The sequence below is a fragment of the Micromonospora sp. NPDC005087 genome (assembly GCF_042872965.1).
Classification (GTDB): Bacteria; Actinomycetota; Actinomycetes; order Mycobacteriales; family Micromonosporaceae; genus Micromonospora.
Map to the genome: position 1 here is coordinate 1 of NZ_JBIALB010000027.1, position 42,564 is coordinate 42,564.

At 69.4% G+C, this 42,564-nt stretch carries 45 protein-coding genes and 6 pseudogenes; 20 read left to right on the plus strand and 31 right to left on the minus strand.

What is annotated here, in order from left to right; all coding sequences use genetic code 11:
* Together ACFYPS_RS33190 and ACFYPS_RS33195 are read left to right on the plus strand one after the other, a co-directional pair.
* Nucleotides 1–477, plus strand: a 477-nt coding sequence (locus ACFYPS_RS33190) for a transposase (protein WP_387329964.1), incomplete at its 5' end; no start/stop codon positions are given.
* Nucleotides 478–543: 66 nt separating this feature from the next.
* Nucleotides 544–1,002 (plus strand): SRPBCC family protein, encoded by a 459-nt coding sequence (locus ACFYPS_RS33195; protein ID WP_354968215.1) that lies wholly within the window; start codon nucleotides 544–546, stop codon nucleotides 1,000–1,002.
* A gap of 167 nt (nucleotides 1,003–1,169) precedes the next feature.
* Here ACFYPS_RS33195 and ACFYPS_RS33200 read toward each other — a convergent pair whose 3' ends face one another.
* The 4 genes from ACFYPS_RS33200 to ACFYPS_RS33215 form a co-directional block, all read right to left on the minus strand.
* Nucleotides 1,170–1,454, minus strand: a complete 285-nt coding sequence (locus ACFYPS_RS33200; RefSeq protein ID WP_354968214.1) for a DUF2267 domain-containing protein — start codon at nucleotides 1,452–1,454, stop codon at nucleotides 1,170–1,172.
* A 153-nt stretch (nucleotides 1,455–1,607) separates the two neighbouring features.
* Nucleotides 1,608–3,479 (minus strand): transketolase, encoded by a 1,872-nt coding sequence (locus ACFYPS_RS33205; RefSeq protein WP_387330015.1) that lies wholly within the window; start codon nucleotides 3,477–3,479, stop codon nucleotides 1,608–1,610.
* 419 nt (nucleotides 3,480–3,898) lie between these two features.
* Nucleotides 3,899–4,603, minus strand: coding sequence for a hypothetical protein (locus ACFYPS_RS33210; protein ID WP_354968213.1), 705 nt, complete (start codon nucleotides 4,601–4,603; stop codon nucleotides 3,899–3,901).
* Nucleotides 4,596–5,114 (minus strand): sigma-70 family RNA polymerase sigma factor, encoded by a 519-nt coding sequence (locus tag ACFYPS_RS33215; RefSeq protein WP_354968212.1) that lies wholly within the window; start codon nucleotides 5,112–5,114, stop codon nucleotides 4,596–4,598. Before ACFYPS_RS33215 ends, ACFYPS_RS33210 begins: the two co-directional genes overlap by 8 nt.
* 116 nt (nucleotides 5,115–5,230) lie before the next feature.
* On the opposite strand from ACFYPS_RS33215, the gene ACFYPS_RS33220 reads away from it, so the two are divergent.
* The 6 genes and pseudogenes from ACFYPS_RS33220 to ACFYPS_RS33245 form a co-directional block, all read left to right on the plus strand.
* On the plus strand, nucleotides 5,231–5,680 hold the full coding sequence (locus ACFYPS_RS33220; RefSeq protein WP_354968211.1) for a hypothetical protein: 450 nt from the start codon (nucleotides 5,231–5,233) through the stop codon (nucleotides 5,678–5,680).
* 4 nt (nucleotides 5,681–5,684) lie between these two features.
* Entirely contained in the window at nucleotides 5,685–6,347 is a 663-nt protein-coding gene (locus ACFYPS_RS33225) for a cytochrome b/b6 domain-containing protein (protein ID WP_387329969.1), read from the plus strand.
* Nucleotides 6,337–6,540, plus strand: a complete 204-nt coding sequence (locus ACFYPS_RS33230; RefSeq protein WP_354968209.1) for a hypothetical protein — start codon at nucleotides 6,337–6,339, stop codon at nucleotides 6,538–6,540. Before ACFYPS_RS33225 ends, ACFYPS_RS33230 begins: the two co-directional genes overlap by 11 nt.
* A 495-nt stretch (nucleotides 6,541–7,035) precedes the next feature.
* On the plus strand, nucleotides 7,036–7,731 hold the full coding sequence (locus ACFYPS_RS33235) for a hypothetical protein (protein ID WP_354968208.1): 696 nt from the start codon (nucleotides 7,036–7,038) through the stop codon (nucleotides 7,729–7,731).
* Nucleotides 7,728–8,093 carry a transcriptional regulator gene (locus ACFYPS_RS33240; RefSeq protein ID WP_354968207.1) on the plus strand — a complete coding sequence of 122 codons (366 nt, stop codon included), beginning with the start codon at nucleotides 7,728–7,730 and terminating at the stop codon, nucleotides 8,091–8,093. Before ACFYPS_RS33235 ends, ACFYPS_RS33240 begins: the two co-directional genes overlap by 4 nt.
* 71 nt (nucleotides 8,094–8,164) lie before the next feature.
* Nucleotides 8,165–8,293: pseudogene (locus ACFYPS_RS33245) on the plus strand (IS5/IS1182 family transposase); the annotation flags it as partial.
* A 185-nt stretch (nucleotides 8,294–8,478) separates the two neighbouring features.
* Here ACFYPS_RS33245 and ACFYPS_RS33250 read toward each other — a convergent pair.
* Both ACFYPS_RS33250 and ACFYPS_RS33255 read right to left on the minus strand, forming a co-directional pair.
* Nucleotides 8,479–9,309 (minus strand): SDR family oxidoreductase, encoded by an 831-nt coding sequence (locus tag ACFYPS_RS33250; protein ID WP_354968206.1) that lies wholly within the window; start codon nucleotides 9,307–9,309, stop codon nucleotides 8,479–8,481.
* A 335-nt stretch (nucleotides 9,310–9,644) separates the two neighbouring features.
* Entirely contained in the window at nucleotides 9,645–10,181 is a 537-nt protein-coding gene (locus ACFYPS_RS33255) for an alpha/beta fold hydrolase (RefSeq protein WP_387329973.1), read from the minus strand.
* Nucleotides 10,182–10,393: 212 nt separating this feature from the next.
* Between ACFYPS_RS33255 and ACFYPS_RS33260 the strand changes: the two are divergent.
* From ACFYPS_RS33260 to ACFYPS_RS33270, 3 genes and pseudogenes are all read left to right on the plus strand, one after another.
* Nucleotides 10,394–10,573 (plus strand): annotated as a pseudogene (locus ACFYPS_RS33260) (IS1380 family transposase); the annotation flags it as partial.
* A 60-nt stretch (nucleotides 10,574–10,633) separates the two neighbouring features.
* The gene (locus ACFYPS_RS33265) at nucleotides 10,634–11,224 is read left to right on the plus strand and encodes a carboxymuconolactone decarboxylase family protein (protein WP_354968204.1); all 591 of its coding nucleotides are present in this window, start codon (nucleotides 10,634–10,636) and stop codon (nucleotides 11,222–11,224) included.
* Entirely contained in the window at nucleotides 11,221–11,778 is a 558-nt protein-coding gene (locus ACFYPS_RS33270; RefSeq protein ID WP_387329975.1) for a sigma-70 family RNA polymerase sigma factor, read from the plus strand. Before ACFYPS_RS33265 ends, ACFYPS_RS33270 begins: the two co-directional genes overlap by 4 nt.
* 32 nt (nucleotides 11,779–11,810) lie before the next feature.
* On the opposite strand, the pseudogene ACFYPS_RS33275 reads toward ACFYPS_RS33270, so the two are convergent.
* The 7 genes and pseudogenes from ACFYPS_RS33275 to ACFYPS_RS33305 all read right to left on the minus strand — a co-directional run.
* Nucleotides 11,811–12,152: pseudogene (locus tag ACFYPS_RS33275) on the minus strand (integrase); the annotation flags it as partial.
* A 164-nt stretch (nucleotides 12,153–12,316) separates the two neighbouring features.
* Nucleotides 12,317–12,736 (minus strand): hypothetical protein, encoded by a 420-nt coding sequence (locus ACFYPS_RS33280; RefSeq protein WP_354968202.1) that lies wholly within the window; start codon nucleotides 12,734–12,736, stop codon nucleotides 12,317–12,319.
* A gap of 651 nt (nucleotides 12,737–13,387) precedes the next feature.
* Nucleotides 13,388–14,399: pseudogene (locus ACFYPS_RS33285) on the minus strand (sensor histidine kinase).
* Nucleotides 14,392–15,090, minus strand: coding sequence for a response regulator transcription factor (locus ACFYPS_RS33290; protein WP_354968200.1), 699 nt, complete (start codon nucleotides 15,088–15,090; stop codon nucleotides 14,392–14,394). The pseudogene ACFYPS_RS33285 and the gene ACFYPS_RS33290 overlap by 8 nt, the downstream one beginning before the upstream one ends.
* 157 nt (nucleotides 15,091–15,247) lie before the next feature.
* A complete protein-coding gene (locus ACFYPS_RS33295; protein WP_354968199.1) occupies nucleotides 15,248–15,940 on the minus strand; it encodes a class I SAM-dependent methyltransferase in 693 nt (230 codons plus the stop codon).
* Entirely contained in the window at nucleotides 15,937–16,671 is a 735-nt protein-coding gene (locus tag ACFYPS_RS33300; protein WP_354968223.1) for a DUF2064 domain-containing protein, read from the minus strand. Before ACFYPS_RS33300 ends, ACFYPS_RS33295 begins: the two co-directional genes overlap by 4 nt.
* Nucleotides 16,671–17,375: a glycosyltransferase family 2 protein gene (locus tag ACFYPS_RS33305; protein ID WP_387329977.1), complete on the minus strand. Its 705-nt coding sequence runs from the start codon at nucleotides 17,373–17,375 to the stop codon at nucleotides 16,671–16,673. The genes ACFYPS_RS33300 and ACFYPS_RS33305 overlap by 1 nt, the downstream gene beginning before the upstream one ends.
* Nucleotides 17,376–17,520: 145 nt before the next feature.
* Between ACFYPS_RS33305 and ACFYPS_RS33310 the strand changes: the two genes are divergently transcribed.
* Complete coding sequence (locus tag ACFYPS_RS33310; RefSeq protein WP_387329980.1) at nucleotides 17,521–18,924, plus strand: hypothetical protein; 1,404 nt, start codon at nucleotides 17,521–17,523, stop codon at nucleotides 18,922–18,924.
* Nucleotides 18,925–18,939: 15 nt separating this feature from the next.
* On the opposite strand, the gene ACFYPS_RS33315 is transcribed toward ACFYPS_RS33310, so the two are convergent.
* Nucleotides 18,940–20,001, minus strand: a complete 1,062-nt coding sequence (locus ACFYPS_RS33315) for an NAD-dependent epimerase/dehydratase family protein (protein WP_354968196.1) — start codon at nucleotides 19,999–20,001, stop codon at nucleotides 18,940–18,942.
* Between the two features lie 262 nt (nucleotides 20,002–20,263).
* Here ACFYPS_RS33315 and ACFYPS_RS33320 point away from each other — a divergent pair, with 262 nt between their 5' ends.
* The 3 genes and pseudogenes from ACFYPS_RS33320 to ACFYPS_RS33330 all read left to right on the plus strand — a co-directional run.
* Nucleotides 20,264–21,661 carry a molybdopterin-dependent oxidoreductase gene (locus ACFYPS_RS33320; protein ID WP_387329983.1) on the plus strand — a complete coding sequence of 466 codons (1,398 nt, stop codon included), beginning with the start codon at nucleotides 20,264–20,266 and terminating at the stop codon, nucleotides 21,659–21,661.
* The gene (locus ACFYPS_RS33325) at nucleotides 21,654–22,163 is read left to right on the plus strand and encodes a hypothetical protein (RefSeq protein WP_354968195.1); all 510 of its coding nucleotides are present in this window, start codon (nucleotides 21,654–21,656) and stop codon (nucleotides 22,161–22,163) included. The genes ACFYPS_RS33320 and ACFYPS_RS33325 overlap by 8 nt, the downstream gene beginning before the upstream one ends.
* Nucleotides 22,164–22,251: 88 nt before the next feature.
* Nucleotides 22,252–23,052, plus strand: a pseudogene (locus ACFYPS_RS33330) (S-methyl-5'-thioadenosine phosphorylase); the annotation flags it as partial.
* 664 nt (nucleotides 23,053–23,716) lie between these two features.
* Here the strand turns inward: ACFYPS_RS33330 and ACFYPS_RS33335 are convergent.
* From ACFYPS_RS33335 to ACFYPS_RS33350, 4 genes are all read right to left on the minus strand, one after another.
* The gene (locus ACFYPS_RS33335) at nucleotides 23,717–24,436 is read right to left on the minus strand and encodes a sulfite exporter TauE/SafE family protein (RefSeq protein ID WP_354968194.1); all 720 of its coding nucleotides are present in this window, start codon (nucleotides 24,434–24,436) and stop codon (nucleotides 23,717–23,719) included.
* Nucleotides 24,437–25,127: 691 nt separating this feature from the next.
* Entirely contained in the window at nucleotides 25,128–26,192 is a 1,065-nt protein-coding gene (locus ACFYPS_RS33340) for a glycosyltransferase family 2 protein (RefSeq protein WP_354968193.1), read from the minus strand.
* Nucleotides 26,193–26,227: 35 nt separating this feature from the next.
* Nucleotides 26,228–28,015, minus strand: a complete 1,788-nt coding sequence (locus tag ACFYPS_RS33345) for a hypothetical protein (protein ID WP_387329987.1) — start codon at nucleotides 28,013–28,015, stop codon at nucleotides 26,228–26,230.
* A 153-nt stretch (nucleotides 28,016–28,168) separates the two neighbouring features.
* Nucleotides 28,169–28,648: a MarR family transcriptional regulator gene (locus ACFYPS_RS33350; RefSeq protein ID WP_354968191.1), complete on the minus strand. Its 480-nt coding sequence runs from the start codon at nucleotides 28,646–28,648 to the stop codon at nucleotides 28,169–28,171.
* Between the two features lie 113 nt (nucleotides 28,649–28,761).
* Here ACFYPS_RS33350 and ACFYPS_RS33355 point away from each other — a divergent pair.
* A pseudogene (locus ACFYPS_RS33355) lies at nucleotides 28,762–29,848 on the plus strand (epoxide hydrolase family protein).
* Nucleotides 29,849–29,886: 38 nt separating this feature from the next.
* Entirely contained in the window at nucleotides 29,887–30,321 is a 435-nt protein-coding gene (locus tag ACFYPS_RS33360) for a nuclear transport factor 2 family protein (RefSeq protein ID WP_354968189.1), read from the plus strand.
* Between the two features lie 240 nt (nucleotides 30,322–30,561).
* Here the strand turns inward: ACFYPS_RS33360 and ACFYPS_RS33365 are convergent, their stop codons facing one another.
* Nucleotides 30,562–31,500 (minus strand): cyclase family protein, encoded by a 939-nt coding sequence (locus ACFYPS_RS33365; RefSeq protein WP_387329992.1) that lies wholly within the window; start codon nucleotides 31,498–31,500, stop codon nucleotides 30,562–30,564.
* A 475-nt stretch (nucleotides 31,501–31,975) separates the two neighbouring features.
* On the opposite strand from ACFYPS_RS33365, the gene ACFYPS_RS33370 reads away from it, so the two are divergent.
* Entirely contained in the window at nucleotides 31,976–32,578 is a 603-nt protein-coding gene (locus ACFYPS_RS33370; protein ID WP_387329995.1) for a TetR/AcrR family transcriptional regulator, read from the plus strand.
* 41 nt (nucleotides 32,579–32,619) lie between these two features.
* Here the strand turns inward: ACFYPS_RS33370 and ACFYPS_RS33375 are convergent, their stop codons facing one another.
* The 5 genes from ACFYPS_RS33375 to msrB all read right to left on the minus strand — a co-directional run bounded on the left by ACFYPS_RS33375 (nucleotide 32,620) and on the right by msrB (nucleotide 36,039).
* Nucleotides 32,620–33,525 (minus strand): ferritin-like domain-containing protein, encoded by a 906-nt coding sequence (locus tag ACFYPS_RS33375; RefSeq protein WP_354968186.1) that lies wholly within the window; start codon nucleotides 33,523–33,525, stop codon nucleotides 32,620–32,622.
* A 286-nt stretch (nucleotides 33,526–33,811) separates the two neighbouring features.
* A complete protein-coding gene (locus ACFYPS_RS33380; protein WP_387330018.1) occupies nucleotides 33,812–34,129 on the minus strand; it encodes a methylated-DNA--[protein]-cysteine S-methyltransferase in 318 nt (105 codons plus the stop codon).
* Nucleotides 34,130–34,143: 14 nt separating this feature from the next.
* Nucleotides 34,144–34,572, minus strand: coding sequence for a carboxymuconolactone decarboxylase family protein (locus ACFYPS_RS33385; RefSeq protein WP_387329998.1), 429 nt, complete (start codon nucleotides 34,570–34,572; stop codon nucleotides 34,144–34,146).
* A gap of 471 nt (nucleotides 34,573–35,043) precedes the next feature.
* Nucleotides 35,044–35,550 (minus strand): peptide-methionine (S)-S-oxide reductase MsrA, encoded by a 507-nt coding sequence (gene msrA / locus ACFYPS_RS33390; RefSeq protein WP_354968184.1) that lies wholly within the window; start codon nucleotides 35,548–35,550, stop codon nucleotides 35,044–35,046.
* Between the two features lie 9 nt (nucleotides 35,551–35,559).
* Nucleotides 35,560–36,039 carry a peptide-methionine (R)-S-oxide reductase MsrB gene (gene msrB / locus ACFYPS_RS33395; protein WP_387330021.1) on the minus strand — a complete coding sequence of 160 codons (480 nt, stop codon included), beginning with the start codon at nucleotides 36,037–36,039 and terminating at the stop codon, nucleotides 35,560–35,562.
* Between the two features lie 426 nt (nucleotides 36,040–36,465).
* Between msrB and ACFYPS_RS33400 the strand changes: the two genes are divergently transcribed.
* Nucleotides 36,466–36,687 carry an SDR family oxidoreductase gene (locus ACFYPS_RS33400; protein WP_354968183.1) on the plus strand — a complete coding sequence of 74 codons (222 nt, stop codon included), beginning with the start codon at nucleotides 36,466–36,468 and terminating at the stop codon, nucleotides 36,685–36,687.
* Nucleotides 36,688–36,905: 218 nt separating this feature from the next.
* Nucleotides 36,906–37,823 (plus strand): NADP-dependent oxidoreductase, encoded by a 918-nt coding sequence (locus ACFYPS_RS33405; RefSeq protein ID WP_354968182.1) that lies wholly within the window; start codon nucleotides 36,906–36,908, stop codon nucleotides 37,821–37,823.
* Nucleotides 37,824–38,038: 215 nt separating this feature from the next.
* Here the strand turns inward: ACFYPS_RS33405 and ACFYPS_RS33410 are convergent, their stop codons facing one another.
* From ACFYPS_RS33410 to ACFYPS_RS33440, 7 genes are all read right to left on the minus strand, one after another.
* Nucleotides 38,039–38,206, minus strand: a complete 168-nt coding sequence (locus ACFYPS_RS33410; RefSeq protein WP_354968181.1) for a hypothetical protein — start codon at nucleotides 38,204–38,206, stop codon at nucleotides 38,039–38,041.
* Between the two features lie 85 nt (nucleotides 38,207–38,291).
* Nucleotides 38,292–38,702 carry a GNAT family N-acetyltransferase gene (locus tag ACFYPS_RS33415; RefSeq protein WP_354968180.1) on the minus strand — a complete coding sequence of 137 codons (411 nt, stop codon included), beginning with the start codon at nucleotides 38,700–38,702 and terminating at the stop codon, nucleotides 38,292–38,294.
* Between the two features lie 154 nt (nucleotides 38,703–38,856).
* Complete coding sequence (locus tag ACFYPS_RS33420) at nucleotides 38,857–39,150, minus strand: DUF6510 family protein (protein ID WP_387330003.1); 294 nt, start codon at nucleotides 39,148–39,150, stop codon at nucleotides 38,857–38,859.
* Nucleotides 39,151–39,152: 2 nt separating this feature from the next.
* Complete coding sequence (locus tag ACFYPS_RS33425) at nucleotides 39,153–39,893, minus strand: FAD-binding oxidoreductase (protein ID WP_387330006.1); 741 nt, start codon at nucleotides 39,891–39,893, stop codon at nucleotides 39,153–39,155.
* Nucleotides 39,863–40,459 carry a sulfite oxidase-like oxidoreductase gene (locus tag ACFYPS_RS33430; protein ID WP_354968219.1) on the minus strand — a complete coding sequence of 199 codons (597 nt, stop codon included), beginning with the start codon at nucleotides 40,457–40,459 and terminating at the stop codon, nucleotides 39,863–39,865. Before ACFYPS_RS33430 ends, ACFYPS_RS33425 begins: the two co-directional genes overlap by 31 nt.
* Nucleotides 40,460–41,453: 994 nt before the next feature.
* Complete coding sequence (locus tag ACFYPS_RS33435) at nucleotides 41,454–42,110, minus strand: TetR/AcrR family transcriptional regulator (protein WP_387330009.1); 657 nt, start codon at nucleotides 42,108–42,110, stop codon at nucleotides 41,454–41,456.
* Between the two features lie 206 nt (nucleotides 42,111–42,316).
* The coding region (locus tag ACFYPS_RS33440) for a hypothetical protein (protein ID WP_387330012.1) at nucleotides 42,317–42,564 on the minus strand (248 nt) is incomplete at its 5' end.

Sequence of the window (42,564 nt, forward strand, 5' to 3'; positions counted from 1 at the left end):
CCGTCAGGTGCAGCCCGGCTGCTGGCAGACGTCGGCGACATCCGCCGCTTCGCCGACCGCAACCGGTTCGCGTCCTGCAACGGCACCGCCCCGCTCGACGCCTCCTCCGGCGACCAGCAGCGTCACCGGCTCTCCCGCGCCGGCAACCGACGCATCAACCGGACACTGCATATCATGGCCGTGGTCCAGCTACGCAACCGCACCGAAGGCCGCGCCTACTTCGACACGAAGAAAGCCGCCGGGAAGACCTCCATGGAAGCCATGCGGGCGCTCAAGCGGCGACTGTCCAACGTCGTCTACACCCGCATGCTCGCAGACCAACAGCAACGACGGCAGGCGGCGGATCCGGGAGGGCACTCGGGGACGACTCTGCAACCCAGCGTGACCGACCTGACCCCGGACATCGGCCCTTCGGACAAGCCACTTCCCGGACCCGCCACCACCCAACCTAAACCCGCCCTCCGAGCGGTGTCTTGACACAAAGGGTGCCATGACAGGACGCCCGAGGGTGACCAATCGGTTGTCGCGTGCTTCGATGGGAAGGTGACCCGCCTCCATGAATCCGAGCATGTCGTCACCGCCAGCCGTGATATTGCCGCGACGGCTGCGGAGATCTTCGAGCTCATCGCCGATCCGTCACAGCAGCCCCGCTGGGACGGCAACGACAACTTGTCCGAGGCGCTTTCCGGGCAGCGAGTCCATGCCGTCGGTGACGTCTTCATCATGACGATCACGACAGGCAGCGTCCGCGAGAACCATGTGGTCGAGTTCGTCGAGCAGCGCCGCATCGCGTGGCGACCAAGCGAGCCAGGCCAGCCGACACCCGGGCATCTGTGGCGGTGGGTACTCGAGCCGATCGACGCATCACACACGCGCGTGACGCACACCTACGACTGGACACAACTCACGGATGAGAAGCGCATCCCGCACGCAAGAGCGACCACGGCGGACAAGCTGCGGGCCTCGCTCGACCGGCTCGCCGAGCTGGCCGAACGCCGCTGATCCACACCCTCGGAACGCCATCAGCCGAGCAACGTCGTTCAGCGGAGCACGTCCCGAATCCGGCGCCGCCGGCCATCGGCCGTTTGATCACTTCGACGTCGGGCCTCCGCCATGATCACGTGCGCGCTCATCGGCAGATCCGGATGGTGGGGGCGCATGCCTGCAACTCATGGCGTGGGTCCTATCGCCGGCAGCCCCAGGAAGGCGGGCCCGGCAGGCTGCCTGCGGAGGGCTTCTTGGCGTTTCTGAGCGAGGAAGGTCAGCGTTAGGTCGATTCCTTCAATCTCGACGAGCCAGCGCTCCTGTTCAGCGCGGTGCCGCACCCGCTCGAAGAACTCGGGAAGCTCGAACGGTTCGGCCTCCTCGTCGAGCTTGCGTAGGTCTCCCCGCAGCCCCTCGGGGAGCTGCACGGCGAGATCCCGTGCCTGGCCGCCGCTGAGCCGCTCCGCCAACGTCGCGAGCGTCGGGATGTCGTCTTCGTCGACGGCGTCCGTACCCCGTTCGGCAAGGCGGGTGGCACGGGTGATCGGCTCGGACCTCGAACCCCCTCCTGCCGCGAATGCTGCGTCTACCCGCGCGTCAAGGGTGAAACGGCGCCCGCCGCGTCAGTGGCCGGGGGCCTCCGCGGCGCGTGCCGCCGCGACGATGGCGCTCACCCCGATCCCGGCCTGGTCCATCAGCTGGGTCGGGGTACCGGAGGTGGGGAGGCCCCGTACCGCCAGGTGCTTCACCCGCACCGGCTCGGCGAGGTCGGCCAGGGACTCGAGGACCGCCGACCCCACGCCACCCTCCGGGTAGTGATCCTCGACCACCAGCAGCCGGCCGCCGGTGGCCCGGACGGCGTCGAGCAACCGGTCCCGGTCCAGCGGCTTGACCGAATACAGGTCGATGACCCGGGCCTTGATCCCCTCGCGCGCCAGCTCGTCGGCGGCGGCGAGGCAGTTGTGCACCGTCACCCCGGCGCCGATCAGCGCGACGTCGTCGTCGCCGCCGCCGCGGAGCAGTTTGCTGCCGCCGACCGGGAAGGCGTCCTCGTTGTCGTAGAGCACCGGGTACTTGCCTCGGGTGGTGCGCAGGTAGTTGACGCCCTTGCGGTCGACCATCTGCGCGACGAGGGCCGCGCAGGACACGGCGTCGCTGGGATACAGCACCGTCGACCCCTGCACGGCGCGCATGGCTGCCAGGTCCTCCAGCCCCATCTGCGAGGGACCGTCCGTCCCGATCTCCACCCCGGAGTGCGACCCGGACAGGGCGATGTCGGCCCGGGAGATGCCGGCCATCCGCACGAAGTCGTAGGCGCGGGAGAAGAACGCCGCGAAGGTCGAGGCGAAGGGCCGATAGCCGCGTACCTGAAGCCCGACCGCGGCGGCGACCAGTTGCTGTTCGGAGATGAACATCTCGAAGAACCGGTCGGGATACGTTTCGCCGAACTTGTCGGCGCGGGTGGAGTCGCTGACCTCACCGTCTAGGGCGACCACGTCCGGCCGCGAGCCCAGCGCGCGCAGCGCGTCACCGTACGCGTTCCGGGTGGCCACCTTTGCCCCCTTGTCGTACCGCGGCAGCGTGGGCGGCTCGCCGACGGGGGCGCCGGCGGGCGGGGCGGACTCGGGTTGCGGCCCGGTGACGCGGATCTGGCGTATCCCGCCGAGAGCCTCCACGGCCCGCTCGGCCATGTCGGGTTTCAGCGGCTTGCCGTGCCACCCGGGCTGGTTCTCGACCTCCGGCACCCCCTTGCCCTTGACCGTCCGGGCGAGCACCACGGTCGGGCCCGTCGCCTGCCGCGCCCGGCCGAACGCCTCGTCGATCGCGGCCAGGTCGTGGCCGTCGATGACGAGCGCCTGGCAGCCGAACGCCTCGACCCGGCGGCGGTAGGTGTCCAGGTCCCATTCCAACTCGGTCGGACCCCGCTGCCCGAACCGGTTGATGTCGACGATCGCGGTGAGGTTGCGCAGTCCGTAGTGGCCGGCCTTGTCCAGCGCCTCCCAGATGGAGCCCTCGGCCATCTCGCTGTCGCCGCACAGCGCCCACACGTGGAACGGCAGGTGGTCGAGGTACCGGCCGGCGAGCGCGATCCCGACCCCGACGGGCAGTCCCTGACCGAGCGACCCGGTGGCCACGTCGACCCAGGGCAGGGCCGGCGTGGGGTGTCCCTGCAGGCGCGACCCGAACTGGCGGTAGGTCTCGACCAACTCCTGATCGGTGATCGCGCCCACCGCCTTGAAGACCGCATACAACAGCGGCGAGGCGTGGCCCTTGGAGAAGATCAGGTGGTCGTTGGTCCGACCGCGCGGGTCCGTCCACTGGTAACGCAGGTGTCGGGAGATCAGCACCGCGAGCAGGTCCGCGGCGGACAGACTCGAGGTCGGATGCCCCGATCCCGCCCTGGTGCTGCACCGGATCGCGTCCACTCGGAGTTGGGCGGCGAGCTCACCCAGTCGGGTGAGCTCCTCCGCGCGCAGGGTGCGCTCTGCTTCCATCGTCACCGGCATCGCCTCCGCAGATACCGTAGTCAGGAAAGACCCGCATTACCCGGTAATCGCCGATTTGCCAGGGGCAGAGCGGGCCGGCCACGACCGGGAGCCGACCAGCCAGCCCGCCACCGCCAGGTACGGGCCGAAGACCGTCGGCGGGTGCCGGGCCGTGGGTGGTTGCGGAGGGAGCCATCCCGCCTGCCATCGACCCGGCGAGCCGAGAAGGCGCTCTTGCATTAAGCCATCGCGCCGTCTCGGCGCCGCAGATCTTCCCGTCACGAGGTTCCAGACGGGCGGCAGGGCGGCCATCGGTTGCTCGATAGGGCTGCCAGTAGGACACCTTTTGTCCCGATCCTGTAGACCGAGTTGTGGGCCCCAAGCTCGATCTTGCAGGAAGCCTTGCGACAAGTGATCTTGACGATCCCTTAACGCAACAGCGCCCCAGTCAGCACGGCGTCGGCCGACTGGAGGCGGATCTGGCTGACCTCGGCGACCGCCAGCCTGAGCTGGTATCCGTAAGTTCCTGTGCGGTTGGTGACCTGGCAGGTGCCGATCGGGTGCATGGCGCCGGCACGGTCGACGGCGAAGGCTGCGTAGGGGCCGTCGGCGGGCGCGGCGGTGATGGTGACCAGCACCCAGGACGGGTTCCCCTGGTAGAGGAAGACGGTGCCCGCTGGTCGTGCGTCGGCAGTGGTCAGGGTGGTTGCCTTGAGGTAGCGACCGTTGGCGACAGCGAGGGTCTGCCGGTACTGGTCGGCTAGGCGCCGGTCCTCTGCGGTACGTGACTGGACGAACAGCGCCCCGCCGCCGGCGCCGACCAGCACGGAGACCGCGATCGCCAGGGCCGCCACGACCCGCCGCCGGGCCAAGAAACGCCGGCGGGGTGGCGGCGCGGGAGCCGCGTCCAGCCGGGCGAGGACGCTGCTCTCGAACTGCGGCGGGGGATCGACGGAGGGCGCGAGCAGCAGGACGGCATCGGCGGTCGTGGTCAGGTGGTGAAGTTCTCGGCGACAGTCCTGGCAGCGCGCCACGTGGGCCAGGGCCCAGGCCCGATCATCCCCAGCGGCCGCACCGGTGGCGAGCTCCGGGAGCACGCCGCGCACGTCGGGGCACTGTGGCAGCTCACTCATCACGTACCTCGAAATGATCGCGTAGCCGGGACAGGCCCAGCCTGATCCTGGTCTTGACGGTGCCCAGCGGTAGGCCCTGTCGCTCGGCGATCTCCTTGGCGGTGAGTCCGTGGAAGATCGCCAGGACGACGGCCGTGGCCTGTTCGGGCGGCAGCTCGCGCAGGGCGACGCGGATGCGGTCGGCGTCGGCGACCTCGTCGGTCGGTGCGGTGGTGGCGGCGGTTTCGGCGGCGGCGAGCAGCGCCACCATCACCTCCGGCTCGTAGGGGCGATCGCGGCGCAGCCGTATCGCGTCGATTGCCGCGTTGCGGGTGATGGACAGCAGCCACGGCAGCACGGCGCCACGGCGGGGATCGTAGCCGCCGGCGTACCGCCACGCCCGCACGAACGCCTCCTGGGCGACGTCCTCGGCCGTGGCCGTGACCCCGACGATACTCACCGCCAGGCCGTATACCCGGGCCTGGAAGCGGCGCACGAAGCTCGCCGTGGACTGCGGATCCCCGGCCGCCATCCCAGCGACCAGAGCCTCGTCACTGACACCCACATTCAGTACTACGCACGACACGTCGTTGCGGGATCTCTCCTGGGCGAGAAATCCCTCCCCAGGTCGACGCAGGTAGTACTGGTATGAGACTCAAGATTGCGATAGGCGTGGCGATGCTGGCCACACTGGCCGCCTGCACCGGACCGAACGGCGCGACCGGGGGCGACAGCGGCGAGTTGTCGGTCCTCGTCGTCGAGCCCGTCAGCGGCGCTACCGTGTCCACCCCGTTCACCGTCAAGGTTGACAGCAGCGAGCCGCTCGGCCCGAGCGAGTCTGGCCAGCACCACGTGCACATCTGGTTCGACGACAACGAATCCGACTACCTCATCGTCGAGTCCAACACCACCCAGATCACCGACGCGCCCTCCGGGCAGCACACGATGCACGTGTCGCTGCGCAACGCCAACCACTCCCCGGCCGGGGCCGAAGCCACCACGCCGATCACCATCGGAAGTGGCGGAGGGCCTGTACCCTCGCCCAGCGCCGCAAGCGAGGGGACGCCACCCACGATCTCCAACCCGTACATCTACTGACGCCATGGCCAGCGACCCAGGCACCGTCCGGCGCTACTCCCGCGCCACGCGGTGGTTTCACGCACTCACCTATCTCACCGTGCTGATCCTGCTGGGTACCGGCTGGTGGTTGGTCGCCGGGCGGGAGGGGCAGCCCAGTGTTGCCGCTCGGCTGACCGGGATCGCCGACACCAGCCTGCACCGGTACGCCGGCTGGGTGCTGACGGCACTGGCCGCCAGCGCGGTGACGCTCGGGGTACGGGCAACCCGCGCCTTCCTCCGGGAGTCGCTGCGCTACGACCACGGCGATCTGAGGTGGTTCGCCCGCTGGCCGGGCGCATTCGTGACCGGCCGGTTCGCCCGGCACGAGGGCCACTTCGACCCGGGACAACGGGTCGCGAACCTGCTGATGGTCGGGCTGTTCGTGGCCCTGATCGGCAGCGGCATCGGGTTGGTCCTGGTCACCGGTGGCCCCTGGTTCGTCTGGCTGCAGCGGGTGCACCGCTGGGCCACGTACCTCATCACACCGGTCCTCATCGGACACATCGTCATCGCTGCCGGCCTCCCGCCCGGCTACCGCGGCGTGGCCCGAGCCATGCACCTCGGTGGCCGCCTGCCGCTACAGGTCGCCCAGCGGCTCTGGCCGGGCTGGCTCGATCGGCAACGCGGAGCCCACCATGACAGCTGAGCCGCCGTGCCCGTTCACGACCTCGGTCGCCTCGCTGCTCATCGGCGCCCTCGGCCCGCTCGAACGGCAGGAACTCGAAACCCACCTGCGGCAGTGCCCGATGTGCCTGGAGGAACTCATCCTCCTCGCGCCGCTGCCCGGCCTGCTGCACCGAGCAACGCCGCCTGAGTTGTGCCCCCGATGGGAGCCCTGATCGACGGGATGGCAACGAGCGTCGGGGTCGGGCTCGCGGTGGGTGTCCGCGTCGGCAGCTCGGCCGGCTGCTGCGCCAGTTTCGCACCGGAGCGGGCGTGACCGTGGGCGCCGCCGCCGAGGCGGCGGGCGGTTGAATGGCTGGTCGACAACTCGCTCGTCGACGACGAAACGGGCGAGCGTTTCGTGGCCGAGCACCGAGATCCCGACCATCCCTGAGCTGGCGCCCGCGCCGCGCGATTTCCTGTACGACGAACGCACGCATCTGCCGCAGGCCGCGCGTCGTGGAGCGCAGCCGTCTGACGGGTGGCGACGCGCGCATGTGCCGATGAGCGGATATCTGATCTTGATCCCGGTGTCGGTGTGCGATGACTAAAGTCTCGTGCCCTTGCGCGGAGCCGAGACCCACGCGGGCTGGTACTGCTGCGGGCTGATTGTGCGGCAGCCGCCGAAACAAGTACTAGCGGAAACGGGTTTGCTATGGAAACCTGTTGGCATGACCACTGACTCGGTACCCGCCGGCGGTGACCCCCGCCGGCTGCTGTCTGATGCGCGCGACCTCGCGCGCCGGGTTCGTCTTGACCAGCGGGTGACGTGGCTGCCGCTGCTGGTGCTGGCCCTGGTGATCTTCGGGGCGATCCCGGCGTACCGGTACGGTCGCGTCGTCAGCGACTGCCAGGCGGTGCAGGACGGCCAGGTGTGCAAGGTCTGGTTCCAGACCGTGACGTTCTACTGGTTGGCGGCGCTGGTCCTGGCGTACGTGGTGATCGCCGGCGGGTACCTGCGGGTGGCCCGGGCCCGGGGCGTGGACGCCCGGGTGCTGCCGTACGCGGTCACCGGCGTCGCGCTCGTCGGGCTGGGCTTCGCCTTCGCGGCGGTGTGGATCCGCCTCAACCCGCTGACCTACCCGGAGGAGCCGTCCGCCTTCGCCCAGTTCCTGTCCCGGCTGCTCGACCCGCCCGGCGCGATCGGGTTGGCCCTGCTGGTGCTGGCCTGGCTGGAGCGGCACGTCGCGCTGCTGCTGTTCACCATCGGGTACCTGACGGTGGTGCTGGTGCCGATCAACTTCGGATGGGGCGCGCACTGGGGTCCGCACACCTGGTTCATACCCGAGCTGGTCATCAACGGCGGCGTGCTGCTGCTGGGCAGCGCCGGCTTCGCGCTGGCGCAACGGCTGCGGCGGCCCCGGTGACCGACCCCGCCGACACCCCGGAGCCGGACGAGACCGAATCCCCGCATCCGGTCACCGGCCTGGACGACGTGGTGCACCAGCGGGTCCGGCTCGGCATCCTCACCATCGCGCACGAGGCCCGCCGGGTCGAGTTCGGCTACCTACGCACCCAACTAGAACTGACCGCCGGCAACCTCTCCCAGCACATAGGCGTGCTGGAGACCGCCGGGCTGGTCCAGGTCGAGAAGGGCTACGCCGGACGGCGCGGCCGTACCTGGATCACCCTCACCGCCGCCGGCAACACCGCGCTCGCCGAAGAGATCGGGCGCCTGAAGCTGCTCATCGCGCGAGTCGAGACCACCGACACCCAGGAGGACCGATGACCACCGCACTGACCCGCCGACACCTGCTCGCAGCCGCGCTCGCAACCGGGGTCGCCGTGCCGCTCGGCGACGCCGGCCGCGGCCGCGACCACGACAGCCACCGCCGCTTCGTCCGCGCCCGCGGCATCACCCCCGTCATCGCCCGCCGCGGCACCGCCCACGGCTCCAACCTCGGCACACTGCGCTGGGTCAACGCGCGTCCAACCCAGAGCCTCCGTCGACGAGACGAGTCGACTAGGCAAACGACACCATTTGATCGGGTACACGGATCTGCCGCTGAGGCGGTGCTGCGGCTCACGTCGATCGTCACGGTCCGTACGCCGCTCAGCAGGCCATTGATCACAAGTCTGGCGAGCGCGCCACATGGCGACGATCTTGGCTCGGCTTACGCCACCAGCTCCTCGCTGAGGGTCCATAGACGCGCGGCCGCCTCGGGGTCGCGGGCCAGGGAGCTCGGCTCGATCTGCTTGCCGCGGAAGAAGTAGCCTCCGGTGACCTCGGCCGCCTCTGGGGCGCTGGCCAGGTGGACCGGGGTGGCCGCGCCGGTCTGGACGGTACCCATGAAGGGCTTGGCGGCCGCGACGAGGAGCTTCGCGACGCCGCGGACCTCGCGGCCCAACTGGGTGCGGATGAGGCCCGGGTGCAGGCAGTTGGCGACCACGCCGGTGCCGGTCAGGCGCTTGGCCAGCTCGGCTGTGAACAGGATGTTCGCCAGTTTCGACAGCGGGTAGCTCGGCTCGCCGTGGGCCAGTTCGTCCCAGGGAATCTGCTTGGCCGAGCGATGCACATTGGACGAAACCGTGATCACGCGGGCCGGCGCGCTGCCTACCAGCCGTTCCCGCAGCAGGCTGGTCAGCAGGAACGGCGCCAGATGGTTGACGGCGAACATGGTCTCGTAGCCGTCGACCGTGAACTGCTGCTTGAGCATGATCACACCGGCGTTGTTGTCGAGCACGTCGAGCCGGTGGTACTTCTCCAGCACCTCGGCGGCCAGCCGGCGCACTTCGGCCAGGCTCGACATGTCGGCCGTCAGGAGGTCCACCTCGGCGCTGGGCGCCCGATGCCGGATCTCCTTGACGGCCGCTCGCCCTCGCTCGACGTCGCGCCCGACGACGACCACGGTGGCCCCCAGCTCGGCCAGCCGGGCCGCCGTCTCCCGGCCAATCCCGCTGGTCCCGCCGGTCACCAGACACACCTTGCCGGACATTGTGGTCATCGACCCTCCCGGATGTACTTGCCGCAGCGCCATTCTCTCCACGGCGACGCCTCGGGTACCAGGTGTGGCTCGACGCCGTCAGCAGACGTGCCCAAGACACACGAGCGCGACGAGCAATCCCTCCGTCGAGCGAACGCGTCTGCCCTCGTACACGTGGCAAACGCCTGAAGACGTGCCAGCCTTCAGGTATCTCTGATTTCCGTGCCCGGCGCACTCATTTGCCGCGATTCGCGCGCTACGCAGCGTCACGCCGAGTTGGCCCGGTTGCCGTCCGGACATGCCGAGATGCGTGCAGCCGATCAAGGTCCGGCGGGTCGGTGCCGTCCGCGGCGGCGTCAGGGGATGAGCCGGTCGAGCAGTTCGAACCGTTCGTACGGCTGGTTGTAGTCGCCGAAGTGCCCGTCGTCGCGCACGATCTGGGTGCCGCCGAGTCGCTCGAACATGGCGCGTCCCTGTCGGTCGTCGCAGCCGTACGGATCCTTGCGGGAGTTGATGAAGTAGATGTCCCGCACGTGCGACCGGATTGCGGCCCAGTCGTAGCCCTGCTGGAGGACCGGTTCCTCCTCCGTGTTGGGCCGGGTGCAGTAGCCGGCAACCAGGATTGCCTGGGCGACGGTTACGTCCATATGCTCCAGGAGCGCGAGCAGGAGGGCCGCGCCGCCGGAATGGCCCACGAGGACCGTGTCCTCGTCGAAGCTGTGCCCGTTCAGCACCTTCGGTAGGAACGTAGCGATCGGCTCGACGTTGATGCCCGGGTGATGCGGCACCTCGACGGCGTATCCCCGGGCCGCGAGCCGCCCTGCCAGCCAGGGATACCAGCATATGTCCGGGTTGCCGCCGGTCCCGTGGAAGATGATCGCTCTGCGCCCCATCATGCCCCCTTCGGATCGACGTCTTGATCAAACCACGTGATCCGCACGAGCGGCTCTCGGCGTGCTGACGCAAGTCAGGCGGAGTCGAGTCGCCCTCATGTGCCACCGATCGCGCGCGTTGGCTGCGGTGCCGACTTGGTCCCCGCCGATTGGGCGCGCACATCTAGCCGCGTTCCGCTCGGCCGTACGGAAGGTCATTCCGCTGCGCCCCGGCCGCGGCACTCAAGTCGGGCGCGGATGTCTCGGTCACCGTGCGCTTGGACGCCAAGGTCAAGACCGCGATCTCCTCGATCCCCGAGGACGCCTGGACCACGATCGAGTACACCGACGCCGACTACGACGAACAGACCAGTCGTTTCTCCCGCTCGATGTCACATCCGCGGCCCGGCCGGTGTCTCCATGGCATGACGACCTACCAACCGGTCGACACAGCCACCGACACAGGAGGAGACATGGAGCACACGACCCGCATCCCCCCGGCCGAGATTACCGGCGTCAAGGGAGCGCTGATCAAGCGGATGATCGAGAAGAAACTGGGCAAGGTGCCGACGGCGGTGGGCGTCTACTGGCACAACCCCAAGGTGCTGTTCGCCAGCTTCGGCCTCGGCGGCAAGCTGCAGAAGTGGGACGCCTGCGACGAGGGCCTGAAGTCGTTCGCCCACATGGCGGTCGCGTCGCTAGTCGGCTGCACGTGGTGCCTGGACTTCAACTACTTCGAGACCCGCAACAAGGGGCTCGACGTGGAGAAGGCGCGCGAGATCCCGCGGTGGCGGGAGGCGGACGTCTTCACCCCGCTGGAGCGGGACGTCCTGGAGTACGCCGAGGCGATGAGCCAGACACCGCCGACCGTGACCGACGAGCTGGTGGACCGGCTGCACGCCGAGCTGGGACCTCCCGCCGTGGTCGAGCTCACCTCGGTGATCGCATTCGCGAACATGAGCACGCGTGGCAACGTGGCGCTCGGCATCGAGTCCGACGGGTTCGCCGCCACGTGCGGCTTAAAGCCGCTGGCCGAGCGACCGGGAGTAGCGTCCGCGTCATGAGCGAGGACCCCTTTGTCGCCCACCGCAGCCTGCTGTTCACCGTCGCCTACGAGATGCTCGGCTCGGTCGCCGACGCCGAGGACGTGGTGCAGGAGACCTGGCTGCGGTGGGCAGCCTTGGTCGACGCCGAGCGCTGCGAGGTCCGGGACCCCCGGGCGTACCTCGTGCGGATCGTGACCCGGCTCTGCCTCAACCGGCTGCGCACGCTCGCGCGGCAGCGCGAGGAGTACGTGGGCGAGTGGCTGCCCGAGCCCGTGCTGACCAGCCCGGACGTCGCCGAGGACGTCGAGCTTGCGGAGAGCGTGTCGATCGCCATGCTGGCGGTACTCGAGACGCTGCTACCGACGGAGCGCGCGGTCTTCGTGCTCCGCGAGGTCTTCGACGTTGCCCTTGCCGAAAACCTCATCCGCACAGGTCAGGCGGCATGCTGGTACTCGTGGAGGATGCCGCCGAGCCGATCACGTCGGCGTATGTCGAGACGGGTGATCTTGTCTGGGTCGGCGATCGGCGCGGGTAGCGAGCGGAGCGGACGGGCGTTCGCGATGCCCTGGTGAGGCCGGTGCCCGTTGTAGAACTGTTCGAACGCGCGCAGGGCGTGCAGCAGGTGGCGCTGATTCCAGATCAAGGTCCTGTCGAGGAGCTCTTGCCTGCAGCTCTGCACCCACCGCTCCATGATCGAATTCATCCTTGGCATCCGGACGCCGCTGAGCACGACCTCCATCCCCGAGTCGTTGAGGACGGCGTCGAACAGCTCCGGGAACTTGCCGTCCCGGTCCCGGATCAGGAACCGCGCCACACAGTCGGCGTCCTCAAGGTCCATGACGAGGTTCTTCGCGGCCTGCACCACCCAGGCCGCTGTCGGGTGTGCGGTAGCGCCCAGGACCCGGATCCGGCGACTGCCGTGCTCAATCACCGCGAAAACGTACATCCGCGCCCCGGACAGGGTGACCGTCTCGAGAAAGTCGCACGCCAGCAGGGCGTCGGCCTGGGAACGCAGGAAGTCGGCCCAGGTACTGCAGGTGCGCTCGGGTGCCGGGTCGATGCCTGCCTCCTTCAGGATCTCCCACACCGTGGAGGCGGCCACCTTCACCCCTAGGACCAGAAGCTCGCCGTGGATCCTGCGATACCCCAGCTGGGGTTCTCCCGCGCCAGGCGCAAGGCCAGGGCGCGGACGGAGCGCACGGTCCGCGGCCGGCCCGGGCGTTTCGGCCGGGAGCCGGCGGCTTGCCGACGGGCGACCAGGTCGCGCTGCCAGCGCAGCACCGTATCCGGACGGACCAGCAGCCGCAGCCGACGCAGCACGCCCTTCGGCAGGCGGTGCAGCAGCGCCGCGAGAAAGATCCGGTCGCTCGGGGTGAACCGCGCTCTCTCCATGCCCAGTTGACGCTGCAGGACAGCGAGTTGGTGACGCAGGGCAAGGATCTCCGCATCCTTCTCCCGATCACTCATCGGCAGCAAGCGCAGCACCGCGAACGCGTTCGACACGGTCAGGAAGGCGAGTCGCAGCAGCACGGTCGATCATCATGCCGCGGCGATCACCAAGCGCGCGAGGCCACAGCAGCTATAGCCAACCTCCCTGACCCCGCACACCAGCTTTCACCAGGGCGGATGAGGTTCTCGGCAAGGGCAAGGTCAACAGGGATTGCACCTCGGCTGATGTCCTCATCTGGCCGCAAGCTGCAGTTCGTCCTGAATGACGATCATGGACTCCCGGTCGACGTCGCCCCTCGGACACCAATCATTACCCGACGGTGTGCGCTGAGATCTACTTCAGCGCGCACCGTTTGCGTTTTGGTCTGGTAGGTGAGCCGGCGGCCCAGCTGTCGGTAGACCTCGGCTTTGTCGTCGGGGTCGGCGTCGCGCAACACGGTGGCGATGTCGCCGAGCGCTCGGACCAAGTCGGCGATCTGGGAGGGCGGCCCGGAGCTGCGCGGGCTTGTGTCACAGGCCGCGACAGTGGCCCGGGCTGCGGCCGCAACTGGCGTGAGTTGATCCACGGGCTGGGCGTCGGCCAGGGCGTGGTCGTTTGTTCGAGATGGTCCAGGGCGAACGCGGATGCCAGCCACGCGTCGAGCGGGTCGGTGAGGGCGTCCTCGCGGAGGTAGCAGCCGCTGCCGCTTGTCGTCACGTAGCCCGGAGCGGGCAGACGTCCAGCAGCGCCGGTCATGCTGTCCGCAACCGGACGACGAACCGGCACCCCTCGATCGTGTTGTGCACGTCGACCTTGCCACCGTGCGCCTCGACCAGCCCGTGCACGATCGCCAGGCCGAGTCCGCCGGCGCCGCCTGGGCTCTGCCCGGGGGAGCGAGCCGGCTCGCCGCGGAATGCCACGTCGAATAGTCGGGGCAGGTCGCTGGGGGAAATCCCGCCGCAGGTGTCGGCCACGGACAGCCACGCGGCATTCCGGTCATGCCCCGCCTCGATCCGCACGGTGCCGTCGTCCGGTGTGTAGCGCACGGCGTTGAGCAGCAGGTTGGCCACCACCCGCGCCAGTTCCGGCTCACTGGCTGCCACGGTGGGCCAGCCGGCTTCGGGGGCGACCAGACGGATGCGACGGGCGTCCGCCAGCGGCGCGGCGGCAGCCAGCGCGTCCGACACCACGTCCCTGAGGGGCACCGCTGCCAGCGACAGCCGCAACGCCCCCGCGTTGATCCGGGAGAGCTCGAACAGGTCATCGACGAGTCTCGTCATCCGGTCGGTCTCCACGCCGATCCGCCGGTGATACTCGGCAACCGTCGCCGGGTCCCGTACCACCTGGTCCTCCAGCGCCTCCGCCATTGCCCGCAGGCCGGCAAGTGGCGTACGCAGGTCGTGGGACACCCAGGCGACGAGGTCACGGCGGCCCTTTTCCAGTTGCCGTTCCCGGGCGCGAGCCTGGCCCGCCCAGACCGCCGCGCGCCAGCCGATGCCCGAAGTGCCCGCCGATGCCGAGGCTGACGACGGCGGCTGCGGCGACCGTGATCAGCACGACCTCGAGGTCGTGCCGGGACAGGAACATCGCCTTGGCGACGGCGGCGACGCCGCCCACGACAGCGAGCACGGTGACAGTGAGTAGTACGCAGAGGTGCACGGTGATCGAGCTGCGGCGCAGTAGCCGTAGCAGCAGCCCTCCGGCGAGGCCGACGACGAGTGCCGCGCCGAGGGCGAGCGCGAAGATCAGCGCAAGATCACGCATCGGTCGGCTCGTACCGGTAGCCAACGCCCCAGACCGTCACGATCCGCCGCGGGTTGGACGGGTCGCTCTCGATTTTTTCCCGCAGCCGTCGGACGTGCACGGTGACGGTCGACTGGTCGCCGAAGTTCCAGCCCCACACCTGCTCCAGCAGGTCGACGCGGGCGAACGCCTGCCTCGGGTGCCGCATCAGATGCGCGAGCAGGTCGAACTCGCGCAGCGTCAGGGACAGCTCCGTCGCACCCAACTGCGCCACCCGGGGACCGATCCGCACCACCAACCCGCCGTCGGTCAACACCTCCGACGGGCGCTCGGAGCGCGGCACGCCGCCGGTACGGCGCAGCACCGAGCGCACCCGAAGCACGAGTTCGCGCGGCGAGAACGGCTTGGTGAGGTAGTCGTCGGCGCCGAGTTCCAGGCCGAGGACCCGGTCGGTCTCGTCGTTACGCGCAGTCAGCATGATGATCGGTACGCCTTCCGGAGCGGACCGCAGCTCGCGGCAGACCTCCAGACCATTCACCGTTGGCAGCATCAGGTCGAGTACGACCAGATGCGGCGCCCGACGAGCGATGGCGGTGAGTGCGGCGGCGCCGTCACCCACGTGGCTGACCTCGTAGCCCGCGTGTTCGAGATAGCGGCAGACCACGTCGCTGACGGTCCGGTCGTCATCGACCACGAGCACCCGTTGCGTCATCGGCCGCTCCCAGATGCTCCCGGCCGCCTGCTGGTGTCCATCGCGGCCCAGCCTAATCAGCGGTTGGGGCGATGCCGACCGGCGAAGTCCTTGCGAGATGGTTACGGCTGGCCCCGTGGGCAGAGTGCTCTCCGGGCCCGTCGAACGCGCGGGCGGCTCAGCGGTGCGTCGTCGGCGGGGACGGCGACACGGTGAGCTCGGCAAACCAACGCCCACGGTGCTCGACGATCTCCCGCACGGACAGGCCGGCCCGGGAGGCGACGTGCTGGGCGGCCCGGGTGTCGAGCCGGGCCCAGCGGAACGCCGGGCCGAGGACCGAACGGCCCGGACGACGTGGTGCGGCGATCCGGGCGAGCCCCTGCCACAGCCCGGAGCCCGGCGGATCGAGTTCGACCAGCACCGTGCCGGCCGGGTCGAGCAGGGCGCGGCAGCGGCGGAGCAGCGCGACCGGGTCACCGCCGATGCCGACGTTCCCGTCGAGCAGGACGGCATGGGCCCATCGGCCCTCACCGGGCAGCGGGTCGAACAGGTCGCGGTGGATCGCCACGGCTCCTCGGGTCCGTGCGTTGGCGACCGCGTAGGCGCAGACGTCGACCCCGACCGCGGTGATCCCGGCGCGGGCGAGCGCCAGCGTGAACCGGCCCGGGCCGCACCCGAGATCGAGCGTCGGGCCGGTGCAGCGGGCCAACACCTCGGCTGTCGCCGGTTCGGCCGGCCCGTGCCAGCGACGAACCGGCAGCCGGCTGCGTGTGCCGTCCCCGTACACGAGCCAGTGGTCGTCCGTGTCCCGGGCGCGCAGCGTGGAGGCGAAACCGCCGCCGTTCGCGGAGACGGTGGAGATGGAACTCATCGGAGCCCGCCGGAATCCAAGGTGCGGTGGACAGCCGTGACCTGCCGCGCGAAGCGGCCACCGGCGATCGCTGCGGCCACCGCCAGCGCATCGGGCCACTCGTCCACGTCACGCAGCACCGGCAGCGGCACGGGCCGCAGTCCGCGTCGCACCAGCGCGGCCCGGGTACGCCGGCCGGTTTCAGGCGTGGACATCGGCACGGTCCGGAGCACGGACGCGTGTCGGGGGTCGCGTAGCCCCAACGCCCACCAACCGCCATCGGCCGCCTCGGCCAGGACCGCCTCCACGCTGGCGAGCTGGCGCACGGCGGCGGCCAGCCGATGTGCCGTGACCTGTGGGGTGTCCATGCCGATCTGGAGCACCGGTCGATCCGGAAAGGCCGCTGCCACGTCCGCGTGGGCGTTGGCCAGCCGCTCTCCCAACCCGGTCCCGCGCTGCGGGAGCACGGTCCAACCGGCGGTCGTCGCGGTCAGCCCGACGGCGTCCTCGCCGTCGGCCAGTCGGCCCGCGCACGCGAGCACCGGGGTCACCCCGGGGGTGGCGCGGACCGCGTCCAGGGTGTCCCGCAGCGCCCCGGCGGCGATCCGGGCCGCCTGCAGCGGAGTGGCGGGCGGGCAGAGTCGGGTCTTGACCGCACCCGGCACCGGCGCCTTGGCCACCACCAGCAGAACCGCGTTCGTGCCGTCCGAACTGCCGTCGGGGGGCGCGGAGCCGGGATCGCCGGCGGAGATCAACGGTTCACGTCCACGGTGCGCAGCACGGCCGCGAAGTCGCGGGTGGCGCGCAACGTGCCGCGTACCGAGCCGGAGACCTTCGACCGGGTGCTGGCGGCGCGGGCCGCGTACGTCACGTCGATCTCGCGGATGCGCCAGCCGGCCGCGGCCGCTCGGATCAGTAGTTCCAGCGGATAGCCGAACGCCCGATCGGCGACGCCCAGGGCGAGTAGCCCCTCGCGGCGGCCCACCCGGATCGGGCTCAGGTCGCGCAGGGGTATGCCCTGGTGCCGTAGGAGCGCCGCGACCAGGGCCGTACCGGCCCGTGCGTGCCACGGCCACACTCCGGCAGAGACGGGCCGGCGGCGACCGACCGCCAGGTCCGCCGTTCCGGTCGCGACCGGCGCGACCAGGGCGGGCAGTTCGGCCGGGTCGAAGGAGCCGTCGGCGTCGAGCACACAGACCAGCTCCGTCCCGGCGGCCTCCAGCCCGGTGTGAACGGCCGCGCCATAGCCCCGGCGAGGTTCGTGTACCACCTGTGCGCCGTGCTGGGTGGCGACCTCCGGCGAACCGTCCCGAGACCCGTTGTCCACCACGATCGCCCGGTAGCCGGGCGGTAGCGCGGCGAGCACCCGGGGGAGTGCGGCGGCCTCGTCCAGGCACGGCAACACGACGTCGATCGGGGTCGGCGCGGCAGCGTCGCGGTCGAACTGAGTTGGCATATCGGCGACGCTAGAACCTCTGCAGGCCGGCCGGGACCGGAAATTGATTACCGAACCCTTACTGCCGGAGCGGTTCTTACCGAACGGTGACGACCTCGTGGTTCGGCTGCCGCCGGGCCGGTTGTGGCCGTACCGTCCGATCGTCATGGACCGCGGTTCCGCTCTCGCCCCCGCCCCCGAACGGGCTCCCCTCCGCCGCCGACCCGCCGACCTTGTGCTGCTGGGCGTCGAGGCGGCGCTGCTCGTCGCCGCGGTGCTCCTCGGCCTGCTGCTCAACCGGCGTGGGGTGGGCCTGCGCGCCAGCGCGGCTCCGCTGTACGCGACCTGGCAGCCGCACATTGGCTGGGGCACCCCGATCGCGGTGCTGGTCGCCGCCGGTGTGATCGCTGCGGGACCGCGCTGGGCCAGGACGGCCCGGTGGGGCGTCCTGCTGGCCGTGGCCTGGCTCGGTGCGGTCGCCTGGACACTGTCGCTCGCCCTGGTGGACGGCTGGTCGGACGGCCTGACCCGCAGGCTGACCGCGCAGGCGGAATACCTGCACGAGGTGCCTCGGGTCACCGACATTCCATCGACGTTGGTCAGCTTCAGTGGCCGGATCCTCGACTTCCAGCCGGAGTCCTGGTCCACCCACACCGCCGGCCACCCGCCCGGCGCGCTGCTGCTCTTCGTCTGGCTCGAACGGGTGGGTCTGGGTGGCGGTACGGCCGCCGGACTGGCCTGCGTCCTGGTCGGAGCGACGGTGGCCGTGTCGGTACCCGTGACGTTGCGAGCGCTCGGCGCCGCCGACGCCGCGCGGGCCGTCGTGCCGTTCCTGGTGCTGCTGCCGGGTGCGGTCTGGATGGGCGCCTCCGCGGACGGGATCTTCGCCGGGGTGGTCGCGGTAGGCTTGGCTCTGCTGGTGGTACGGGGACCGCTCGCGGCGGCGGCCGGCGGCCTGCTGCTCGGTTTCGCGCTCTATTTGTCGTACGGTTTCGTGCTGGTCGGGCTGCTCGCGCTGGCCGTGATCGCGCTGCGACCGGCGCGCCGAATGGGCGCACTGTTCGCCGCGCTCGCCGGGGTTGCCGCGGTGGTGCTCGCGTTCACGGCCGCCGGCTTCTACTGGTGGGTGGGGTACCGGCTGGTGGTCGAGCGCTACTACCAGGGCTGGGCGGCCGAGCGCCCGTACGCCTACTGGGTCTGGGCGAATCTCGCGGCGCTGCTGCTCTCGACCGGCCCGGTGCTCGGGCCGGCGTTACGCCGGGCGGTGCTCGCCGCCGTCGCCGCGGTGCGCGCCCAGCTGGCCCCCGGGCATCGCGATCCGCGGGACCTCGCCTCGGCGGCATGCGCGGCCAGTCCAGCGGCGCTGCTTCCGCTGGTCGCCGCGCTGACCGCCGTCGGCGCGGATCTGTCCGGGCTCAGCAAGGCCGAGGTCGAGCGGATCTGGCTGCCGTTCACGGTCTGGCTGCTGGTGGCCGCGGCTCTGATGCCGGAGAAGACCCGTCGCTGGTGGTTGATAGGGCAGGCGGCGACCGCACTGGCGGTCAACCACCTGCTGTGGACCGTCTCGTGACCCGGCTTCGGCGGATCAGCCGCTGAGGGCGGCCGGCTCACGCAGCGGATCGGTGGCGAACGCGGTGATCCCCTCGGTGAAGCGCACCCGCGCGCTGTAGCCCAGCAACGCTGCCGCCCGCTGCGGGTCGGCCATCACGTGCCGCACGTCGGCCGCACGGGCGCCCCCGACCACCACGGGCGCCGGCCCGTCCATCGCCGACGCGAGCGCCGTGGCCAACTCGCCGACGGTGTGCGGCTCGCCGGAGCAGATGTTCACCGGCACCAGAGCATCGGGGGCCGGGGTGGCGAGAGCGAGCACGTTCGCCCGGGCTACGTCGGTGACGTGGACGAAGTCGCGCCGCTGCCGGCCGTCCTCGAGCACCCGGGGTGGCAGCCCGGTGGCCAGCGCGGAGCGGAAGATCGAAGCCACACCGGCGTACGGTGTGTCGCGCGGCATCCGGGGGCCGTAGACGTTGTGGTAGCGCAGCGCCCAGACCTCGCCGCCGATCTGCCGGGCCCACGCCGCGGCCAGATGTTCCTGGGCCAGCTTGCTGGCCGCGTACGTGCTGCGTGGCTCCAGCGGCGCGTCCTCAGGCACCAGCAGCGGGGTGAGCGGCTCGGCGCAGCGCGGGCAGGTCGGGTCGTACCGACCGTCCGCGACATCCGCGGCCCGGCGGGACGCGGGGCGAACGACACCGTGCTCGGCGCAGGCGTACCGCCCCTCGCCGTACACCACCATGGAACTGGCCAGGACCAGCCGGCGCACCCCGCTCCGGTACATCGCGGCGAGCAGCACGGCGGTGCCGAAGTCGTTGTGGCTGACATAGTCGGGGCCGTCGGACGGGTCGAGACCGTGCCCGACCATGGCCGCCTGGTGGCAGACCGCGTCCACGCCGGTCAGCAGCCGTTCGAGGAGCGCCGCGTCGCGTACGTCGCCCCGTATCACGTCGTGCCGGACGGACCAGTCGGGCAGTTCTCCCCGGTGCGCCTGCGGCAGCAGCGCGTCCAGCGCGACCACCTCGTGGCCCTCGGTCGCGAGCAGATCCGCGACCTGCGATCCGATGAACCCGGCCGCGCCGGTGACGAGTACGCGCATCCTGGTCACGCTAGGCCAACCGGTGCCCCGGGCGGGGTGCTTCCGGCCGCACGTCAGGACTCCGTAACAACCGGGTGCCCGGGTCACGCTCTCCGCGTCGGACCATCCCAGCCGGTAAGTGTTCCGTAAGGCGCGAATACGACCGAGTGGCGGCTGCATCTCCTAGCCTGCATCCCTAGGGGCGGCACGCGGACGTCCGCGTCACGGACGCCGCTCCAGCTCGACCGGGATGCGTTCCCCGAGGTGGCGAGGGAGAAAACCAGTGCCAGCCCGCACTCCCCGACGTTCCGGCCCCGAGGACCCTGGGCAGCCGGATGACGGACGCCGGCCCGGCCCGGCGGGCTCGCCCGGCGCCGCCTTCCCGGACCGGCTGTGGCGGGCGCTGGAGCAGCACCCGGCACCGGGCACCCGAGCCGTCCGGCGGGCATGGCGTAGCCCGCTGCGCGGCCCCTGGCTCACGTCCGTCTTCGGCGTAGTGCTGCTCGTCTCGCTCCCCGTGGTGATCATCACCGGGCTGCTCGACTATGCCGCCTACGGGCCGCAGTTCGGGCAAGCCTTTCCCCACGACGTGGGCTGGCTGCGGCTACCGCCGTTCGACTGGCCGACCCGCCCGTCCTGGCTGTTCCGTCTCACCCAGGGCCTGCACGTCGGCCTCGGCATCGTCCTGATCCCAGTGGTGCTCGCCAAGCTCTGGTCGGTGGTCCCCAAGTTGTTCGACTGGCCACCCGCCCGCTCGGCGGCCCAGGTGTTGGAGCGACTGTCCCTGCTGCTCCTGGTGGGCGGGATCCTTTTCCAGATCGTCACCGGCCTGCTCAACATGCAGTACTCGTACCTCTTCGGCTTCGACTTCTACACCGCGCACTATTTCGGTGCGTGGGTGTTCACCGTCGCGCTCGTCTCGCACGTCGCTCTGAAGCTGCCCCGGCTGGTCTCCGCGCTGCGGTCCCGCCCGGTCCGAGACGTCCTGCACACCTCCCGCGTCGCGACCCGGCCCGAACCGGCCGACCCGGACGGGCTGGTGCCCGCCCTTCCCGGACAGGCCACGTTGAGCCGGCGCGGCGCGGTAGCCCTGGTCGGCGGCGGCTCGCTGCTGCTGGCGGTGCTGACGGTCGGGCAGACTCTCGACGGCCCGCTTCGCCGCGCCGCCCTTCTGCTGCCGCGCGGGCGGAATCCCGGTGCGGGACCGAACGGTTTTCAGATCAACCGCACCGCCGCGGCGGCCGGCATCCGACCGGCGGACACCGGCCCGGAGTGGCAGCTGATGCTCACCGGGGTCGGTCGCACCGTCCAACTCGATCGCGCCGCCCTGTTGGCGATGGGCCAGCACACCGCCCGGCTGCCAATCGCCTGCGTCGAGGGCTGGTCGACTCTACAGACCTGGACCGGGGTACGGCTTCGCGACCTGGCCGTCCTCGCCGGCGTGACCGATCCCGCCTCGGCGCACGTCCAGTCGCTGGAATCCGCGGGCCTGTTCCGGCAGGCGACGCTGCAGTCCAACCAGGTTCTCGACCCCGATTCGCTGCTCGCGCTCCGGGTCAACGGCGCCGATCTGTCCGTCGACCACGGATATCCGGCGCGGGTCATCGTCCCGGCACTGCCCGGTGTCCACTGCACGAAGTGGGTGGCCCGAGTCGAGTTCCGGAGCCGCGGCGATGAGTGAGGCCGTCGCACGCCTACGAACCGGCTACGGCGCGGGTCTGAGGCACGCGCTGTTCATGATCTTGTGTCTCGCCGTCGCCGGCTGGGTCGTGCTGCGGCTGGCAGGAGAGGCGACGGCCGGCCGCATGCTGCTGTGGTTCGTGGGCGCGGTCGTGTCCCACGACCTGATCCTTTTCCCGAGCTACGCGACCGTGGACCGCGCACTGCGTAGGGCGGCCCGCGGCGGAGGCCGCGAGGTTGGACCGGCGCGAAGCAGCCTGCTGAACCACGTCCGAATACCGGCGCTCGCCGCCGGGGTGCTCTTCCTGGTCTTCCTTCCCGGAATCCTCGGCCTGAGCGAGGACACCTACCGAGCCGCGACCGGCCAGGACCGGTTTCCGTACCTCGCCCGCTGGCTGGCGATCAGCGGCGGGCTGTTCCTGATCAGCGCGACGGTGTGGGTGATCAGGTGGGCCCGGTGGCGGCAACGCTCCGGGCCGCCGGGTGCATTGGGGCCAGGGTGACCTGGCGGTCTCGGCATCCGTCACCACCGGCGTCACGCCGCACTACAACAGCCGTCCTACCCGCAGGCAGAACAGAGAAAGGTTGGCGGTGGAACCGTTCGCCGAAATCGCGGTCATCGGGGGCTCCGGGCTCTACGCCCTGCTCGATGGGGCCGTCGAGCACACAGTCTCCACCCCGTACGGGCCGCCCTCCGATCCGATCACGGTGGCCGAGGTGTCCGGCCGCTCGGTGGCGTTCCTGCCGCGGCACGGGCGGGACCACCGGCTTCCGCCGCAGCGGATCCCCTACCGAGCCAATCTCTGGGCGCTGCGCTCGATCGGTGTACGCCAGATTCTCGCCCCGTGCGCGGTCGGCAGCCTCCGGCCCGACCTCGGACCGGGCACGCTCGTCGTGCCCGACCAGCTGATCGATTGCACCAGCGGCCGCATCCAGACCTACTACGACGAAGGCGCGGTACACGTCTCCTTCGCCGACCCGTACTGTCCCGCCGGGCGCACGTCGGTGCTGACGGCGGCGCGGCGGCACGACATGGCCGCGCACGACGGAGGCACGATGGTCGTCGTGGAGGGGCCGCGCTTCTCCACCCGGGCGGAATCCCAGTGGTACGCCGGCCTCGGCGGTTCGATCATCAACATGACCGGGCACCCGGAAGCGGTTCTCGCTCGGGAGTTGGCGCTGTGTTACAGCGCGATCGCGCTGGTCACCGACTTTGACGCCGGGGTCGCTGGCGGCGACGCCGTGACCCAGGAGGAGGTGTTCCGGGTCTTCGGCGAGAACACGGCCCGGCTGCGTACCCTGCTGCTCTCCGTTGCCGAACGGCTGCCCGAGCAGCGGGACTGCCTCTGCCTCCGCGCACTTGACGGCATCACGCTCCCATTCCCGCTGCCCGACCCGCAGATCCGGAACCTCGCCACGGCTGCGGGGTCGTGCCGGGGTTCCGGCCGGCCGTGACAGCCGGCCCCGGCGTTGACATTGCCGGCGGCAGCCGTGTCCGCGCCTGACGCCCTCGGCGGCATACCGAGCCAGCCAATTGTCGATCGTCTGCCGCTACACCCCATACCGGGCGGCGACCTCAGTCTTCGGAGTGCCGCCCAGGCACTTCATCACCGCGTGAATTCGCTGCTCCATGACGCTCAACCCCGCGAGTCAACCAACGAGGGTGGAGGCGCTGAGCAGGCCAATGACGCCGGTCCGGTCCTGAACAGTCATTCTCCCTACACCTCTCGTTAGCCTGGCATGTCTATGTTCCGTTGGCCGGGGGCCCACCCGGACCAGCGCAGACCAACCGGAAGCTGAGCACCATGAACGCGATTCTCGTCAAGATAGTCGTTGAGATCCTCGCCGCCGCGGCAGCGGCGCTTATTGCGACACTCGCCCAACGCTGGCTGCGCGCGATCTGACGCTCGACCGTGAGCGCGGGTGATTCGCGGCGGATTGCAGCGGCACGAGGGGTAACCAGGCTCACCGGTGACCGGCTCGACGGAATCGGACCGCTGATCGCCCCGGCACGCGACTTCCGCTGACGCTTCGAAGGGGTTTGTGGACGACCGGCTCAGCCGGCCATGCTCGCGAGCGCGGCACCGGCGCTGCCGAGCAGCCCGATCAGCACGATCCGTCGGAACACAACGGGGTCGATGCGGTGGAACAGTCGGTTTCCCAGCCACCAGCCCAGCGGCACCGCGGGGAGCGCCACGAGGGAGATCCGCACCACATCGGCGTGTATCTGACCGGCCAGCAGGAACCCCGTCAGCCCTATCAGACTGGTGCCCGAGAAGGTCGCCGCCAGGGTGGCCCGGAAGGTGCGCGGGTCGTAGCCGAGCGACTGGAACGCGGCGACCAGCGGCGGCCCGTTCGTCCCGGTGGCGGCGGTTAGCACCCCGACGAGGATGCCGATGGCCCCGAGACCGATCCGTCCGGTGCGGATCCGTGCCCTGGACCAGACCAGTGCGGCGCAGCCGAGCACCACGACCGCGATCAGCGCGCTCAACAGCCGCTCCGGAGCGAGCGCGAGAACCAGCAGGCCGGCCGGCAGGCCGAGCAGGGCGGTGGCGGTGAGTGCCGCCGCGACCCGCCACCGGGCGTGGGCGCGTTCCCGGATGGCCGCGGTGACGGTCAGCCCGACGCCGGTCAGCGCCGACACCACCACGGCGGCGCGCGGGTCGACGGCGGCGGTCAGCAACGGCACGGTCACCAGCGCGTACCCGAAGCCGCTGACCGCCTGGGCGAAGGCGCCGAGCAGCACGATGCCGAACGCGCTGAGCAGGATCACCACCTGCTGAGACTGACGCACCGGACGGCGGGCGGACAACCGGCCGGCCCGGAGATCCCCGACACACGACCAGCGGCCGGCAATGCTCATGAGTCTGCCGTTCAGGCCGGACGGCGGCATCGCGGGGTCCCTACTACGCGGGGAACAGCCGTACCCGGTTACACCTGTGCGGGCTGAGTAGCCACGCGAGTATTCAAGGCGGTGCACCGGCCGAGACACCCCCGCATTTGTAGCGGAGGAGCAGGTCGGGCGGCTGTGTCGGTGCCTGGGGTCAAGGAGTCACGGGTTGACGTCCAATAGGAGCATCGAGATTGCTGTGGGACGTACGTCCCCCATCGTCCCCTACGAGGAGAGCGTCGATCTCCAGCCGATCGACGCGTACCGAACGGAGCTGCAGGTGTCGTACGGCCGCGCGGCGGACCACCAGGCGCCCGATTGCCATCGCACCGACGGCGACGGAACCCAGGGCCAGCGCGCCGACGGCCAGGGCGCCGAGACTGACGACGCCGACCGCCGATGCACCCCCGGCAGCCGCGCCGGTGGCGGCGGCGCCAGCGCGCCGGTGCCAACGCGGGACCGGCGAACCGCAGCGCCCACATGTCGTCATGACCTCATCATGGGCCACGGCGACCAGGTCAGTTGGTACTTCTCCGCCGCTAGCCGCCGCGGAGGCCGCCAGGTCCCCGCCCGGCAGCTACGGCGCGTCGCCCCGCACGGACCGGTCGGCGGCGCGACGGAGGCGGTCGTGCCGGGAGGGTTCCTCGCGGGAGGGCATCCGCTGCCGGACGGGGTCCACCGGCCGGGCCGGGACGCGCGGGGCCTGCCCGCTCTCCGTCAGCAGGTCCTCCGTCTCCTGGACCAGGTAGTGCGGCCGGCATTTGGTCTCGTAGTAGATCCGGCCGATGTACTCCCCGACGACGCCGAGGATCATCATCTGGATCCCGCCGAGACCGATCACGCTGACGATGATGGTGGTGTAGCCGGGGACGTCGATGCCCTTCTCCACGGCGTCGGCGACCACCCAGATCATGTATCCCAGCGCGATCAGGGTGAGGAACAGGCCGCCGTAGATGGCCAGTCGCAGCGGCCGGTTGTTGAACGACAGGAGACCGTCGAACCCGTAGTTGAAGAGCTTGCCGAACGTCCACCGACTCCGACCGGCCCGACGTGTCTCGTTGCGGTGCGCGACCACGACCGTCCGGAACCCGATCCAGGAGAACAGTCCCTTGGAGAACCGGTTGTACTCGGGCATGGCCAGCACGGCGTCCACCGCGAGCCGGGACAGCAGCCGGAAGTCGCCCGCGCCGTCCAGCAGCCGTACGTCGATCCACCAGTTGACCATCCGGTAGAAGGACCGCGAGGCGAGCATCCGCAGGAACCGGTCACCATGCCGGTCCCGGCGGGCGATCACCTGGTCGAACCCCTGGCGGTACAGCGCCACCATGTCGGGCAGCAGTCGCGGCGGGTGCTGCAGGTCGGCGTCCATGATGACCACGGCGTCCCCGGTGGCGCGCTCCAGGCCGGCCAGCATCGCCGCCTCCTTGCCGAAGTTCCGGCTCAGCGACGTGTACCGCACCGACGGGTCGCCGGCGGCCAGCCGGCGCAGCGCCACGAGGGTGCCGTCCGCGCTTCCGTCGTCGACGTAGACCACCTCGACATCGACGTCGGACAGCTCGGCCAGCGCGGCGGTCACCGCCCGGTGCAGCCCTTCCACCGACGCTTCCTCGTTGAAGCAGGGCACCACTACCGACAGCCGCACGTCGTCACCCCGCCCGGCCCGTAACCGGGGAGCCGTCACCCGAGGTGGTAGACCAGCACACCATCGAGCTCCTCCCGCGTGATGCCCAGTCCGTCGACCGGCCGGGCCGCCATGCCCTCCCACGGCGTCCCGACGGCCCGGTCGGGCATGACCACGACCGACCGGATCCCGATGCCGCGCAGGTAGGCCACGCTGCCGGAATCGGGGAAGGAAGCCGCCGCCGCCCTGGTCTGCGCCAATGTGGCGGGCTCGAAGCCGGCCAGCCCGTTCGCCACCCGGGGGAACCCGTCCGTCGTCCACAGCATGTAGTGCAGATCGTTCGTGCCGCCGATCGGCAGCAGCAGGACGGGCTCCTGCGCCACCCGCATCGCGGCCGGTGGCCGCGGCACCACCAGGTGCGGCGTGCGGTTGACCCCCTCCAACCCGACCAGGGCCAGCGGTATCACCAGAACCGCCGGCGCGAGCAGCCGCGTGCGCCTCCGGGTGGGGGACCGTCCCACCGACTCGGCGACCGCCGTCACCAGCCCGGCCGCCAGCACCGCCAGCAGCAGGCTGGTCCAGTGCATCATCCGGCCCGGCGTCCGCAGCGCGTCCCAGCCGGGCAGGTGCCGGGACAGCGTGAGGTAGCCGGGGTCACCATCGCCACCCAGCGTCGCGCCGAGGCCCAGCAGCACCGTTCCGAGGACGCCCAGCCCCAACGCGACCCGGTACCGGACCGGATACACCGAGACGAACAGCCCCGCCATGGCCATCCCGATCAGGGCCATCCCGGGCAGCAACGCCATCTCCGGGGGCCAGGACAGCTGTTCCCGGGCCGCCGCGTGCGGTTCACCCCACAACCAGGAGTCCGCCGGGGCGGTGACGAAGCCGATCAGCGGCGGCGAGAACATCTCCGTCCAGTCCAGGGACCGCACGGCCTGCGGATTGAGGTCGGCGACCCGCAGGTAGACCAGCCCCAGGAGCAGCGTCACCGCGCCGAAGACGAGCCCACCGGCCAGGTCGGCCAGCAGCAACCGGCGGCCGAACGGGACTCTCGCCCGCTGCCGCCACCACGACCAGCTGTAGCAGACGAAGGCCACCAGCACCGCGGCGAGCAGGAAGTAGACCAGTGGCAGCCCGATGCCGAAGCCCAGGCTGACCTGCCAGGCGGCGACGATCCACCCGGCCAACGCCCACCCGGGTCGGCGTCGCTCCGGCCGGTACCCGTGCCGCAACGACCAGCCATGCCCGCGTGCCAGCATCGCCAGGGACAACGCGATCCCACCGCTGGAGAGGATGTTCAGGTGACCCGCGTGCGCCAGCCGCCACGGCCCGTACGCCCACGCGAGCCCGGCGACCGCGCCGCCCCACCGGCCCGCCCCGAGCTGCCGGACCAACGCGTACGCCCCGACGAACGCCAACGCGTGTACCAGCACGTACATGACGTTGTAGTGGACCAGGGCGGTCTCGAAGCCCGAGCCGAGCGCGCCAATCGGGGCGTATCCGAGGAGGGTGTCGCTGTAGGCGAACGTGTACCTCTCCGGGTAGAAGGTGTTCGAGTGCCAGAGGTCGAGGGGCTGGCTCACCAGGGAGTGGCCCGACCAGGCGATCTGCCACGCCTGCAACGTCGGGTCGCCGAGGTCGCCGGGCACCGTGCTCGCCGGATGCCGCATCGTGGGCCAGGTCAGCACCACCGCGAGCAGCAGGCCACCGACCACCGCGCCGGTCCATTCGTGGCGTAACCAGCGCCACCGGGCCCAGCGGTCAGGGGCCGGGGCGGCGGGGGCCGGGCTGTGGCCGTCGCTCGCGGCGACCGGCGGGCCGTCGGCGGCTCGGGTAGACACAAATATGCATGATCCTCGATGCTGGTCGCGTTGTCGACGGGCGGCCCGAAGCGTGGACTCGCCGAATGATCATCCCGAATTGGTGATCCGGGCGATGACAACGGCTTCGCGGACCGCGTGGGCCTTCAAGGGGTTTCTTGGGCGCGTTCCCAGTCAGCGCCACGGCTCTTCTGGAGTGTCGGTTCGCCGGTTGTGGTGGTCCAACAGCCTGGACAGCAGCTCGGTCAACCGCTGTCGCTCCTCGGGCGACAGCGGAGCCAGCAGTTTGTCCTGGGTTTCGGCCAACTGTTTCTCCAGTCGCCGTAGATGCCGCTTGCCTGCAGCGGTCAGTGAGATGATGTTGCGCCGCCGATCGGAGGGGTCCGCAGCGCGCTCGACCAGTTTGTGGTCGGCGAGCTCGTTGATCGTCGCGACCATGTCGCTGAGGTGGATGCCGCTACGGCGGCCCAGCGCGGCCTGGCTGGCCGGGCCGAACTCCTCCAGCGTTGCCAGCAGGCGGTAGTGGTAGCCGCGGGCACCGACGGACGAGAACCCCTCGGCCACCAGGCGGTGCGCGTGGTTGGCGGTCTGGGTGAGCAGCCAGCTGGGCAGGCTCTCCCACTTTGCGGGCGTCTGCTCGGCTGGGTGGTCCATGTGACAAGTCTAACGAGTCGTTGGAAGCACTAATGATCGTGATACCGTTCAGCCAACAAACGTTAGGCGCACGAACGTTCAGACGCTGAATGAGATCCCCTGGAGTCAAGGCTATGATCAAGCCGTTCCGCATCGACATCCCTCAGGCCGACCTCGACGACCTGGCCGACCGGCTCTCCCGCACCCGTTGGCCCAATGAGGTCGCCGACGCCGGGTGGGACTACGGCTTCCCGCTGGCGCGGCTCAGGGAACTGGCCGAATACTGGCGCACCGGCTACGACTGGCGCGAGCACGAGGCCAAGCTCAACTTGCTTCCGCACTTCACCACCGAGATCGACGGCCAGAACATCCACTTCGTCCACGTCCGGTCTTCGAAACCGGATGCGCTCGCACTGATCCTCACCCACGGCTGGCCCGGTTCGTTCCTGGAGTTCCTCGACGTGATCGAGCCGCTGTCGCGCGACTTCCACCTGGTGATTCCGTCCATCCCCGGTTACGGCTTCTCCGGACCGACCCATGAGCGCGGCTGGGACGCCGTCCGGGTCTCGCGGGCCTGGGCTGAGCTAATGCGCCGCCTGGGGTACGAGCGCTATGGCGCGCAGGGTGGCGACTTCGGCTCGGGCATCTCAACGGCGCTCGGCGCGGTGGCACCCGAGCGCGTCGTCGGGGTGCACGTCAACTACCTGCCGACCCGGCCGGTCCCCGACGCCGACATTGAGCTGTCCGAGACGGATGAAGCTCGGCTGGACAAGGTCAGGCAGCTCATGGCGAATCGCCCGCCGTACCAGGCTCTGCAGGTGCTCACCCCGCAGACCATCGGCTACGCGCTGACCGACTCACCGGTCGGCCAGCTGGTTCTGGATCGCCGAGCGATTCGCACAGTGGACCGATCCCGCCACGCCGGTCAGCGACGATCGGATGCTCACCGACATCTCGCTGTACTGGCTGACCGCGACCGCGGCCTCCTCGGGCCGGTTCCACCACGACGCCCCGCGGGGAGTCCAGCAGCCGTGCCGGGTGCCGGTCGGCGTGGCGGTGTTCGCGCACGACATCACGCTGTCGGTGCGACCGCTGGGGGAGCGGCTGTACGACATCAGGCACTGGTCGGAGTTCGACCGTGGCGGCCACTTCGCCGCGATGGAGGTGCCAGAGCTGCTTGCCGAGGACGTCCGGGATTTCTTCCTCACCCAGATCAAGTGACACGAACGTTCGCTAGTCGAACTACCTGAGGAGGCATCATGACCAGCACCGAAACCCTGATCCGCGCACTCGCCGACCGCGCCGAACTTGCCGACCTGGTCGCCCGCCACAGCTTGTGGATCGACGAGGGTCGCTACGGCGAGACCGACCGGCTCTTCACCGAGGATGTCGTCGTCAAGTCCCCGCGGGGGGAGGCCCGCGGCATCGGGGCGCTCATCGAACTCGTGCGCTCGGGCCACGACACGTACGCCCGCACCCTGCACAGCAAGTCCAACCTCGTCATCGAGGTCGACGGCGAAACCGCCACGGTGCGGGCCCACGACATCGCCGTGTTCGTCGTCGACGACAAGACTGAGGCCATCGCGGCCGGATTCCACCGCTACGGGGCGCGCCGCACCGAGGACGGCTGGCGCTTCGACCACCTCGTGGTCACCCCGGTCGCACTGACCGAAGCCCTCGGCCGGGCCCTCTAGAAGACACTGCTGGCCACGGACTTCCGGGCCTCCCGGGAGTTCGCGGCCAACGGCCGTTCGCCTTCGCCGTCCGCGAAGGAATCGTGGCGGCAGCACCTGGCCGCGGCGTGCGCAGCGCACGCCTTGAGGCGCTCGTGCCGCCTGGTTCCCGACCAGCGAGCGTCTCCACACCCGATCACGACCGCCTTCCAGGTGCCGGCCGGGTCCTTCATGGCATCGCACGGCCCGCCTGAACCGCGGTCAGAATGTGGCGATCGGGTTGACCGGGCTGCCGGACGTACCGGCGAAGCGGACCGGCGCGACTGCGAGGTGGAAGTCCCACTGGCCGAGCTCGGCAGCCGTCGTCGCGCACACCTCCAGGTCGCAGTTGTCGAGCATCCACAGACCCATCGCGACGAGGCTCACGGCGTGAACCGGCATCAACACGTCTTCGTACCCCGACGGCTGAACGTCCTGCGGGGTGTCGGCGCCGATCAGCGCGACCTCCCGTTCATGCAGCCACGGCAGGCAGGACGCGTGCCAGCCGGCCTGCGTGAAACCGCTGGCCTCACCGGCCTCGTGCCGGCCGCGGCCATAGCCGGTCCGCAGGAGTACCGCATCGCCGGGTCGCACCCGCACACCCTGGCGCCGCTCGGCCTCCTCGAGATCGTCGGGAAACACACCCTGCCCCGGTTCCAACCACGGCACGTCGCGGACCGTCGCGATGTCCAGCAGGACACCACGCGTGATGATCCCGTTCGCCGCCGCCGTGACGGCGGCCCAGGCCGATCCCGTTGCGGCGTCGACCAACGAGTGCGACCGCCCGTTGTACATCGTGCCGTCCCAGAAGATGTGGCACGGCGAGTCGACGTGGGTGAGGGTGTTGCCGTGGAACGTGATGCCGAGCCGCTCGGACGAAAACCCCCAGCGCCGGTCGGCGTGGAAGCCGGGCACCGGCATGTTCTCGGCACCCGGCATGTCGGCGGCGCAGGGGCACGTCGTCGTCGAGCGCTCCATGTCTTCCGGTACGGCAACCTCCCATGCGCACGACACGCTCCTGCCGTGGCGCACGGCCCGCGCCGCCGCCAGCCGGACGTCGTCGGTGATGTGGTTCAGAGTGCCGAGCTCGTCGTCGTCGCCCCACCGTCCCCAGTTCGACAGCGAGCGGAAGTACCCGAGCACGTCGTCCTGCGTGGGCATCGGTCGCCCTGCCGTCATCCCAGCATCGACTCCTTCGGTCATGCGGTGCGAGGCGCAGCAGGTAGGGTATCCCGCCTTCTCCTTCGACATGCCATGGCCCGGTGAGCGGCGGGCCTACCCACACTCGGCCGCAACCGCTGAACCTTCAATAGATCATCGGGTTTTGACGACTGCGGACAGACCCCTGCCGGCGGATCATGCGGTCGGCTCCCCGCGGGCCCGGCCGGCGGCCCATAGTTCGCGCAGGTCGGGGATGTGGTTGTAGAGGGTGCCGGGGCTGACACCGAGGAGCCGGGCGATGTTCTCGCAGATGGCTAGCGGAGTGCGGCCCTCACGCGGAGGCTCACGAGGCGTCGAGGGCGCGGCCGCCTCGCTTCGGACGGCCGCCGTCCTCTAATCCGGTGGACGGAGTGAGCACTCACTCCGTATGGTCGACCGTATGACTGCTACCCCTGATAGGCGCAGGGCGCCGGGCATGGCCCCCGACCAACGACGCGAGACAATCATCCACGCCGCTCTGCCCTTGGTGGCCGAGCGCGGGGCTGCCGTGACCACTGCGCAGATCGCCCGCGCGGCCGGGATCGGTGAAGCCACCATCTTCCGCGTCTTCGACGACAAGGACGCCGTGCTCGAAGCATGCGTCGCGGCGGCCATGGACCCCACCCACGTCCTGCAACAGCTGAACTCCATCTCGCTGGACCAACCCCTTGCCGACCGACTCGTCGAGGCCATAGAGGCACTCGACGCCCACTTCGACCGCATGGGCACAGTGATCGGCGCCCTGCACGCCTCCGGCAACCCCAACCGCCGCCCCGGGCGCGGCACCACCAACCCCGCCCGGCCGCCGCAGCGATCCACAGACCGTTACGCCGCACAGGCCGCCACGCGCCAGGCGATCCTCGAACTGCTCGAACCCGAGCAACCGCGGCTACGACTTCCGGCCGACACCTTGACCCAGCTATTCCTCGGCCTGTTCTTCGGCAGAGGCCGAAACCTGCACCAGCACCCCGAGATCGACATCCGACAACTTGTCGATCTCTTCCTCCACGGCGCCTACGCGACCGGGCAGACAGAATGACGGCGACATCGGCACGCCGCCAGCTCGGGCGACTTGAACCCTCAGGCCGTTCCGGCGCTCACCGCGACTTCGCCGTTCATGCCGGCTGGGTAGAAGCCACCCGAATCCGCCGGGGTCTGGCTCAAGTACACGATGTTCAAGACGGACTGGGCCGATCGGCCGTAGCACATCCCGTTTTCATCCGTGGGGATGAAATTCGGGTCCGCCGCCGTGCCGACACCCTGGTCGTCATCGGCCGGACCATCAAGACTGTTACGCGCGTCGGAGATCTTTTGTACCGAGTCAAATACTGTGTCGTCGGCGAGTCCGGCGCTGTAAAGCGCGGATCGGACAATCCCCGCGTGGTATGCCTCGGTGGCCAGCAGGCCGGCTGCCGCATCAAGGTACGTTTTGTTCGACAAAAGTGACGCGGATCCCTTGAAGGCCGAAACTCCGACGTCTTCGAAGAGGAACGCCGCAAAGAGGAAGTTAAGGTCGTTCGCGTACGGATCAAAGCTTTCGCCTTGCTTGATTAGACCAGCGGCAGTCGCCGCCGCAGTGAAGCTCGCGTCCAGCGAAATCGCGGGACGAGCAACAGCGGCATTGCCGAGCGCGGCTCGCAAGAAGGCCACGTGCTGCATCTCGTCGGAGGCGATTTCCTTCGCGAACCTCTGCACGAAGTTGCTGCTGAAGTTCACTGATCGTCCGCCGGACACCTCGCCGCGCACCCCGGCGCCGGTAGTCATGTCGTCAGGAAGCCCGGATCCCGTCGTCGCGCGGAGATAGAACTCAGCTTCGAGATATTCGAGATTGAGGGCGAAGTTGAGGATAGCCGCGTCGCTCGGCGAGCCACCACCCGCCGGGTCGGCTTTGCACACCCCCGGATCTACCAAGGCCGCGAGCCTTCGCCGATCCGTTTCGGATTCTGCACTGCGTGACACTGCCTCTGAGATGAACCAGTTGTCCATGCTGCCTCCGTTTTGATGCATCCAGGTCCCCTGGCTGTCCGCGCCGGCCGACCTGAGTGGAAGGGATGACACTCACGCTAGTTGCGCGGACGAACCTCAGGATTTGTTTGCCGAAAGGCGGTACGGGATGAATCAAACTTCGACTACGCTCCGCGCGGTGGACCGTCCGCCGGTCGCCGCCCGCGCAGTCGCCAAGGTGCGCCGGGTGCTGCGGGGTTCGCGGCGTCCGGATGCTCCGCGTCGGCGGTGCTCGCCCGCCGGGCTTGCTGTCCTCTTTTTCGGCCCCCTAACCGTGGGTGCCGGTGACCGCGGGTGTGCGCTGGTCATACGGCACTTTCAAGGTCGAGCAGGCGCGTTTGGCGACGGGGTCGCCGCGGTAGCTCCCTATCGTGCCGACGGACCGGACGACGCGATGGCAGGGAACGACGATCGGGATGGGGTTGGTGGCGCAGGCGGTACCGACGGCGCGGACGGCTTGGGATTGCCGGCGGCCAGCGAGCCATAGCTGGCGATGCGGCCGTAACCGATGTCGGTGGTCAGATGGTGCAGCACGGTGCGGCGGAATCCGCGCGACAGGACGGCTGCCAGCCTGTTCCGATGACAGGGCCGAGCATCAACTCACTCGGGAGGCGCCGTCGTGGGCATGGCACCCTCGGCGAGCTTGAGTCGCGTCCAGATGTTCATGTTGATCACAACGGCCACGATCTCCAGGATCTCGTCCTCCGTGAAGTGCGTGATCATCCTGTCGTGTGCCTCCTGGACCCGGTTGTTGACGGTGGCGTCGGCGGCTCGGGTCAACGCCTCGGCGTAGGCCAGCGCGGCTCGCTCCTGCTCAGTGAACAGGTGCGTCTCCCACCACGCGGTGAGGGTCTCGACCTTGGACGGCGGGATGTCGGCGGTGCGGGCAGCGGCGTGGTGCACCAGAAGGCAGTAGCTGCAATTGTTGATCTGTGCGACGCGTAACCGCAGAAGCTGCGCCAGGGCCTGTTCCACCTGGAGCGTGGCGGTGTGGCCGAAAGCCGCGGCCCCGGCGTTTGCCAGAGCCATGAGTTGCTCGTTCGACGTGGCGTTCAGTCGGACGTTCTGGATCCTGGTGTCCAAGAGATGACCTCCTGTAGGTCACAACGACAACACCAGTGGTGGGGACGTCCACGTCGGTGGACAGCCGTATCGGGATTCCCGGCAGCCTTGATAGGCGGGCGTAGGTCGTGTACCGCGTCTTTCAGGTGCGCAAGCGTGGCGATCGCGACGGTGTCGATTCCGGGTCCGGTGTAAGTAGGCGTCTGAGATGAACCACATGGCCGCCAGGGCCAGCAGCGCGCTGGCGGTGATCCAGAGGCCCGGTCAGCGGGCGATCCGGTCGAGGAGTCTGGTCACCCTGCCCGTGAGGCAGGTGACGGGCATGCCGACATGCCGTCACCGGAGAGAGCCTGCACCCATCCGGCTGACTCCTCGTCCAGGCCGACCACCTCGGCCCCGTGTCCGGCGCGCGGACCCGGGGTCCGCGCGCCGGAGGTGTCAGGCCGTCGCCCGCTTCGGGAGCTTCCACCCTGGGCGGGGGAAGTGGCAGGTGTAACCGTTGGGGTAGGTCTGCAGGTAGTTCTGGTGCTCGGGCTCAGCTTCCCAGAAGTCGCCTGCCGGGGTGACCTCGGTAACGACCTTACCGGGCCACAGGCCCGAGGCGTCGACGTCGGCGATCGTGTCCTCGGCGACCCGCTTCTGCTCGTCGTTGATGTAGAAGATCGCCGAGCGGTAGCTGATGCCGATGTCGTTGCCCTGGCGGTTCTTCGTCGAGGGGTCGTGGATCTGGAAGAAGAACTCGAGCAGCGCGCGGAAGTCGGTCTTCTCGGTGTCGTAGACGACCTCGATGGACTCCGCGTGGGTGCCGTGGTTGCGGTAGGTGGCGTTCGGGACGTCGCCGCCGCTGTAGCCGACGCGCGTGGACACGACGCCGGGCTGGTGGCGGAAGAGCTCCTCCATGCCCCAGAAGCAGCCGCCGGCGAGGATCACCTTTTCAGTGGTCACGTCGTCTCCCTACTTGTCGTCGGTGCCAGTGTTGCTGTCACTCGTGAACAGGGTGCGGTATTCGCCGTACCCTGCGTTCGCCAGGTCGTCGAGGTGTATGAACCGCAACGACGCGGAGTTGATGCAGTAGCGCAGTCCACCCTTGTCGGGGGGACCGTCGTTGAAGACGTGGCCGAGGTGGCTGTCGCCGTGCAGCGAGCGGGCCTCAGTCCGGATCATCCCGTGGCTGGAGTCTTCGTTCTCGACGACGTTCGTCTTGGCGATCGGCTTCGTGAAGCTCGGCCAGCCGGACTTGCTGTCGTACTTGTCGACCGATGCGAACAGCGGCTCGCCGGACACGACGTCGACGTAGATGCCGGGCTCGTGGTTGTCCCAGTAGGCGTTGGCGAACGGGCGCTCGGTGCCGTCCTGCTGGGTCACGCGGTACTGCTCCGGGTCAAGCCGCGAAACGGCGTCCGGGTTCTTGTGGTAATGGGTCTGCTGGGGCACAGCTCTCCCTTCCCGGCCTTTCGGCGCGGAGCTGGGGAACGAGGCGAAACGCACCTGTACAGACACCCTGCGGGCCGGTTGTATTCCCGCGGCCCTTGGCTTCCGTGGACCATCAAGTCCGGGAAAACTCTTCGGAAGTGCCCGGCTGGGTGGCGTCGCTATGGTGGGTGGCCTGGGGGGTGTCGCCGCCCCAGTAGCACCGGCGTGATCCCAAGAGTGGACTTGACCGACCAGTTCTACCGCGACTAGGTTCGGGGCGTCCGACTGGGTGCCTCCGCTGGCGACGAACTGTCCGACGTGCCTACCGGCGTCGAGTTCTACGGACGTCGCGCCACTCTCGGGGCGCCGGGTGCTGCCAACACACATCGCGATCGGGTGGGGAAGGGGCCAACTGTCGTGAGTGAAAGTTTCGAGGGCCGTAAGGTCGTGGTCGTCGGCGGCAGCAGCGGCATGGGTCTCGCCACGACCCACCGAGTCGTCGCCGGGGGCGGCATTGCCGTGATCACGGGCCGCGACCAGGAAAAGGTCGGGGCCGGCAGCCCGAATGACATCGCGAACGCGGTGTCATGCCTGCCGTCGGACAAGTCGAGCTGGATGACCGGCGCCATCGTCGAGGTCGACGGCGGCACCATGGCCGGCCGCAACTGACCCTCGAGACGTAACGCCGGGATCGCGCCGGCGGGGCCTCGACCCCGGCGCCGCCTTGCCGGCGACTTCGCTATCGCGCTCGTTCCTCGACACTCTCGCGCCACAACCGCTACCGATCAACGTGGTGAGACACCGAGGCCTGGCGCCGCTAATGCTGGTGAAACGAAACGTGCACCTCGTGCCCGTGCAAACGAGGACTGGATACAGGGAGGCGCCGGATGAAGGCGATTGTAGTGACGGACGAGGCCGCGGGAATGGCCGGGATGACGCTGGTGGAGCGGCCCGAGCCGGACGCGGCGCTGAACGACGTCGTCGTTCAGGTTCATGCGTCGGGATTCGTCCCGACTGAGTTGGCGTGGCCCTCGACCTGGACCGACCGCCTCGGCCGTGACCGGACGCCGTCGATCCCTGGGCACGAGCTGGCCGGAGTGGTCACCGCTCTCGGCTATGGCACGACGGGACTGTCGGTGGGTCAGCGGGTGTTCGGCCTCACGGACTGGACTCGCGACGGCACCCTGGCGGAGTATGTGGCCGTCGAGGCGCGTAACCTCGCGCCGCTGCCCGGCGACGTCGACTTCACGGTGGGCGCGAGCCTGCCGATCTCGGGCCTGACCGCGTGGCAGGGACTGTTCGAGCACGGCCGCCTTCAGGCGGGGCAGAGTGTCCTCGTGCACGGAGCGGCCGGCGCAGTCGGTTCGATGGTGACGCAGCTCGCACGTGAGGCCGGCGCCCACGTCGTCGGCACCGGGCGCGCCGCCGACCGTCAAGCGGCGCTCGATTTCGGCGCGCAGGAGTTCGTCGACCTCGAGAACGACGTCCTCGAAGACGTCGGCGGAATCGATCTGGTGTTCGATGTCATCGGCGGCGACATCGGGAAGCGGTCCGCAGGCCTGATTCGAGCCGGAGGAACGCTGGTGTCCGTCGTCGGCCCGCCGGAGGCGCGGCCCGCCGACGGCCTGGCGGTCGACTTCGTCGTCGAGCCCGACCGCGCTCAACTGGGTGAGGTCGTCCGGCGGGTGCGCGACGGACGACTCCGGACAAACATCGGCAAGGTCGCGACCCTCGACGATGCCGTCGCCGCTTTCAATCCGACCGAGCGGATCACCGGGAAGACGATCATCCGCGTTCGTCCGTAAGGACTCGGGGACAGCGAGCGGTCTGCCCTCCTTGTGGATCAGCGTCAACCCGGCGTTATCGCCGACGTCGAATCATGGCCGGCCGCGATTGACCCTCGAAACGTAACGCCGGGATCACGCCGGTTGGGCTGCGGACGTGCCCGTACGCGTCCGCAGCCCGCGCCCGCCGGGAGACCACCAGCACATTCGGCGAGAGACAGTCCCGGTTGGTGGCGTTACGGTGCACGAATGCGCGGCCGCGGCCCGGCTGGCGGCTTTGCCAGCCGGTCCCGCAGCGCGTCGGCCGTCGCGTAGTCCTTGCCCGCCCTGGCCAACTGGCGCTGCTCCAGCGTGACGTCGACGAGCTTGCCGAGCGCATCGCGGTACTCGCCGCCGGCGCCCACCGAGCCTTCACGCGATGTACCCCGCCGTTGGGGACGCCTGAACCTTCTCAGCGGTCGGCGCGCGTTCAGACGCGACGACGCGTGTTCAATGCCCATGCCCGGGTGTGTGCGATCGCGGGGATGCCGGGTCTAGAACGTCGGCATATTCCGGACGAGCATTGACGAATGCTGCCGCGAACGGACACGTGACGGTGGCGGTCTTTCCTTGCATGCGCAGCTCGTCGAGGACGCCGCCGATGAGCCTGGCGGCTACTCCCTTCCCCCGGAACTCGGGGAGCACGGATGTCGCCAACAGTATGACGCGGCTCCCGACCTTGCTGTAGACGAGCCCAGCGGCTGTCCGGCCCCCTAACGCGGCCTCGTAGATGCCGAGCTCACTGTTGTCGGTGATGACGAGGTCTTCCGCGTCGGGCGCGGTGGCTCCCGACAGGTTCGAGCCACCCAGATCTTCCTCGGTACTGGTCAACGCGATCATGTCCTCGGCGTTGCCCGCCATGTTGTCTCCTGAATCTCGCGTGTGGTCAGCGACCTGGGAGTGCCCAGTCAGCTCGGATGAAGTGGCAGGAGCATCCCGCCTCGGACTATTGCTAACCGACGTCGGAGACGTTGGCATCGTCCGGATGCGTCACGATAGAGCGGATTCTTAGCGCTCAGGCAGTCGGCACCGGGAGGCTGAGGACGAGCGACCCACGCAGGTCGACCAGGACACGGCCGGCCGTGCGCACCACGCGCATGACGACGTCCTCGCAGACCGGACATCGGGCGACGAGGCCGGGCGCTCGGTCGAACACGCGCATCGCGGCCAGCGGACGGGGCGTCCGGCACCCGGCGCAGGTGAGCTCGGCAACGGTGAGGTCGGTCCCCATGATCTCGCCGAGCGGTCCGGCGAGGGCGTTACCGTCCACCCAGGGTGCGTCGTCGGCTCCGACGTTGGTGGTCGACATGGTCATCCTCCGGTGGGTCCGAAACGTTCAGTGCGGATGTCCGCCGGATCGTGGCCGATCTCGACGAGGAGGTCGGCAACGGTCTCAACGAATCCGGTGGGCCCGCAGACGAACGCCACAGCGTCGGCATCGCGGGGCCAGGCGACGCGGGCGAGGGCGTCCGCGTCCAGTCGTCGGGGTGGGGCCGGCCAGCCGGGGGGCGCGACCCTGGTATAGACGTACGTGACTGCGACGCGCCTATCGCCTGCGGCTCGTGCAGTTGCAAGATCCGCGGCGAACAGCGCATCGAGCGGGGATCGCGTCGAGTAGAGCAGCCTGGTGGGATTCGTCGCCGCACGCACCATCGACATCAGCGGCGCCACGCCGGATCCGCCGCCGATCAGCAACGCCGGCCGCGGATCGGCGGGTCGGCGTACGAACCAGCCGCCGAGCGGCCCACGGATCTCGAGCTGGTCACCCGGCTCTGCGACGTCGGCGAGGTACGGCGAGACCTCACCGTCGGTCACCGCCTGGACGGTCACCTCGAGGCGGTCGGGCCCCGGGGCGGACGAGATCGAGTAGCTGCGGTATGCCGTGTAGCCGTCGGGAGCCGTCAACCGGACGTCGACGTGCTGGCCCGGCACGTGACCTGTCCAGCCGTCGACGTCGAGGACCAGGGTCCGCGCCGTCGCAGTCTCCGCGCGGGTGGCGGCGACGGTCGCCGGCTGCCAGGTCAGTCTGCCAGGTATCGCTGCTCGCGCCATGGGTCCCCGTAGTTGTGGTAGCCGGCCGTCTCCCAGAACCCGGGCTCGTCGTCGAGACGCAGTTCCAGAGCGCGCAGCCATTTCGCGCTCTTCCAGAAATACAGGTGAGGGACGAGGAGACGAGCTGGCCCGCCGTGCACCGGAACCAGCGGCTCACCGTCGAACTCGTACGCCACCCAGGCCTGGCCGTCGAGAAGGTCCTCGAGCGGCAGGTTCGTGGTGTAGCCGCCGTAGGAGTGGGCGACGACGTACTCGGCCGTCGTCTCGACGTCGGCCAGCAACGTGTCCACCGACACGCCTCGCCAGCGCGTGCCGAACTTCGACCAGTGCGTGACGCAATGGATGTCCACGGTCGGTTCTTCGGCAGGAAGGGCGGTGAACTCCGCCCATGACCACGTGCTCCGCTCGCCGGTCTCGGTGATGACGGCGAGCTCCCACCGGTCGAGGCCGATGCGCGGTGTCGGTCCCGCCGACAGCACCGGGAAGTCATCCGTGCGGTACTGGCCGGGCGGGAGGTCGGTGTCGTCGCGTCTGCGGCCCCCGAAGCCGCGTGTGATCAATGCCATGCGCCCCTCCCCATGTGGCCGGGCGGCCGCGAGCCCGCTGCCACCCGTGCTTCCACTCGGCCGGTGGATGTCGATGTGGTACCCGCCCATATCGTCATCGTCAGCGAATGCCCCGGTGATGAGAAACTCCGCGGTGGGGGCGTAAACGCCCGCAATCCACGGAATATGAACTGGACCATCTCGTCCAGAGTATGCTGCCATGGCGCCGGTCGGCAAACTTCCCTGGCCATCGGTGATTCGGGGCAAGCAGCAGCGCGCCTGGTGGTCGTGGCGGTGCACCGTCATCTGATGGGTGCCTCTGCAGCGAGAGTATAATGGACGATGGCGTCCATAGAGTGCGGCTAGAGACTGTTCCGAGTTGGTCGTTGGACATGTCGTAGCGCTGCGAGATGGCGGCGGCCGGTGTCGTGCCCGATGTCAGGAGAGTTCGATGGACCCTGTTCCCTCCGGTGGGAACGTTGTCGATGGCCAGCCGGTCGCTGCGGTGGACATGATCGCCGCCCTGACCGCTGCACGGCTTGTGTTCCCAGACGGTGCAACTCAATCATTCACGGCGGGTGGTCGGACGACCTACGTCGACAGGGGCACACCGTCAGCTGGCGAGTGGTCTGTTACGGGTGACGGGACCTTCGCTTCATTCTGGCCGCCGACGTACCGGGCGACGTACACGGTTCGGTGGATCGTCGAGGACGAAGTGCGGGTGGGCGTCAGCTTCACGGATACCCGGAGCCGAGTCCGCTACGACGGCCGGTACAGATGACTGGACGAGATTCGAGCCATACGTCGAATCACGATCGGCTCGGTGCTTTCTCCTGTGAGGTCGGTCGACTCCTGGCTCAGGGCACTCTCCTCGGCCGCGTCGATGCCCAGATCAGCCGACCCGCCGCGTCCGCGATGAACTGGCACGCTCACGCCGTGCCACGTGTGCTTGCCGGAGGAGCAGGGCTCCTGGTCGCGAACCGGTCGATCGGGGGCTCCGCTGAAAAGGGCTCAATTAACGGGTCGGTTCGCCGGACGGTTCCAAGAGGAACGACTTGATGTGTTCCAGCGCCATGTCCAGAGCAACTTCCATGGGTTCAACGTTGTGCGCGGCGTTCGCCAGCAAGTAGCCGCCTTGCAAAGCTGCCATCAACCCCGTGGCCAACTTCTCCGGGTCGGCGTCCTGGCGCAGTACACCGCTGTCCCGCATCCGGTGCAGACCATCACTGATCAGCTTTCCCCATGCCGCAAACGTCTCCGACAGCATCGATCGAGCCTGCTCATCTTGATCGGACAGCTCGACAGCCATCGACCCGAGGCCACACCCGTATTTGCCGTTGTTCAGCGAGTTGGCCTGGACCAGCGCGTTACGCCACCGGACCAGCCCTGAGAACGATCTCAGTCGTTCGAGCCCTGCCCGCTCGCGCTGAAGCACAAGCGCGCCTCGATATTTGACCAACGCGCGCACGAGCTCCTGCTTGTCGGCGAAGTGGTGGTAAAGCTGAGACTTGCTCGTCTGGCTTGCCTCGCGGACGTCGTCAAGGGTCGTCGCGTTCACTCCGCGCACGAACATCAGCCGGTTCGCCGCCTCGAGGATCCGCTCTCGAGTCGCGATGCCCCGTTGACTGATCCTCCGCTGCTTCGTCGGCGCAGCCACCTGCTCGTCGCCCATCGGTCAAGTGTATCTAGCGCCGCGCGCCAGAGAATCTATGGAGGATGGGACCTTGGAGTCCATCCAGCGTTATGTCGCATTGACGTGATGGTGAAGGACGAACGTACGCACCGCCTGCTCGGTTGAACGGGTGCTATGTCCGCGAGAGCATCAACAGGGCGAATTCTTCCCTGGACTGTCTGGTCCTCATTGCGGCAAGCTGTTGCTCAGGAGTTGCTCGGCGGTGCGTCGTGAGCGGCGCGCCGGAGGTCAGCGTGTGTCAACGCTCGTTGACTGCGTCTGCACATCATGCGCATCACCCGCAGCTGAACTTGGCTGCGGCCATGAAGCAACAAGAGGGAATCAACGGGGAAAACCAGTGAGGTGATCTCAACAAGGCCGTGCAGCGGGTTGCGGATGACACGGGCATTGCGTCCATAGCGGACAGCGCTGGATGTGGGCGTGGAGCCATCGA

Bases quoted from the DNA above. Each gene is read 5' to 3' on its own strand.
- ACFYPS_RS33205 (WP_387330015.1), bottom strand. From the start codon at position 3,479: ATGGAAGCAGAGCGCACCCTGCGCGCGGAGGAGCTCACCCGACTGGGT.
- ACFYPS_RS33210 (WP_354968213.1), bottom strand. From the start codon at position 4,603: ATGAGTGAGCTGCCACAGTGCCCCGACGTGCGCGGCGTGCTCCCGGAG.
- ACFYPS_RS33215 (WP_354968212.1), bottom strand. From the start codon at position 5,114: ATGGCGGCCGGGGATCCGCAGTCCACGGCGAGCTTCGTGCGCCGCTTC.
- ACFYPS_RS33220 (WP_354968211.1), top strand. From the start codon at position 5,231: ATGAGACTCAAGATTGCGATAGGCGTGGCGATGCTGGCCACACTGGCC.
- ACFYPS_RS33225 (WP_387329969.1), top strand. From the start codon at position 5,685: ATGGCCAGCGACCCAGGCACCGTCCGGCGCTACTCCCGCGCCACGCGG.
- ACFYPS_RS33230 (WP_354968209.1), top strand. From the start codon at position 6,337: ATGACAGCTGAGCCGCCGTGCCCGTTCACGACCTCGGTCGCCTCGCTG.
- ACFYPS_RS33235 (WP_354968208.1), top strand. From the start codon at position 7,036: ATGACCACTGACTCGGTACCCGCCGGCGGTGACCCCCGCCGGCTGCTG.
- ACFYPS_RS33250 (WP_354968206.1), bottom strand. From the start codon at position 9,309: ATGACCACAATGTCCGGCAAGGTGTGTCTGGTGACCGGCGGGACCAGC.
- ACFYPS_RS33255 (WP_387329973.1), bottom strand. From the start codon at position 10,181: ATGGGGCGCAGAGCGATCATCTTCCACGGGACCGGCGGCAACCCGGAC.
- ACFYPS_RS33265 (WP_354968204.1), top strand. From the start codon at position 10,634: ATGGAGCACACGACCCGCATCCCCCCGGCCGAGATTACCGGCGTCAAG.
- ACFYPS_RS33270 (WP_387329975.1), top strand. From the start codon at position 11,221: ATGAGCGAGGACCCCTTTGTCGCCCACCGCAGCCTGCTGTTCACCGTC.
- ACFYPS_RS33290 (WP_354968200.1), bottom strand. From the start codon at position 15,090: ATGACGCAACGGGTGCTCGTGGTCGATGACGACCGGACCGTCAGCGAC.
- ACFYPS_RS33295 (WP_354968199.1), bottom strand. From the start codon at position 15,940: ATGAGTTCCATCTCCACCGTCTCCGCGAACGGCGGCGGTTTCGCCTCC.
- ACFYPS_RS33305 (WP_387329977.1), bottom strand. From the start codon at position 17,375: ATGCCAACTCAGTTCGACCGCGACGCTGCCGCGCCGACCCCGATCGAC.
- ACFYPS_RS33310 (WP_387329980.1), top strand. From the start codon at position 17,521: ATGGACCGCGGTTCCGCTCTCGCCCCCGCCCCCGAACGGGCTCCCCTC.
- ACFYPS_RS33315 (WP_354968196.1), bottom strand. From the start codon at position 20,001: ATGCGCGTACTCGTCACCGGCGCGGCCGGGTTCATCGGATCGCAGGTC.
- ACFYPS_RS33325 (WP_354968195.1), top strand. From the start codon at position 21,654: ATGAGTGAGGCCGTCGCACGCCTACGAACCGGCTACGGCGCGGGTCTG.
- ACFYPS_RS33350 (WP_354968191.1), bottom strand. From the start codon at position 28,648: ATGGACCACCCAGCCGAGCAGACGCCCGCAAAGTGGGAGAGCCTGCCC.
- ACFYPS_RS33360 (WP_354968189.1), top strand. From the start codon at position 29,887: ATGACCAGCACCGAAACCCTGATCCGCGCACTCGCCGACCGCGCCGAA.
- ACFYPS_RS33365 (WP_387329992.1), bottom strand. From the start codon at position 31,500: ATGCCCACGCAGGACGACGTGCTCGGGTACTTCCGCTCGCTGTCGAAC.
- ACFYPS_RS33370 (WP_387329995.1), top strand. From the start codon at position 31,976: ATGGCCCCCGACCAACGACGCGAGACAATCATCCACGCCGCTCTGCCC.
- ACFYPS_RS33375 (WP_354968186.1), bottom strand. From the start codon at position 33,525: ATGGACAACTGGTTCATCTCAGAGGCAGTGTCACGCAGTGCAGAATCC.
- ACFYPS_RS33385 (WP_387329998.1), bottom strand. From the start codon at position 34,572: ATGGCTCTGGCAAACGCCGGGGCCGCGGCTTTCGGCCACACCGCCACG.
- ACFYPS_RS33405 (WP_354968182.1), top strand. From the start codon at position 36,906: ATGAAGGCGATTGTAGTGACGGACGAGGCCGCGGGAATGGCCGGGATG.
- ACFYPS_RS33415 (WP_354968180.1), bottom strand. From the start codon at position 38,702: ATGGCGGGCAACGCCGAGGACATGATCGCGTTGACCAGTACCGAGGAA.
- ACFYPS_RS33420 (WP_387330003.1), bottom strand. From the start codon at position 39,150: ATGTCGACCACCAACGTCGGAGCCGACGACGCACCCTGGGTGGACGGT.
- ACFYPS_RS33425 (WP_387330006.1), bottom strand. From the start codon at position 39,893: ATGGCGCGAGCAGCGATACCTGGCAGACTGACCTGGCAGCCGGCGACC.
- ACFYPS_RS33430 (WP_354968219.1), bottom strand. From the start codon at position 40,459: ATGGCATTGATCACACGCGGCTTCGGGGGCCGCAGACGCGACGACACC.
- ACFYPS_RS33435 (WP_387330009.1), bottom strand. From the start codon at position 42,110: ATGGGCGACGAGCAGGTGGCTGCGCCGACGAAGCAGCGGAGGATCAGT.